The sequence below is a fragment of the Micromonospora sp. ATCC 39149 genome (assembly GCF_000158815.1).
Lineage (GTDB): Bacteria > Actinomycetota > Actinomycetes > Mycobacteriales > Micromonosporaceae > Micromonospora.
In genome coordinates, this window is record NZ_GG657738.1 from 1042550 (window position 1) to 1097462 (window position 54913).

The window sequence follows — 54913 nt, forward strand, 5'->3', positions numbered from 1 at the left end:
CCCGAACGCGATGAGTCCAGCGGCGAGTGGATTGCCCTGGGTGGCTTCGCGTTGTTTCTGCGGAAGTGTTCCCACCGTCTCCTTGGCCTGTGAGCCGGCAGCGGCCACCTGGTGGGCGGCCGACGAGGTCTTCGCCCGGCCGGTCTCACCCGCGTGGGCTGCACTGCCCATGATCCGATCCTTGAGGGCGGATAGCCGGCCCCGCGCCTCGTGCATCTTTCGATCGGCGACCCGACGTGGATTCACCTTGTCGGTCAGCAAGTTCACGTCGCCGCTGAGACGGGCGCGGGTTCTCTCGATGTCGGAGCGGATGTCATCTGGATCGGCTGTCACCGTCGTTCCTCTCTGCGTTCTGATGGCGGGTGAAGGCGCCCGGAACCTGGCGGACCGTTTCGGTGGTACGGGGCAGGCCGGGCTTGACCCGACGAAGCCGGCCGCGCGCCACCGTGAACAGGACTACACCGATGACGGCCCAGATTCCGGCGACGATCAGTGCCGCCCACCCCTGATCCATCACGTTCGCCAGCGCCCACCAGAGCGCGAACGACAGGAACAGCAGGGTCATGAACCCCGCCAGGGCGGCACCACCGAACATGCCGGCCGCTTGACCGGCAGCGCGCACCTCTTGGCGCACCTCGGCCTTGGCGAGCTGAACCTCCTGACGCACGAGCGTCGACACGTCACGGGTGACGTCCCCGAGCAGCTCGCCGAGGGATGCCTGTGTCCGGTCGGGCGCAGCTTCGGCTCGGCCCCGTGCTGAGGCGCTCATGTGCCCACCTGACCCCTGTGCGACGACAGGGGTTGTTGTCCCTCGGACCCGCCGGCACCTGCCTCGCCGTCCGAGGCGATGCTGCGGGTCAATCGCCCGGCCAGCATCCCGGCCACCGCCGCCCCAGCCAGGAACAGACCGGGCCGGCGGCGTGCGAAGTCGCGTACCTCTGCCACCACGGCACCGGGCTCGCGCTCGTCCAGCCAGTCCGCGGCCCGGTGGGCCTGCTCCGCCGCCTGCCGGGCCAAATCACCGGCAAGACCGCGCCGCTCGTCCTGGCTGGACATCGACTCCAGCTCGTCGCCGAGTGACCGAAGCCCGGCGGCTGCGCGTTTCTGCTGGGTGTCGGCCTGCTGGTTGAGCTGGCTAGTGGCCTGACCGAGCAGGTTGCGCACCTGCCGGTTCGCCTCCGCGGCAGTGGCCTTGCCCTGCTCGACCGCACCATGCGTCATCTCGCTACCCGCATGCTGCACACTGTGAGCAGCCGCGGGCGCCTGCGACCGAGCCGCCTGCACCTGCGACTGGGCACCGCCCATTGCCGGGCTCTGTTGCTTAGTCATACGTGTGCCCCCCTCTGTGGGCGAAACCAGCCCTGTCAGCACCAGCCCCGTCAGCCGAAGCGGCGGATACCCCAAACCGCGCAGGTCACACCCCTCGACCCCGCCAGGTTGACCATGTCGGGTGGAACACCACGCCCACCACAGCGAGACAACCCAGCGCCACCGTCCACGTAACGCGTAGCGACCGGGCCGCCGGTCGAGGAGACCGGTGTCCCGGACCAGATGCTCCCAGTCTTCCTCACCGCCACATCCGCGTGAGGAAACGGCAGCTCACGGCGACCAATACGCAGGCGGCGCTCGCCTTTATGCAAGTCTGCCGATTTGGTGCGTAGCTTCGTCGGCCGAGCCCAACAATCAAGACTATGCGGGCACGTTGGACTCAAGGGGTAGCCATGGCACGGAAGAGAAAATCCACCGCGCGGCAAGCGCTCATCCTTGCCTTCGCGGCTGGGGCGGTGACCGGGGCGGCGGGCACGTTCAGGCTGCGACGCCGGCAGGCTGGCGGCTTCCCGACGGGCGAGGTCGCCGGGAAGTTCGACGAGGGCCTTGATCCATCGCTCGCCGGGCGTATCGACGCCCCGCCTCGGGGGGCTGTGAGCATGCCTGCAGCGCAGCACGGTTGACCCGGGCAGTGCCTCGGACCATCCCGTTGTGAGAGATGAGGGCAATGATGCCAGAACGACCTGGCGGCAACCCCGGCGCTGCGTCTGCTGACACGCCGGTCGCCGAGTTGGTGCAGCGCGCCACTGAGCAGATCACCCGGTTGGTGCGCGACGAGCTGACGATGGCGCGGACAGAGATGACCACCAAGGGCAAGCGCGCGGGCGTCGGTGCTGGACTGCTCGGTGGCGGTGCGGTGCTCGGGCTCCTCGCCGGTGGGACCGCCGCCGCCACGATCGTGCTGGCCCTGGCCGCGATCATGCCCGATGCTGTGGCCGCCCTGATCGTCACGGTGATCCTTGCCATCGCCGCCGCCATCACGGCCCAACGCGGTAAGAAGCAGGTCAGCAAGGCCATGCCCGTCACGCCCACGACGACCAGAGACAGCGTGCGAGCCGACACCGAGGCGATACGTGGCGCAGCGAGTCGGAGGCAGCCATGAGGACGCCACCGGGAAGCAGCGACCCGGACCAGACCCGACGCGACATCCAGCAGACACGCGCGGAACTTGGTGAGACCGTAGCCGCACTGACCGCCAAGACCGACGTCAAGACCCGCGCACGCACCAAAGCCACTACCGCCGTCGGCGGACTCCGACAGCGTGTCACCCAGGCCAGCCAGTCGGCGAAGACCAAAGCGACGCAGTTAGCCCGAACAATGAGCCAGAAGGCATCCCAGCGCGCCAAGCCGGTCTCGCAGAAAGCCCAACATGCCAGCGCCGCAGTACGCGACTCAGCGAAAGCCGGCGCACAGAACACCGGTAAGGCCAAGTCGACCCTGGTCAGCTCCGCCCGCACCGCGACGACCAAGATCGGCAGCTCGGTGCGCGCGAAACCCGCACCGGTCCTCGCCGCCGCCGGCACCGCCGCCACCCTCGCGGTCATGGCCTATCGACGCCGCCTCCAGAAGTGACCGACCGACACCGCAAAACTGAGAGGACCCGCAACCTGCCCTCCAACCTCTCGCTGGCGACCGCGACGGGCACGGTCAGCCACGTGCCGAAAACGGGAGTCTGACGACCGCGGCGGCTGTCACCGTTCAACTCAGAAAGTGATGAACAGCCGCGGCAAGAGCCAACGGGTTCTCCTCCGCCACGTGGTGGCCCGACTCGATGGGCGCGCCGCGCAGATCGTCCGCCCATGGCTGCCACACGGCGAGCGGGTCACCGTACAGCTCCACCAGGTCGTCGCGGGTGGACCACAGGAACAGGGTCGGACAACGCACGGTACGCCCGGCGCGCCGGTCGGCTTCCTCATGCTCGCGGTCAATGCTCAGGCCGGCGCGGTAATCCTCCAGCATCGCCCGTACGGTGGGCGGATCGTGGATGGCTGCGCGGAACTCCTGGTAGTTCTCGGCGCCCATGGCGTCGGGCCGGGCGGCGCCGTACCAGGCGTCCGGGTCGGCCAGGATCGCGCGCTCCGGCTTGTCCGGCTGTGCGAAGAAGAACCAGTGGTACCAGTCATGTGCGAATGTGGCGTCGCACCTGGCGAGGGCCTCGCTGATGGGGATGCCGTCCAGCACCACCAGCCGGCTCACTCGATCCGGGTGGTCGAGCGCCATGCGCAACGCCACATAGCAGCCACGGTCGTGGCCCACGGCCGCGAAGTGCGAGTGCCCCAGCGAGGTCATCAGATGGACGAGGTCGCGCGCCACCGCGCGCTTGGACTGTTGCGCATGGTCCGGGCGGATCTCGGCTTTGCCCGACCGCCCGTAGCCTCGCATGTCCGGGCAAACCACCGTGTGGCCCAACTCCACCAGTCGCGGTGCGACCCGGTGCCAGGTAGAGCCGGTACGCGGATGACCATGGATGAGCAGGACCGGTGGCCCTTCGCCCGCGTGCCGGACACGAAGGTCCACCTCACCCACGTTGATCCGCTCATCCTTGAAACCTTGGAACATGGCGGGCGACGTACCCCGATAGCACGAAGATGATGCCGCCCATTCACCCCAGTTGCACAGCGCTGTGCAACTTGCGTAGGGTGAAGCCATGACCACGCCCGACCCCAGCCGTGCCGATCTCAACCGGCGGCGCATCCTGGACGTCGCCCTCGCCGAGTTGCTGCGCAACCCGGATGCGTCGATGGACCAGATCGCCCGGGCGGCCGGCGTCGTTCGCCGCACGGTGTATGGGCATTTCCCGAGCCGCGAGGCGCTGATCAGCACGCTGCTCGACGGGGCGGTGGAAGCGGTCGCGGCGGCGAACGCCGCGGGCCTCAAGAGCGTGGCGGACCCCGAGGAGTCACTCGTACGCTCGACACTCGCGGTTTGGGAGGTAGCGGACCGCTACCGGATCCTTGTCGCGCTCGCTCAGCGCAGCGTCACCGTCCAAGGCATTCGGGATCGCCTCGCCCCAGTCCGCGAGGCGTCCGTGGAGATGATCCAACTCGGCCTCGATCAGGGCGTCTTCACCTCTCCGTTGTCGGCACGAGCCCTGACGTACCTGCACGAGCAGATGCTCATCGCCCTCATGGAGGCGGTGAACGACGGCCTGCTGGACGCCGACGCAGCCGGCCCCGCCGCCGCGGTCAGCATGCTGACCGTCTCGGGCGTGCCCGCCTCCCGTACGGCCGAGCTGGTGGCGAACCTGAGTGCCGGTAACGAGCGCCGGGAGAGCGCTGCCGAAGACGGTGCCGGCCTACCCAGCTGGACTCCGGCCGCTACCGGGCCCAGCTGATGCACGACTACGCCGTCGCGCAGACCGACGCCTCGACACGTCGGTGTACACGGATCTGCTGCGCGATGCCGCCCCCCCTGACACCGGCCCCGTATCCCACAAGTTCAGGCGCATGCGATGGCCGCCGCCTGCTCCAGGACGTCGAGCTGCCGTGCGGTGTCGGGGCCGCGCGGCCACAGCACCGCCAGCCGTGTGATCCCCAGTTCGGTGTACCGGCCGAGGCAGTCGCGGAACGCCTCGGTCGAGGCCAGGGGGCGCTCGTCGCCGTAGCCGAGCACCACGAGCCGGGGCAGGGTTCGCCAGTCGCGCCCGGCCAGTTCACACGCCTCGCGCAACTGGCCCAACTGCCGACGAACCTCGGCGTACGCGGTTGGCGCGGCGACCCGTGGGTCTTTCGCCACGTCCTGTGTGAGCCAGAGGTCGGCCCGGGCGGCTGTCAGAGCCATGCCGCGCGGCCCAGTCGCGGCGACGGCAATCGGCGGCCGGCTATGCACACCACCGCCGAGGTCGGCGTTGCGAGCGGTGAACCACTGGCCGGTCACGGTCGGCGCCGGCTCGGTGAGCAGCCGATGGGTGTGTTCAACGAACTCGGTGAACCGCCGATGCCGCTCGGCGGCTGAGCGGGGCGGCGCACCCAACGCGTCGGCATCCGCGCCCCCGCCGCCGGCACCGAGCCCGAGCACGAACCGGCCACCGCTCACCGCGTCCAGGCTCAGCGCCGCCTTCGCGGTCGTCACCGGGTGGCGGAAGTTCGGCGCGGTCACCATCGTGCCGACGCCGATCCGGTCGGTCACGGCCGCCGCGGCGGAGAGGGCGACGTACGCGTCGTGCCAGATCGGCCGACCGGCAAGCACGAGGTGGTCCCAGAGCCAGCCCCGGCCGATCCCGATCCGCTCCGCGTGCTGCCACTCGGTGCGCAGGTCAGGCCACGGACGGTCCGGCCACATCACCACGTCCAACCCGCCGTCCACCAGTTCGCTCATGACTGGCGCGCGCCGGCGGCCACGATCGCGTCGTACACCCGGTGGGGCTCCTCCGCGATGCGGTTCAACACGTAGAGCCACCACTCGCGGCCGAAGACGGCGTACTCGCGGGTGCGGAAGCCGGCGCGTCGCAGCCGATCGTGGAGCTGGGTACCAAGACCGAGCAGCATCTCGAACTCGACGTTCCCGGCGGCCATCAGGTCGGGGTGGCGTGCCGTGACCGAGTCAACGAGGTCGGCGTCATGGGTGGCGATGGCGGTCGGGTGGCCGCTGTCGATGAGCCGGTCGGCGAACCGCAGATAGGCCTCGCGCAGTTGCGCCGAACCCCGGGGGAACGCGACGTCGACAGACTCCAGGAACGCGCCTTGAACGAGCCGGATCGGGCCCGGCCGGTCGAGCAGCCGGTCCAGGTCCTTCACGCTGCGGTGCAGTCGCGCCTGCAGCGTGATGCCGACGTTCCCGTGGTCACGGGTCAGCTCGTCGTACAGATCGAGCACCAGATCGGTACGATCGGAGCCCTCGGCGGAAATCATGAGGGTGGTGCCGAGCCGTTCCACCGCAGTCGCGATGCGGCGCGCGTTGCGCAGTGCGAGGGCAGGGTCGACCAGAGACCCGACATGCGACAGGTCGAACGACACCGTCGCCGCGACGGCCTCCCGGCGGAGTCGCTCGATGAGCGCCAGAAAGACCTCGGTCTCGGCGTCGGCCACCTGGGCGTCGCGGACGCTCTCCCCGGCGTACTCGATGCTGACGCGATGACCGCGCGCGATGCTCGCCCGGGCGGTCTCGATCGCGTCGTCGATGGTCTCACCCGCGGTGTACCGCCGGGCGATCCTCGACGCGACGGCCGACAGTTGCGGCGACGACATGACGACGTGCTTCAACTCCTCGTCAAGCGCCCATCGTCGAAGCACATCCGCCGCCGCGGCCTCGTTTGACGTCCTCATCGGCCACTCCCTCGTGCGCTTTCCGTGCCGTACGTTACGGTAACGGACATTACGGTAACGAGTGGTACGGCAAACGTCAACGTCACCGACGCGACATTCGGAGGGACACCGCCATGGCGAGAACGCGGGACCTGGCGCAGCAACAAGCGGCGCTGTCCTCCGCGACCTGGGCGGTCTTGGCCGAGCGCGGCATCGCCGGCCTCACCGTCCGCGCGGTCGCCGAGCGGGTCGGCTGCACCTCCGGCCTGGTGTTCCACACATTCCCCAGCAAGCAGGCGTTGCTCGCGCACGCCCGCCAAACGCTGTTCGAGCGCGCCGCCGCCCGGGTGGACGCGGTGGAGCGGCAGGGCGGCACCCCGGCAGAAGTACTGGAGAACGTCATGCTGACGCTGCTCGCACTCGACCGTGACGGCGCGGAGGAAGCGCGAGTGTGGATCAGCTTCCTCGCCGCGGCGCCAGCCTCGCCCGAGCTGGCAGATCACCACCTGGCGGGCAACCGGCCCTGGTGTCGCGCCTGAGCCGACTGGTCCGCGCCGCCAAGCCGCACTGGAAGGCAACCCAGGCCAGGCAGGCCGCGATCGGGTTGGTGGCGCTCGTCGAAGGGCTCAACACGCTCAGCGCGGTCGACCCGGCAACCTATCCGGTCGCGGCCCAGCGCGCGGCCGTACGGCGGGCACTCATCGCACTGGACCACGACGACGCCGAGTGACACCGCCGCTCAGGCATGGACGATCGCGAGTCCGCCATCGACGAGTCGCCGCAGGGTGTCATCTTCCGGCGGCGCGTCGGTGACGATGCCCGCGACGGCGGTCAGCGGCAGGACAGCGAACCGCGACGCCGCGCCGATCTTCTCCGCGCTCGCCAGCACGTAGGTGTCGGCCGCCCGCTGAGCGAGGGCGCGTTTCATCGCGGCCTCGTCCGCGTCGCCGGTGGTCAGGCCGGCGTCGGGGTGGACTCCGGTGACCCCGAGCAGGAACAGGTCCGCGTTGACGGCCTGCGCGGCCTCCACAGCGGCTGCGCCGCACGCGACCACCGAGTGCTTGAACAGCCGACCGCCGAGCAGGTACACCTCGACGCCGGGGTGCTCGGCGAGCGCGGCACCCACGGTCGGGCTGTGGGTGACCACGGTGGCCCGCAGCGAGGCGGGCAGCGCCCGGGCGACCGCGAGCGCGGTGGTACCGCCATCGACGATGATCGTCATGCCGGGTTGCACCAGCGCGGCGGCGGCCGTGGCGACCCGTTCCTTGGAGTCGACCCCGACCTGGCGGCGGGTCGGGTAGTCGGCCACCGCCGGCGAGGCGGGCAGCGCGCCGCCGTACACCCGTTGACACATCCCGGCGGCGGCCAGGTCGCGCAGGTCGCGGCGGATCGTGTCCTCCGAGATGCCGAGCTCGGTCGCGATGTCTTTGGCGACGACCCGCCGGTCCCGGCGCAGCCGGTCCAGCAGCAGGTCTCGACGTTGCGCAGCCAACATGCACGTTCCTTCACGTTGTTCTTTGTTTATGCACGATCTGCCGATAGTCTCATGCTCATGACCACAGCGAAACCCCTGATGATCCTCATCGCCGGCCCGTACCGGTCGGGCACCGGCGACCACCCTGACCTGCTGGCGGCCAACCTGCGCCGGCTCGAGGAAGCGGCCTGGCCGATCTTCCGGGCCGGGCATGTACCGATGATCGGCGAGTGGGTCGCCCTGCCGGTGCTGCGTGGCGCGGGCACCGACGGCGTCGGCGACCCGATCGCGCAGGAGGTGCTCTACCCCACCGCGCAACGGCTGCTGCAACACTGCGACGCGGTGCTACGACTGCCCGGGGCCTCCACCGGCGCCGATCAGGATGTGGCCATCGCGCGCGAGCGCGGGGTGCCGGTGTACTACGACGTCGCCGACGTGCCGGGCGTCGCGGCGTGAGCGGCGCCGGATCGACAATGACCGAGCCGGACGCGCCGTCGAGTCCCACCGGTGTGCCGGGCATTGACGTGCCCGACGCGCGCGGCCGCACGGGCCTGGACCGGGCGGGTCGTCACCTCACCGGCAACCCCGACGTGGTCGTCCGTGACGTAGAACTGCTCGCCAGCGCGTGGTACGTGCTGCGGCGCACCACGTTTGACTACCGGCACGCCGACGGCACCTGGAGTCGGCAGCAACGCGAGACCTACGACCGGGGCAACGGCGCGACCATTCTGCTCTACGACGTCGACCGCGGCACGGTTCTGGTCACCCGCCAGTTCCGCTACCCGGTCTACGTCAACGGGCACCCCGACGGGATGATGCTGGAGACCGCGGCCGGGCTCCTCGACGACGACGCCCCCGACGCGGCGATCCGCCGGGAGACGGCCGAGGAGTTGGGCGTCACCGTCGGTGAGCTCGAGCGTGTGTTCGACGTCTACACCAGCCCTGGCTCCGTGACCGAACGGCTGCACTGCTACGCCGCCGGGTACACGCCGGCCGCGCGTACCGGGGCCGGCGGCGGGGTCGCCGACGAGGGCGAGGACATCACCGTCGTCGAGCTGCCGTTCGCGGAGGCGCTCGACATGGCGCACGACGGGCGCATCGTCGATGCGAAGACCATCATGTTGCTGCAGTGGGCCGCACTGCGCGGCCCGTTCCGCGCCGTCCGCTGACGGCCGGAGCGGAAGGTAGGTGGAGGCCGGTGACGAACCAGGTGCTCCGATCGGAGCCGTCGGCGTCGTGCCCCGAGGGTGGAAATCCACCGTCGGGTGCAGGCCCCGGCTGACGGTCGCCGGCCGCACCGGCCGCTGGACGAGCTGACCGGCGGAATGATCTACCACAAGGATCAACCGACCGCCACCTGAGTCGCGCTCCTGATGGCGGCCAGCTATCCAGCCAAACCTCGTTCCTACGGCCAGGCGACACCTTCCGGGGCCAGCGCTTCTAGCCGGTCGATGACCGCGACCAAGTCGTCCTCGCTGGTTTCGGGATGCGTCGTGCACAGCCGCAGAACCGGCCTGCCGCCGAGTTCCGTGGACAACACCATGGCGAACCCGTCGGGCAGCGTCTTCGCGGCGATGTCCCGGGTCAGTGCGTCGATGTCGGCTGGCGGCAGCTCCGAAGTGTGCGGCCGGAAGGTCACGATACCGAGCTGCGCCGGCGTCGTGACCGACCAGTGCGGACGGGCGGCGAGCAGCGCCTGGGCTCGCTCGGCCAGCGCGAGGCCGTGCGCGACGGCATCGCGGAACGCATCGGCCCCGAAGGTACGTAGCGACATCCACAGCTTGAGTGCCCGGAACCGACGGGTTAGCTCGGGACCGTAGTCGTAGTAGCTGAGCGGTTCGTCGCCGAGGCGGTTTTCTGTCAGGTACTCCGCGTGCAGGCTGTATGCAGCTGTCAGCGCACGAGCGTTGCGGACCAGAAGGCAGCCGCAGCCGTACGGCTGGAATAGCCATTTGTGGGCGTCGATGGCGATCGAGTCGGCCAGGTCCAGGCCAGCGAGAACCTTCCGCCCCGCCTCGGTGAGCATCGCGGGAGCGCCGTACGCGCCGTCGACATGCAACCATACGCCGTGACGCTCGCAGACCTCGGCGATCGCCGGCAGCGGGTCGACCGTGCCGGCGTTCGTGGTGCCGGCCGTCGCCACGACACAAAGCGGCCACCGCCCGAGTTGCCGGTCACGCCGGATCGCCGCGTCCAATGCGCTCGGGTCGAGCCGATAGCTTGCGTCCACTGGCACCATGCACACCTGGCGATCGGCGAAACCAAGGAAGCTCAGGCCCCGCCGGATCGACGCGTGGGTCTGCGCGGTGACGTACACGACGAGTTCCTGACCGCCGGCCGCGGCGCCCCCGTCCACTCGGGCGGCGTGGAGCGCGACCAGGTTCGCCATCGTGCCGCCACTGAGGAACAGACCGCCGCAGGTCTTCGGAAGCCGGCACATCCGGCGGAGCCAGTCGATCGTGGCCTGCTCGACGATCGCCGGGCCAGCCCCGAGTATCCAACCTGCCGCGTGGACGTTGAAGCCCGACGCGAGGAAGTCCGCCAAGGGGCCCGCGAAGGTGGAGGGGCCGGGAACGTAGGCCATGAACCGAGGGTGATCGGTGTGGGTGATCGTGCTCGAAAGGAGCCGGACGACGTGGTCGAGGACGTCCTGCGCCTCGGTCGGTCCAATCGGGATGTCGACGTCCAGGGTCCGTTCCAGCTCGGCCCTGTCGTGCGGCCGGCCGACCGGGCGTTCACGCAACGTCGACAAGTGGTGCACGATCTCGTCCACTGCTCGATAGCCGATCTTGCGCATGCTCTCGGCGGGCAAACGGAGGGGTGGCGGAATCTCCGACATCAGGGCCTTCCAGATCCGGGCTTGCTGAACCTGCCCGATCCTGGCGGCCCGGAGTCAGCCTGTCTTGAACGATCTCGACACGGCTGGACGCCGTAGATAGTCGCCGGGAGTGATCCCGACGACCCGCTTGAAGTGCCGCGTGAGGTGACTCTGGTCGGCGAATCCGGCGTGCACCGCCACGTCGGCGATCGGAACGCCGCGGGCGAGCAATCCCCGTGCGACGTCCACCCGCCGCGACACCACGTACTCGTACGGCGCCATGCCAGCCTCGGCCCGAAAGCGCCGAAGCAGCACGACGGGGCTGATTTCCAGGTGGGCCGCCAGGTCCGCGAGCGTTATGGGCGAGTCCAGGCGCTCGTCCACGTACCGGCTGACTGCCGCCACCACGGACCCGTGGCCGCCCGAGGCCCGACCGCGACCGCCGCTGGCATGCGCCCCGAACAGGTGGTCGAGTGCGTCAACGACGACCCCGTCCAACCGAAGGTCGGGGGGGTTGCCGGTCAGAGCGCGATGGGCCCGATCGAGGAGGGTATGGGCCGCGTCGTCTTGGAACACTCGGTTGACGAACGAGGGCGTTCCACTGGTCCCCAGCGCGTTCTTGATCACCGCCTCCGGTACCGCCAGACTTCGGTACCGGATCCCGCCTGGGCCTGGGGCACCGTCGTGGGCCTCCGCCGGATGCAGGACGGTCACGCTGCCGGACGCGAACCGGTGGCCGGCACCAGAACATCGGAACGATCCACCGCCGCCGTCGATGACCGCGATCGACCAGTGCTCGTGGGCATGCCGAGGGAAACGGTGTCCATCGAAGGCCAGCGTCAGAGTTCTGACCCCGTCGAGCATCCTGACTCCGTCCGTGCGGGGTGATCACAGCAATGCCGGGCTCCGCTACCCGTCGACCGTAGCCGGAGGTGGTAGCGCCGCCGCTGTGGAGCAGCCCTCCGATGGCGACGGTCGGGCAACAGGTCGCCGTCACTGGCTGGTGCTACTCCCCCGGCGCCCGACGGTACGATCCAATAGATCATCCGGCGACACTGGGCGGTGTGCAGCTCGGCCGCGAAGGCGGTGCGAACCGGCGCGGGTATCCGGCGCAGCATCATGACGACGTCCCGCAGCACGAGCAGCCCGGTCGGCAACCGCACGCGTCCGCCTCACCGGCGGTGGCCGTGGCCGCCTCGGCCGGCGCGTCACTGGTGGTGGCGCCTGCGGTCGCGTGCAGGGCAGCGTTCGGGGCGCAGCAGCTGTCGCCCTTCCACGCCTCGCGGCCTTCCTTGACCGCGACGGCGGCGATGACCAGCGCGGCGATCGGGTCGGCCCAGGACCAGCCGAACAGGCTGTTGACCGCCAGGCCGACGAGCAGGACGGCGGACAGGTAGGTGCACAGCAGGGTCTGCTTGGAGTCGGCCACCGCCGAGCGGGATCCGAGTTCGCGGCCGGCGCGGCGCTGCGCGTACGACAGCACCGGCATGATCAGCAGCGACAGGCCGGCCAGGACCAGGCCGATCGAGGAGTGCTGAGCCTCGGCGCCGCCGAGCAGAGCACGCACCGACTCGACGGTGACGTAGGCGGCGAGGGCGAAGAACGACACGGCGATGATGCGCAGCGCCGTCTTCTCGCGGGCTTCGGGGTCACGGCCGGCGAACTGCCACGCGACCGCGGCCGCGGAGGCGACCTCGATGATCGAGTCGAGGCCGAAGCCGATCAGCGCGGTCGACGAGGCCAGGGTGCCGGCGGTGATGGCCACGACGGCCTCGATGACGTTATAGGTGATCGTTGCGGCGACGAACAGCCGCACCCGCCGGGCGAGCACCGCCCGCCGGACGGGCGAGGGCCCCGCCGGGGTGAGCTGGATCAGCGGCAGGCTCATCAGCAGCAGTCCTTCTCGTCGGAGTCCGGGCACGCGACCGGGTCGACCGCGAGCACCAGGCCGAGCAGGTCACCGAGGGCGTGGGAAAGGCGCGGGTCGGCCAGCTCGTAGCGGGTGCGCCGGCCCTCCGGCGCGGCCACGACCAGGCCGCAACCACGCAGGCAGGTGAGATGGTTGGACAAGTTCTGCCGGGTGGTGCCCAGCAACTCGGCCAGCTCCGCGGGATACCCGGGCCCGTCACGCAGCGCCAGTAGCAACCGCGCCCGGGTCGGATCCGACAGGGCGTGGCCGAAGCGAGCGAGGACCTGCCCGTACGTCAACGTCTCCACATCAAGACAGTACACGCAACGCTGTACTGATAACAGGGTGCGGCAGACGGCCTGACAGCGAACTCCCAGCCGTCGCTCAGCCACTGAGCATCCGGGCAGACCCGCAGATCCTTGTTGGTAGCGAGCGGATAGTCATAGACGATGCTCGTCGGGGCCGCCATGCGTGCCGAAAATTGGTACTCGGGTTCGCGATTTTTGCAGTGCCGGAAGCCGTGAACCTGAGCGGTGTCAGCAGACACTCAACCTGCAGCGATGCTGGGGGACGCGGAACTTGCCCGCGCGCGTAAAGATGGATGCGGCGTTGAGAAGCGCCCACCGGCAGACAGGGAGAAGACGTGGTCGCTGAATGGATCGAACCCCTGGCCGCGAGCGGTGCCGGGGCGCTGGTCGCCGCCGCAGCCACCGACGGTTGGCAGAACGCTCGCGCGTCGGTGACCGACCTGATCCGCCGCCGACGTGGCGACGAACGCGCCGCGCTGGTCGAACGCGCACTCGACGACACCGCCGCACGGGTGGAACAGGCTGAGCCTGCGGCGCGTGAGCAACAACGCGAACTGTTGCTGACCGGCTGGCAGACCCTGCTGAGCGATCTGCTGGCCGAGCACAGCGGGGGTGACGAGCGCAGCGACATCGCCGAGGAACTGCGGACCCTTGTCGAAGAGGTCACCACCGCCCTGCCCGTCGCCGGGCAGCGCTGGGTGCAGAACGTGACTATCAGCGGAGCATCGATCGGGCAGACGGTGATGGGCGGCTCGATCGTCAACCACAGCCCGCTGAGGTGATCTTTCCGTTCGACGACGGTTCCGGGCCGGACACGCACCGGTACGAGCAAAACATCACTGTCGTCGATGGTTTCGGTTATGGCACGATCGGCGCCGACATCCACGTCTTCGGCGACGGGATGCCCGTCTATCTGCTGCGCCGGCGCCCGGCCCCGGTAACCGCCGACCCGTGGTGGTTGTCCGAACTGCCCAGTCGGATGCTGCACCCACGGTTCGCGACGGTGGAGTTCACCGGCCGGGAACTGGAACTGGCCGACCTGCACACCTGGCGGAACAGCCGGCCGCGGCTGGCGGTGCGCTGGCTGCACGGCCCCGGAGGGTCGGGCAAGACCCGCCTGGCGTACCAGTTCGCCGCCGAGGCCGAGTCCGACGGTTGGCAGGTCATCGAGGCTGTGCACGGGCCCGGCGCGACCGTACACCCCGGCAGCCAGGACCTGCGCCCCGCCGGTGCGCCTGGGCTTCTGCTGATCGTCGACTACGCCGACCGGTGGCCGCACCAGCACCTGACGTGGCTGCTCAGCAACGCAGTGCTGCACCGCGACGGGCTGCCCACCCGGGTCCTATTGATCGGGCGCAATCCGGACGCCTGGCCAGCGCTTCGTGCCGCCCTCGACGTGCACCAGGCAAGCACCTCCACCCGCAGACTCGCTCCGCTGTCCGGCGGGACCGGCCCGGCCACGGCCCGGATGCAGATGTTCGCTGCCGCCCGTACCGGATTTGCCCGCCACTACGGCATACCGGACCCGGACGAGATCGCGACGCCGGACATCCTGCTTCAACCTGAGATGGGCCTGACCTTGGCGGTGCACATCGCGGCGCTGGTGGCGGTGGATGCGTACCGCACCGGTCGGATCGCACCTGCCGACGCGGCCGGGCAGACCGTCTACCTGCTGGATCGTGAACAGCGGCACTGGGCCGACCGGCACGGCGACCCTCGGCACACCCTCGGGGACCCCGCCGGGTACGGCACCGCGCCCGCGGTCATGAACCAGGTGGTGTACATCGCCGCGCTGACCGGTTCCCGACCGCCAGCTGGCGGTGTCGACCTGCTGCACCGGCTCCGGATTCCCGGCGACCCCGGCCGGATCCTAGCCGACCACGCAGCCTGCTACCCGAGCGCCGACCCCACCCATGTCCTCGAGCCGCTGTACCCCGACCGGCTCGCCGAGGACTTCATCGCCCTGACCGTGCCTGGACATGACTTGGACTACCCGGCGCAGGGGTGGGCGCCGGGCACTACGGACGAGATCCTGAGCGAGGCCCCGAACGTGTCTCGGCGCACGTGGGACGTGCCCGGCGTACGGTCGATGGTGTTCTTGGCGGCGGCCGCGCACCGCTGGCCGCACCTGGGCCACCACTACCTGTACCCGCTGCTGCTCGCACGTCCCGAACTGGCGGTGGCCGGCGGCAGCCCCGCACTGATCAGCCTCGCCACCGCTACGCACACCCCGATCGCAGTGCTGCAGGCTGTCGCCCGGGTCCTGCCGGCGGACGCGCACATCGACCTGGACCTCGGCGCAGCCGCGCTCAGCGCGGCGTTGCTGCCCCACCAGTTGACCGACGCCGACGCCGATGAGCAGATCTTGGCGTACCTCGGGCACGCCGAACGCCTGGTTCGTGCCGGACGGTTTTCCGAGGCCATCCGGTACGCCGAGCAGGGAGTGGACCTGGCCCGCAGGTGGTCGGACTCCGGCCCTGAAGTCCGCCGGCTGGTGCTGGTGGCAGCTCTGTCACAGCAGTCCGTCTGCGCAGCGCAGCTCGGCCGCTGGGACGAGGCGATCGACCACGTGCGCCAGGCGATGGTGCTGCGGGAGAACCAGGCCGTCCCGCTGTCCGACGTCAACCGGGCCGACGACCTGGGCCGTCTCAGCATCACTCTCGCCGGATTGCTGTCTGAGCACGGACATTACAGCGAGGCGGTGCCGGTGGCCCGGCATGCCTTGGACACCTACCTTGCCCTGACCGAACAGGAACCCGGCGAGAGACATCTACGGGGCGCGGCCGAGGCGGCGTACAACCTGTGCGGCATGCTGGCGAGCCTCGGCCAGCATGAAGAGGCGCTGCCCGCCGGCCTGCGCGCGGTCAAGACTTACCAGTTGCTCTCCGAACACGCTCCGGGAACGTACCTGCCCAGATGGGCCGAGGCGCTAACCTCGCTCGCGGTGGTGCACACCGAGCTGGGGTACGCCGACGCGGCTCTGGACAACACCGCCCAAGCCGTAAAGGTCATGCAACGCGCGGTGCGGGGAAACCCGTCCGTGCAGGAACCAGGACTCGCACGGGCGCTCATCTCCCGCAGCCACTTGCTGAGCCAACTCGGCAGGTACGAGCAGGCCGTGGAACCGGCCCGGGAGGCGGTGGAGATCGTGCGCCGATGCGTCGCGGCAAACCCTCGATCGCACCGGAACCTTCTGGTTGCGGCACTCAGCCACCTCGCGGGCACCCTGGTGACACTTGCCCACAACGCCGACGCACTCACTGCGGCCCAGGAGGCCGCCGAAATGTGTCTTACGGAGTCACCCGGCGTGGTACGTCCTGTACAGGCTGCGGCGGCACTGGCCACTCTCGGCACGGTGCTGTCTTCCCTGGGTCGGCACCACGATGCTCTGGCTGCCACCAACAAAGCCAGGGAACTGCTGAAAGCCGCTGACGGCGGCGACGCCCATGTGGCAGTGCTGCGCATGCGGGCCCACATCGAAATCAACATGGGACGCCATCTCGCCGGGATCGGCGCCTTCGACCTGGCAGTGCCCCCGGCCAGTGAGGCGGTGAGACTCTACCGGCGGTTGGCGGACAAGCACCCGGTCACGGACCTGCCCCATCTGGCTTCAGCGTTGGATAACCTAGGGATGCTGCTGCCGCAGTTGGGCGAGATGCAGGACGCAATCGCATCCCTCGAGGAGTCTGTCAAGATTCTGCGCCAGCTGGAAGCCGTCCAACCTGGGGTGCTCCAGCATCGGTTGGCTGCGACGCTGAACAACCTCGGCCTGCGGTTGGCAGAGACCGACCAGACGCAACGAGCGCTGGACGTAGCGCAGGAATCTCTGACACTCTTTCGCGAACTTGCCGCCACCGACCCCGACTGTCACCGCGACGACATCGCGCTGGGGGTGTTCAACCTCAGCTTGCGGCTGCACGCGCTGGGCCAGGATGAGAAGTCGCTGACAACCCTACGAGAAGCAGTGACCATGGCCCGACAGTTGTCCCGGGAGAATCCTGGCGCGCACGACGCCCTGCTCGCCGAGTCGCTGAAATGCCTCGCTCTGCGACTGTGCGCCCCCCGTCACCGCAACACGTCAGCGGCTGTCGACGAGGAGGCCGTGGCCGCCGCCGGTGAAGCGGTCGCCCTGCTGCGTCGGCTGTACCACGACGATCCCAAGGTGCACCAGGCGAACCTCGCCATGGCGCTGGGCGCGTACGCCAGCGTGTGCGTAGAGTGCGGCGGGAATCCGCGATCCGCGGCCCGGCACATCCTCGAGGCGATGGAACACTACGACCAGCTGTGCTCGTTCCGGCCGCTGATTTTTGAACGGTACCGGATCGCGTCGATCGGGACGTTCGCGTCGGTCCTAGACGCGCTCGGTGACACCGACGGGGCGCACCGTATCCGCCGGGGTCTCGCCGAAGCCGCCGGCATCCCATGGCCCGACCCGGCAGGCTAGGGCTGGGCCTCGCCATGCGGGATCGAAGGGATGACCCGATGAAGCGCCTGCTGCGTGACCACTACGCCGGCCGGGTGATGGATCTTGAACTTGGCGATTCTGGGTCTGGCACGCTGGCTGCCGGGACCCTGTACGGTGCCGAAACCTGTCGCACCTGCTGTGAGCTGGGGCTTCGCGAGTTTGAGGCACCGTCGTGGTCATGGCCCTCCAGCTGATCTGACCGGTCGCGATTCGCATGTTCGACGCCGTGCTGCGCGGCCCGGAGCGGCCGTCGCCTCGCTGGGCTTCTACGAGTGGGCCGGGCGCACCATCCTATCCCACTTTGAGGGCCAGCTTCCCGACATAGTGATCGTCGAGAGTGCGATGCGCATCCCCGACTTGCTCCAACGGGAAGGTCCGGGCGACGTGGACCTCAAAAGAGCTCGCCTCGATGATCGCGTTCAGCCGGTCGGTGGCGGTGCGGCTTCGATCTCCGTCGTAGTAGGACACCATCGCGCTCGGCGGCGTCACAGGCACGGGCAGGACACCGTTCGGCCAAGCGATCCGTCCCGACTTCTTGACCGCGCGAAGAGACCGTTCGACAATCTCGCCCCCCACGGTAACCAGAGCAGCATCGAAGCCGCCTGGGGCGAACTCGAATGCCGCAGCCAGCACATCGTCTTTGCGGCCGTCGACGGCATGGTCAGCGCCTAGCCGCCGGGCCAGGGCGACACCATCGTCGCCAGAGGCCACGGCCAATACTCGGATGCCGCCGTGCCGCGCCAGCTGCAGGGCCATGTGCCCGATTCCCCCGCTGGCCCCGAAGACCATGAGCGTCTCGTCCGGCCGCAGGCCGAGCAGATCAAGGCCGCTCAGCGCAGTCAGGGCATCCCAAGCCATCGCGCCGGCCTGTTCGGTCGGCAATCGGTCGGGCACACGCGCCACGAACTCCGCCTCAACGACGCCGTACTCGGCGTAGAAGCCACCCCGAGGCACCGGCATCGTCGCAGCGTAGACACGCTCGCCCACGTCGAACCGGGTGACGTTGCGTCCGACCGCGGCCACCGTGCCCGCCGCGTCCCAGCCGAGGACATAGGGGAAGGTCGACGCTATGCCGAAAGCGCCGTCGTAGTCCCCCTCCCGTTCGACCCTGTCCCAGGACCCCACCCCGGCGAACTCCACCCGGATGAGGACGTCGTCGTCCCGAACCTCCGGGAGCGGTATTCGGCGCGACGAGAGCTCGTCGACTCCGCCGAACCGGTCAAGGACGACCGCGTTCATCCGCGGCTCCACGACCGCGCCGCCCGCGGTGCGCTCGACTCTGCTGTCCATCGCCCCCTCCTTCATTACTTGATTGAATCAAGGAATATTGGATCACAGCTATTTGAGCGAATCAAGTATCTCCTCTAGGCTGGGTACCATGGCGCTGCCAAACGGGCCCGTAACCACCTCATCGGAGGCGGAGGCCGTCTTGTTCGACCTGGTCGACGTATACGAGCGCGCCTACGAGGCGGCTGCGGCCGAGCTGTCGCTCAGCCCGGCGCAGGCATGTGTGCTCGGGCGACTCGACGAGCGACGCGGCATGGGCGCCTTGGCCGAGGAACTCGGCTGCGATGCCTCCAACATCACCCAGATCGTCGCGCGTCTCGAAGCGCTCGGCCTCGTGACCCGCGAACCGAACCCCCGGGACCGCCGCGCACGACTCGTCGCGCGAACTCCCCGGGGAGACGAGATCAACCACCGGTTCACAACAGCCTTCACCTTCGCCCGCACAGCGGTCGGACGACTCTCACCCGACGAACAGGACCAGTTGACGGCGCTGCTGCGAAAAGCACTGAGCTGACACGCACCCGCAGCCCACCCGATCAAGGGGGACCCAACGGTTTCATGGGTCCGGGCTGCAGCAGTCTCTGATCGTTCGACTGGTTGTTGGCCGTTACGCTGCGGAGCCCGCTGCGTGACACTCTGCCGACCGAGGCGCAGGCGCGAAAAAGGGGTGGCTGCCGACAACAGCTCGGGGGCACCATGCCTCGGTGCAGATCCGAGCGGTTCATCAGGCTGAGCTCCCCGTCCTGCAGGACATCGAGCGTGCGGCTGGAGAATGTTTTCGCGATGTCGGCATGCCTCAGATAGCCGAGGATGAACCGCTGCCGCTCGACGTACTCGCCCGCTACCACCAGGCTGGCCGTGCGTGGCTCGCCACCGACGCCACCGACACGCCGGTCGGTTACCTCATCGCCGACGCCGTTGACGGCAATCTTCACATCGAGCAGGTCTCGGTACATCCTCGCTGTGCACGACACGGGGTGGGACGTCAACTGCTCGATCACCTCGCCGTCCACGCCACGACCAGCGGCGTACCGGCCCTGACCCTCACGACGTTCGCTGACGTGCCATGGAACGCTCCGTACTACACTCGCTGCGGATTCCAAACCCTCAACGACAGCGACCTCACACCGGGTCTACGGGCTATCCGCCAACGCGAGGCCGCACATGGGCTGGACCGCTGGCCCCGCGTCTGCATGCGCCGAGACCTGTAACCGCCCACAGGCCCAACGCTGTTCACCGGTCCAGCCGGGAGCGTCACGCAGGTCCTGATACCGATCTGACCCTCAGCTATACCGGGTGACGTCACCGGTAAGGCGGCCCGGACCAAGCCGCTGACCGCGCTCAGCTGAGATCTCCGTCCGGCGGCCAGCGCCGGGAGCAGGCGTGCACGACATGCACGTGGTCGTCGACGACTCCTGCTTCAGTAACGGCCACGCGCCCGTGTCGTCGGCGCGTGAAATCGGACCCTGCTGCGACGTCTGAAATCGGACCCCTTTGCCTGGGTATGACCTTACTCAGTCGTTGGTCTTGGTAGCCGCAGGAACGCGGCCGAGGTCGCGGTCTTTGAGTCGGTAGCTGTCGCCCTTCATCGAGATGACTTCGGCGTGGTGGACGAGGCGGTCGATCATGGCTGCGGCGACGACGTCGTCGCCGAACACTTCGCCCCACCGGCCGAAGGGCTTGTTGGACGTGACTATCAGCGAGGCTCGTTCGTAGCGGTTGGACACGAGTTGGAAGAACAGGTTCGCGGCTTCGGCTTCGAAGGGGATGTAGCCGACCTCGTCGACGATCAGCAGCGGGATCCGGCCGAGCTTGACCAGCTCGTCCTGGAGACGGCCGGCGTGGTGGGCATCGGCGAGGCGGGACACCCACTGGGCGGCGGTGGCGAACGCGACCCGGTGTCCGGCCTGGCAGGCCCGGATCCCCAGGCCGATGGACAGGTGGGTCTTGCCCGTGCCAGGCGGGCCGAGGAACACCACGTTCTCCTTCGACGCCACGAAGTCGAGGGTGCCGAGGTGGGCGATCGTCTCCCGCTTCAACGACCGTTGGTGGTCGAAGTCGAACTCCTCCAGGCTCTTGCGGGCCGGGAACCTCGCCGCCCGGATGCGGCCCTCACCGCCATGAGCCTCACGGGCAGCGACCTCGCGTTGCAGGCAGGCGGCGAGGAACTCCTCATGCGTCCACGACTCCGCCCGGGCCCGCTCCGCCAGCCTCTCGACCGACGCCGCGAGGGACGGCGCCTTCAGGGCACGGGTGAGGAACGCGATCTCCGAGACGACGTTGCGGCTGGTCTTGGCGGCCATCACGCAGCCACCTCATCCAGGCCGAACAGGCGGTCGTAGTCACTCAACGGCCGCCGTTCGACCTGGCCGTCGACGGCGGCCGCCGGCTTGTGTTGCGCGGCGATACGCAAATCCGCGGCGGCCCGGCGGTGGACGGGATCGGTGATGCTCTGATGCTTGGCCCAGCAACGATCGTGCCGGGCCACCGCCCGACCATCACAGAACACCTCCACCCGATCGACATCGGCGGTGACCTCGACGCGGCGGCCGACCACCGACGGGTGCACCGAATAGTCGTTGCCGTCCAAGCGCACGTAATGATCACGAGGAAGGCGGGTGGTCTGCCGCCAGCCGACCACCGGCGCGACCGGTGGCAACGGCAACATCACCTGCCGGTCGGCGTCCCACCGCTGCACCGGCCGGCAGCCCAGCGTCCGGTGCTGGCGGTTGTTCGCCCGCACCAACCACTCAGTGAGTTGGGCGTTGAAGTCGGCCGGCGAGGAGAAGCGGCGTCCGGGCAGAAACGAGGTCTCCAGATAGCCGTTGGCCCGCTCCACCAGGCCCTTGGACTCCGGGTCCGCCGGCCGGCACTGGATCACCTTGATGCCGAGGGTGCCGCGGAAGGCGTTCATCGCCTCCGTCAGCTGCGGCCTGCCGGCCCGCCACTGACCGATGGCGGACTCGTTGTCCCACACCAACGCCTTGGGCACCCGTCCCCAGCCGGAGATCAACGTCCAGTGTCCGACCAGCAGGTCCGGTGACTGCCGCGACGGGATCATCACCGCCGACAGCCACCGCGAATAGCCGGACACCATCACCAACACCGGCGGCCGACCCACCTGCCCGAACCCCAACGGCACATCCGCCGGCGGGAACCACAGATCACACTGCGCCAACTCGCCCGGCAGATACTCCGTGCGCTGCGCCGGGTCCGGCGCCATGAACAACGGCCGCAACAGGCGCACCCGCTCCTTGAGCACGGTCAACGACCGCGTCCAACCGATCCTCTCCGCGATCACCGTGGCCGGCATCGACGGCCACTCCCGCAGCAACGCCCGGATCTGCGGCTCCACCGCGTCCACGATCGAACCCTTCGCCGGCCGCTGGTACTTCGGCGGCCCCTGCGCGGCCAACGCCCGCCGCACCGTGTTACGACCCACCCCAAGCGTGCGGGCGATCACCTTGATCGGCATCCCCTCAGCCCGATGAAGACGACGGATCTCCGCCCAGTTCTCCATGCTCAACACCCCTCCGATCCTCGAAGAGGGGTCCAGATTCACCCGCCGACCCGGGGTCCGATTTCACGCGTCGCCGACAGCCCGGCTGCTCGACTCGCGCCAGAGTGCCTGTCCGGCACCCTGGCGCCGGACACTCCACGTTCTCACTGGAACTCGCTAGCCACAGGTACCCGAGACATCCCTGACCGTGCTGCTCACGCTCCCGGCACGCTGGAGCCGTTCTGCCTGGCGAGGCCGGCGTAGCGGCGCGGTGGCATGCCCATGATGCGTTTGAACGCGGTGTTGAACGCGTGCTCGGACTCGTAGCCCAGGGAACCGGCGATCCGGGCGATGGTGTCGTCGCCGTGCTGAAGCCGCTCCGCGGCGAGCATCATCCGCCAGCGGGCCAGGTAGGCGATCGGAGTCTCGCCGGCGCGAGCACGGAAGCGCTCGGCGAACATGGAACGGGACATGCCGGCGAGCGTGGCGAGTCCCCGCACGGTCCAGGAGCGGCCCGGGTCGGCGTGCATCGCGGCGAGCGCGGCGTGCATCCGGGGGTCCGCGAGCGCGGCAAACCAGCCGACGTCGTCGCGGGCGGGCGTGGCCAGATAAAGGCGCAGGGCCTGGACCAGCATCATGCGCGCGAGTTGCTGCGCCATCAGGGCCGAGCCGGGACGTGGCTCGCGGAACTCCTCCATCATCAGCTCGATCGACCAGCGCAACCGGGCCCGGTCGTCGGAGGTCTTGACCAGCATCAGCGGCGGTAGGTTCCGCAGCAGCAGCTCGACGTGCGGGCTGCCGGCCTCGAAGCGGCTGCCGACCAGATAGACGTCCCCGCCGCCGTTGTAGGTAATGACCTCGCCGCTGCGATCGGGGTCGAGCACCGCGGAGGCGCGCACCGGCTCGACGTCCGGTGCGCTGCCGATGACGGCGGTACGGCCGGTGGGCAGCACGAAGCAGGAGCCCTCCGGAACCGGCACCGGCGCATCGCTGTCCATCGTCAGCCAACAGGAACCCTTGACGACCGCGTAGCACTTGATCCGGCCGGCCAGGTCGTCGAGCTCCAGCGCCCAGTCGCCACCGGCGTCGAATCCGGCAGTGATGTAGCTACGCGGCTTCAGCAGAGCCAGTACCTCGCTCAGCGGATCCAACATGCCTCCGGACGATCGCGAACAAAAGAAAGACTTTCAAGTATAGAAGGTACGGTTTGGGGCGGCCTAGATTCGGATCATGACAACGATCGGCTTCATCGGCAGCGGACGGATCGGCGGCGCGCTCGCGCACCTGGCCGTCGTCGCCGGACACGACATCGTGCTGAGCAACAGCCGCGGACCGGAGAGCTTGCGGGAGACCGCGACCCAGCTGGGGACCCGGGCCCGCGCGGCAACCACCACCGAGGCCGCAGCCGCCGGCGACCTGGTCGTCGTGGCCATCCCGATCCGCGCATACCGGCAGGTGCCGGTCGAACCGCTGCGCGGCCGGGTCGTTATCGACACACTCAACTACGACCCGGCACGCCAGGGTGCCGTCCCCGAGATCGAGGCCGGCGACACCCCGCCGCACCTTCTGTTGCAGGCACACCTGCGGGACGCGTACGTGGTCAAGGCGTTCAGCACCGTATTCTTCAAGCACCTGCCGCAGCTCGCCCGGCCGGCCGGCGCCCCTGACCGCAGCGCCGTGCCCATCGCGGGCGACCACGCGGCGGCCAAGGCGGCGGTCGCCGCCCTGATCGACTCACTCGGTTTCGATGCTTACGACGTTGGTCCGCTCGTCGAGAGCCGCCGGTTCGCGCCCGGCACTCCCGCGCAACTCGCCTATCTCGATCCGGACGGCATGTTCGCCGCGCCCGCCCGCCCCGCCTCCGCCGCCGATCTGGCCGCGCTCCTCGACAAGGCGAGCTGACCATGAAATCGGCGGTCACCGCGTACGGCGCAGCCCCGCGTTACCTGGAGTTTCCCGAGCCACAGCCGGCCGGCGAGCACGAGATCTCTCGTTGCGCTCGCGGGCCTTCGCGTCACATCGGGACGGTGCCGGCGTCATAGTCGATGCGCTTGTCCAGGTCGAGTCCGAATGTGCCATGCAGGGCGACGTTGCTCCAGAACAGCGGGGTCACGCCGCGTTTGTCAGGCTCCGTGATCAGGTTCTGCCAGGTCTGGTCATCGAGCACCTTGTCCACCAGACGCGTGTTGACCATCACAGGGGCTGACTGCAGCGGGCTGTCGCGCTGGCCCGGGCCGGCCGGCCGTTAGCGGGCGGTGTCGGCCGACGCGGGACACGCCGCTCAGGCCCATCTCACCCGCGGGGTGCGGGCGATGGCCGGTGTACCGCTCAGCGCCCTACTGCGATGACTCGACCCAGGCGAAGAGGTCCACGACGTGCCCGTCCGGGTCTCGCACCTGTGATAACGCTGCCCCCCACGGGGCGTCCCAGGGCGCCTTGACCGACGGGTGCCCGGCGGCGGCCAGGTCGCCGTGGGACCTGTCCGCCGCTACCGGGTCGGAGCAGAGGAACGCCCAGCCGCCGGAGGGCGACCCCGGCTGGTAGTCCGGGTCGAAGAACCGCAACGAGGCGTGCGTGTCCCACATGAGACGGATGCCGCCGGCGACGGTCGTCTCGGCGTGCGGCTCCTGCCGGGCACCGGCCGGGAACTCCAGGCCGAGCCGGCGGTAGAGGGAAAGGGACCGCACGCCAGCGACAGGCATCCGCTTCTGCCGCGAGTCACGCGCTACCCCACGGTCACGGCCCGTTTGGAGGACGACGCAGCTACTGAACACGGCTGTGACCAGGAGGTCCGAAGATCAGCCGCTTCGACGGTTGCCGTACTGGCGAGGACTCTGCACCGTGCCGGAACGGCCGTGGGCGCGGCTCGCGGTACCCCCGGTGTGGTTGGGGGTGGCCTTGCCCTTGGACCGGCGTGCCGCCCGGTTCTCGAAGGGCTGCGCCTGCTCCTCGGTTTCCGCCTCGACGTCAGCGGTGGGATCGGCGTCGCTGGCGGCGTCGGTCATCGGTGTCTCCTCGTGCTGGTCAGAACTGGGGCTATTCGCTGCGGATCTTGAAGCGCGGCCGCCGCGATACGCAGACGGTAGCGCGCAGGCCGGCCCGAGTCGGGACCGGCTGCCCGGATAGACCGTCCAGTCACGTCAGAACCCCCTCCGGGGTGACCCAACCACGACGCCGTCCAAGCGTCCGGATCTGCCGCGACGAGCGCGGCGGCTCGCCCCCAAGTCGGTTGGCGCCGAAAGAACGTGGGCGCGGCGATGCGGTCGGGCACCCGCCGAGACGACAGCGCGTTCATCGCTGGATCGCCACCGGGAAGTTCAGCACGCCGTTGAGCGATTGAGCAGTTGCCGCCGGTCGCCGCCGGCTACACCAAGCGATCGGTCAGAGCCCCGCCGAGACGCGCCTGGTGAGGCGGGTGCCTGACCGCGATGCTGAACGACAAGACCAGTCGAAAGAAAGCGGCCGGAGCCGTCGGCGAAGGCGAAAGCCGCGGCTGTGCTGCGCCCGGCACGGCGCGGATTTTTCGAGGGCTGCGGGTATGGCCGTCGGTAGATGTATCGCGGACCCACCCTGTTGCTTCGCCGCTGCTTTGGTCGCAGCTCGCCGGGCATGCGGTAGCTTTTACCCTTCGAACACCGATTAGCGGATCGGGCAGGGCCGAGTTCTTGTGGTCTTCGCGGGTTGGTTCGCGCGAGCGGTGACGAGGCCGTTGCCCTACATGGAGGCATGTCGTGAGTTCATACACCATCAGCATCGCCGCAGACGATCCCAGTCAGGCGACCACAACCGTGAGAGTCGAGTTCAACGGCGCGACCGCGCGTATCACCGAACTGCTGGTGCGCGCCGGTGAGGGGGACGGGTTGACCGCGGGCCAGATTCCCGCGGTCGATCTGGATCTGCTGCTGAAGGCGGTCACGGCTGCCGTCGGCGGCCAGCAGGCGCTAACCGTCTCGCCTGCCGCTCCGGCCGACGACGCGCCCGCTGGCGTGTCCGTTGACGAGGATCCCGCCGCCGACACCGACGCGGGCCTGCCTGTCGCCGCAACCACGTCCACCGCTGATCAACCGGCTACGACCACTCCGGTGCAGAGCGAGCCGACCGAGGTCGCTGTTCCCAGGCAGACGTCACGGGCGAAAGCACAGGCCGCCGGCGCGGCCCGGCCGCGTGGGCGGAAAGCCACCGGCGCCAAGGCCACCAACGCGGGGCGGAAAGCCACCAAACAGACCGCCAAGGGCCAGGCGTCCCCGGGAACGGGGCGGGTGTACCGGCGGTCACCGGATGATCTGGAGTCGGTGTACCAGCAGGCCGGCAGCCCGGCGGCGCTCGCCGATCACTACAACGTGCCCCGGCACACTGCCCAAGGATGGATCCGTACGCTGCGCCGCAGGCGAGCCACCTCCGCCGAGTAACGACCACACCGCAGGCACGTCGGACGGTTCATCCCGTTGTACGGGCGCGATTCCGGATGACCAAACCGATCGTCGGCTACCTGGCCGGCGGACGGCCGTTCGCCGGTTGACCGGCGATATGTAAGCACGGGCGAGGTCAGCGGTCGCGCCAGGCACCACGACCTTACAACGGGAGTGCCGCTGCACGACGACGGCCTTTCGACTGCCATCGGTCGCCGAGGTCGAAGCGGAGTCCCTCGCCCGAGAGCTGGACGGTGGGCCGTTCAGGTAGCCGTCGCCGTCGGCGATGTGCACGGCGAAGGCGTGGGTGGGGTGACCGAGTCCGATCTGCAGGCCGGCGGGTAGGTCAGTGGGTGATCGGCGTTGACGCCGGTGCGCCGGTCTACCGAGGACGGAGGTGCCCCGGTAGACCGGCGGTCGGCTCCAGGTCGTTGCGAGTGCCTCGGTCGGTGCGAGGCATGATGCGCGGATGGCCGGGTACAGCCCGGCGACCGCTCCGATCAACAAGGTGGCGGCCAGGCCGCCGCCGTTGTCACAGCAGGATCCTGACACACACGACGACGTGGTGCCTGGCCACGCGTAGCCGCCCGACCGATCGGCGGCAGGTGCGGACATCCCCGCGATGGCCGCCTCCTACACCACTCGGGCGGACGTGACCTGCGCCGCCACCGGACGGCACCGGCAGCCGCAGGTGTAAACCGATATCGAGCACGACCCGCGCGGCCCGCAGCAGCTGCGAGAACAGGTACCCCAATCGTGCACCCGGCTGCTCGTGGTGCCCGAGTTCGTTCATGAACCGCTCGGCGTACAGGGCCCAGCCCTCTTGGCAGCCGGAGAGCCCGCCGAGCAGGTTCAGCCGCTGCCCGAGGCCGCCCTGGCAGGCCTCGTAGCCGATCTGTAGGTGGTGGCCGGGAACGCCCTCGTGGTACGCAGTGCTTCAGGCCCACCAGGTGGGGAAGCTCTCCCGGCCCTCGGGCAGGAGCCACCAGACACGGCCTGGCCGCGTTAGGTCCTGCGACGGCCCGGTATAGGCGATGCCGCCCGACACGGTCAACCGGGACTCGATGGGCCGCAGCGGCGCGGGGATGTCAAAGTGCACGCCGTCCAACTGCTCGATGGTGGTTTCCAACAACTCCTGCAGCCACGCACCGAACGCCGCTCGACCCGTCGTCCGGTTTCCTCCGGAGCCTTGTCATCGGTGACGATGGCGAACACGCCGGCCGGCACGCCGTCGAGGGTCGCTACCCGTGACGCGGCGGCCAGCAGGCTGGCCTTGCTCGCTTCGGTGATGAAGAAGGTATATGCGTCGCCGAGTTGCTCGCCGTCGTCGTACACCTCGATCGCGCCTTCGTCTTCCAAGTCGCTCAGGAAGTCCTCGACCTGATCGATCCATGGATACGCATAGTCGTCCAGCTCAAGATCCGGAGCTGGCACCAACGGAATGTGGATCTCGACGATGTTGGCCATGACGACATGATCTCCAAGGCGGAGGCGAAAGCGAAGCGGCTCGGAAGCAGGGCTGCCAGCCGCGCAGGCAGCGGCATGACAGTGCACTTGATCTCGGCGTTCCGCCTGGGTGCTTCCAGGATCACCTGCATGGAGGTGGCTGGGGCGTCTACGTCGATTGGCGTGCTGTGGCAGGCATCTGGCTATGCGTTCCAGTTCTGTTGTGCCGCCCAGGCACGGACGGTGGTCGACCCGCGGACGATGAGCGTGGGGTCCGGGGGCGGTGTCGGGTTGAGGTACGCGGCAGCGATGCCCGCTGCGGTCGCTTGCCCGAGGTGTGGTGCGAGCATCCGGGCGTAGTCGTGCGGTTCGATCGATTGCCAGCGGACGCGGCGGCCGGTCGCGGCCTCGATCTCGGCGGCGACCTGCGGGCCGGTCAGGGCGGATGGGCCGGCCACGAGTCGCGCGGGTGCGGGCGTCGTCGCGACGGCGAGGTCGGTAATGACCGCACCGAGGTCATCGGCGGCCACCCACGGGTTCGGCAACTGCTCGGGTAGTGGGTAGCGCAGCTCGCCCTGATCGAGCACCAGCGGCCGTGACCAGGCGGCCACCAGGTTCTCCAGATAGGTGCTGGCCGGCCCGACCACCGACGCCACCGGCACCGTGTCGGGCAGGCGGGCGGCGAGGCGGGCCCTGGCGTCGACGAACGGCACCCCGACCGGGTCGGTCGGGGGAACACCGCCGCCGGTGTTGAAGATTGCGCGGGGGACGCCGGCCTGCGCGAGTGCGGCGAGGATCGTGTCGGCCTGGCGGACCGCGTCGGCGGCGAAGTTCAGCGGCAGTTGGATGACGACCACGTCGGCGCCGGCGTACGCCGTGACGAGCGAGTCGAGATCGAGCAGATCCGCGGGGAAAGGCTCGACGGCGGGGCCAGCGCCGGCCTGGGGATGCCGGGCGACGGTTCGGATCCGGTGCCCGGCCGCCTGCAGGCGGCGAACGATTGCGGTGCCCTGGGTTCCGGTGGCGCCGTGGACGACGACGGTGGTTTCGTGCATGGGACCGACCGTAGTTCTCTGAATGAACTAGTACCCAGAAGGTTATATTGTTTCCTGATGGGAACCATTGGGCCAGAGCAGCTGGAACGCTTGATCAGCCGACCGGTCGGTCCCGGCTGCGGGGTGGAACGGACGTTGCAGGTCCTCGACGGCAAGTGGGCCACCCTGGTGGTCCGCGAGTTGCTGAACGGGCCGAAACGCTTCGGTGAAGTGCGGGCCGGGCTGGGAAACCCCAGCGCGAAGACCCTCACCGACCGGCTACGGGCGCTGGAGCACCAGGGGATCCTCACCCGCACCGTCCACGCCGAGGTGCCGCCCCGGGTGGTGTACGCCCTGACCGAGCAGGGCCGCAGCCTCAGCGGCATCCTTCATGCCATGTTGGTGTGGGGCGAAGCCAACCCCGAGCCCGGGGCTTGAGCACGGCGGCGGCGCGCAACCGAACCACCGAGGCGCATCCGGCGGGCAGCCCCATCAACACCCGCGAGCCGTCGTCCCCAGGCGGCATCCGATCTTCGACAATTCAAGACACTGAACGGGAACGCGCCCGTCGACGTGCGATGACAGTGACGACTCGGGTGGGCAGGCCGGCTGTCAGCAGGCCGTTCGGCGCTACCGGCCTGCCGCTGGCTGCCGTTCGTGCGTGACAGCGACCAATACGATGGAGGAGTGACCGAGTCGGACCTGCGCCCTGCCAAGAAGCCGTGGTTGCCTCCCCGTTGGTTCATTCGGCTGTTCTGGTCGGCTCATCGGGGCGTGTTCCGGCGTTCCGGCGGCCGGGTCGGACTGTCGCGTCCGCGCGGTAACCGGTACGGAATGCTGCGCCTGACCACCGTCGGGCGTCGCACCGGCCAGCAGCGCAGCGTGATCCTCGGGTACTTCGAGGACGGCGCGAATCTGGTCTCGCTGGCCATGAACGGGTGGGGCGAGCCCGAGCCGGCCTGGTGGCTCAATCTGCAGGCGCACCCGGACGCGACCGTTGACCTGGTCGACGGGCCGCGGCCGGTGCGTGGTCATGCTGCGACAGGCGACGAACGGTCGCGGCTGTGGGCCCGCTGGCGTGAGATCGACAAGAACCTGGATGGCTACGCTGCCCGGCGCTCGTCCGAAACTGCGGTGGTGGTCCTGGTGCCCCGGCCCGACACGTCTGAGGCATCGCGGGGCACCTGATCGACTGGCTTTGCCCGATGGGCTGATCAATCACGTGTTCATGGACTGCGACTGCCGCGCCGAGGTCGACCGTAACGCCAGGTAGCGAGCTGGTTGCGGCAGATCCGCACCCCCCGGCCTTGACCGATCGGGTGCCTACGACGTGCGGTCAGAGTCCGCGCATGCGGAATGACATCGTTCTGCGGCTCGACCGCGAAACCGTCGAAGATCTGTACGTCGCGTTGTACGAGGCCGGAGAGCACATCGCGGCTGGCGTAGCCATCACTTCGCCAACCGCCGAGGAGGCCGAGCGGCTGGGCACTCTCCTTCGGGACCTGGGCCACGCCCTTGGCCGTCGTTGCTCTCCGTACTGCGACCATCTTCAGTCGGCAGGGGTCACGCGTGTTCAGTGGCAGAAGCGGATGGTGGCCCAAGCGCTGGACGGCGTTCAGGTCACGTTGCTACGGGCTACGGCAAAGCACAGGACGGCCACGATCAGTGCGTACGGGCCCCAAAGGTACCGCTCCCAGGTGCTTGAGGAGGCGACGTTCATCAACGCGCCGAGAAGCAGGAGTCCGAAGAGGATCCATGTGCCCCAGCGGGCCACGGCCTCGGGCATGGCGAGCATTCCGAACCCGGCCCGACGAATCACGAGCATCGCGGCGCCGGCCCAGACGAGAACGGCCAGGGCGCTGGCGATCCTCAACCGGTGGGGCAACGAGCCGGTGTGGGTGCCGCCCCACGCGGCTTGCCCCAATGGCGCTCCCAGCGCGAGGGCCAGTTGGAACAGTGCGATGCCGACCAGCCCGACGACTGCCGCCGTCGCCGTGGCCCGCACCAGGGTCAAGTTCGCTGTTGTGGTGATCATTGTGGGTGCTCCCGCCGTGAGAGTTCGATGTGATCGAGTGCAGCGAGGCATTCGTCTGCCCAGGCGATCACCGCATGGGCATGGTGGCGTCCCGCTGAGATGGTGAGTTGCCAGAAGGGCGCATCGTCGGCGTGCTGCGGCTCGCCGGCGATTTGGGCGTCGAGGTCGTCGAATTGGCGCAGCCGTTGTTGTGCGTCGGCCTTGGCGTTGGTGGTGAGTGCCCGGCATGCCTCGACTCCCAGGGTGCGACCGAAGAACAGGCGCAGGAGCAGACCGTTGCGTGCGGGCACTGCCTGGATCGGCTGGGTGAGCAGCTCACGAAGCCGGCGGGTCCCCGACGGGGTGAGGGCGTACGTCGACGAGCCGCGCTTGACTGATCCGCTGCGGCGGACGAACCCGTGGCGCTCCAGGTCGGCGAGCGCCGGGTATATCTGCCCGAAGCTTTCGTTCCAGAAGTGGCCGAGAACGTCGCGGATTGCCTCTCTCAGCGCGTAGCCGGTCATCGGCTCGATGCTCAGCGCGCCGAGCACGGCCATGTCGGTCTGGCTGGAACGTGCCATCGCCCGCCTCCTCTCCCCTGTCTGGCTATCTGTCAGATATATCTACTAGATAGGTAACGTCGCGTCAAGGATCCCCGCCACGGCCAGGCTGGTCGTGAGCGACTACTTGATCATGGTCCTGGGTGGATCGACCATCGCGTCGGTCGGCCGCCGCGCCGGGCGGTAGACCACGGCAAACGGTGTCACCGGCGTTACGATCTCAGCGAAACATGGACACTCTCGTAGGATCGGACACCCTGCCGTCGGCAGTTCCGGGCGCGCCTGCGGCGCGCCGTCCGCAGCTACTCTGCGTGACGCACCGATCGCGGCAGATCCGGAAGTCCGGCCCTTGAGGGGCGGTCATCCTACGAGCCGGCGACACGCCCCCCGGCTGTGCGGCAGTCCGGCTTGTTTGAACACGAGTCCGCAGCTGCCGTTCGTCGGGTCCCAGAGTTCGTCGTTGCTGACCAGTGCCCGAAGCAGTGCACGCTGCGCTCCGGTGAGGGGCCGGTGTGCGGCGTACCGCTGGGGGAAGGCGAAGCGGACCAGTGCCCCCCAGCCGTCGTCGAAGCCGGCCCAACTGTCCCGACCGGCCACCTGGCAAGCAGCCGTGGCGATTTCGTCGAAGTCGCGGGCGATGCGGATCGCTGCGGCGACGAGCGCGCACTGGTGCAGTCCCGGAGGCGGTGGCTGGGCTAGTGCGGCCAGGATAAGTTTACGACTGCGCGGATCGTCCTCATGGGCCAACGCGACCCTGAGACGGACCGCCGGGTCCGGGTCGGCGAGCCAATCGCGGAGGTCAACACCGAGCTGACCGAGGCAGTCCATCCACTGCGCCCGCGGCCCAGTGCCTCGTTCCGACCACTCCAGAACGAGAACCGCCAGTTCCTCTCGCCGGTCCACCAGCGACGGCATACGGGCAATCGCGACAAGATTCTCGGTGCGGAACAGCGCCCGGTCCGGCGGAGAAGCCTCGAGCAGCGCAAGCGCCACAGGGTATGCCTGTGCCACGGCGTCGGCGAGGTCCGGCAGTATCCCGGCGAAGTAGCGGTTGTCGGCGAGGTTGACCACGCTCATGGCCGCGTCGCCCAGGAACTCCAGGAGCGGTTCGACGCTGTCCGGGTGGGCCTGTCCACCGGCGAACAGGGCAGTCACGGCCCGCACCGCCGGCGCGGTCGCAGTATCCGGGAAGCCCTGGTGCAGCACCGCCATGTCGAGGTGATCCAGCGCGGCCTGGCGTGCCTCGGCATCACCGGACTCCAGCGCGGCCAGGTGGCCCGGGGTGTCGGTCGCCCAGCCGTACGCGTGCGCAAGCCGACCCCAGTCCACCGTCACCACCACATCCTGCACACAGCCCCCCGGCCGATCGACAGTAGGCTCCCGGCTCCCGCCGGATGCACGTCGTCGAACAGCCACCGACCACCGCCGCTTGGCGGCAGCACGGCCAGGGCCTGGCATGAAACCATGTCCCAGGTGCCGGTTCTCGTTCGGAGAGGATCTTGACCGAGGCGCCATCGCGACACTCTGTAATCGGGCCTGTACGCCGACAGGCCCAGCCACAGATCAGCCAGGACCGCCCACCGGGGGAAGGCGATCGTGGCCCAGGTGATCGCGGCGATGCCGCTGACCTGCCCGGTCAGAGTGCGGTGGTAGCTGGGTTCGGGGAGGAAGGGCACGCCGGCGTCGGTGGTGAGCAGGTCGCCGGTGAGGTCGAGGGCTTCGGCCCCCTGTGGCGACGACGGCGGTCATGGCGGGGGCGATCCCGTAGGCCTCACCGTGGGCCCACACCGCGCTGTTCGCCCGGTTGAGCACGTCGGCCGGCCCGCAGATCGCTCACCATGCGAGAGCGCGAGAACCGCATCACCGGTCTGTGCGTCGAGGTTCCCGGTCGTCGGCGAGGGCGGCGAGCCCCACCCGATCGAGCAGCTCGCCTGCCCGCGAGCAGCGCTGTTTCGCGGGGACGCTCCGGCGCAGCTCCGTCAGAAGCATGACGTTCCCGACCACGGTCAGCGTCGGCGGCGGTTGAAAGAACGGGAACACAACGCCGACGGTCCTGGCCACGCCAGGCTGCCACCCGGTCCTCGGTGAGATCGCCCAGTTTCCGTTCCCGCGACTTCGACGCTGCCCGAGATCCCTCAGCTGTGGCGGGGCCGCAGGCTCTTGTGCTTGCGGCCCCGCTCGGGCGTTGGGGTCAGGACGGGTCGCCGTACTGGAGGCCGCGTCCATTGGTGCCGACATAGACGCGGCCGTAGGTGTCGGGGTCGCCGGCGATGACGCCGACGCCGCCGATGCTGCCCCACTGGTGGGCGTCGTCGTTGACGCGGAGCCAGGTGGCGCCCTTGTCGGTGGAGCGGAAGACACCGGTGACGTTCCTGACGGTGCCGATCAGGTACAGGGACTGGTAGGCGCCGCCCAGCGCGGCCTTGCCGAAGCCGAGGGCGGAGGCGGACTGCACCGTTCCGAGCGCGGTGAAGGTGCGGCCGCCGTCGGTGGAGTGCAGCAGCCCCTTGGCACCGTCGGCGATCCACAGGTCCCCGGCGATGCCGGGGACGGCCGTGAGCCGGCCGGCGGGCAGGTTGGTGGCGCGGGCGGCGAAGGTCGCGCCACCGTCGGTGCTGGCGTAGAGCGTGCCGCCGGCCAGCGAGTAGAAGGTCTTGGCCGAGGATCGGTCGGCGACGACCACGGCTCCAGCGCCCAGGCCCCTGACCTTCGACCAGCTCGCCCCCTTGTTGGTCGAGCGGTACGGGATTTGACCGGCTTGGGTCCAGACGATGGCGGAGCCGTCCGCCGCGAGCGCGACATGGCCGCTGTCGGCGCCAGCCACCGGCTCCGCCGCGAAGCCCTTCCAGCTGCGGCCGCCGTCGGTGGAATAGGCACCGTCCTGCGCGCCGCCACGGCCGACGCGGACCATCGCCGTGGGGTTGGACTGGGCGAAATCGATGTCCGTGCTGTTGCCCATCACCGGGTTCTGCAGCCGCCCGGCGGGCACCTCGGTCAGGGAGTCGTGGCGGAAACCGCCTTGGTCGCCCATGGCGGTGACGACGGTGGCGCCGCCGGGTGGGGCGATCGCGTCCAGCAGCGCGGTCTCCTCCAGCCCTCGGGCTCCCACGGTCCAGTGGCTGGTGCCGCCGCTGTCGGAGGCGTTGGCGTCCTTGCTGCGCCAGATGCCGTTGCCGGTGCCGTACAGCACGTGCCCGGAGTCGAAGGGGTCGATGGCCAGGGCGGTCATCCAGTGCCCGGTGCCGGTACCGACGTAAGGAGCGGCGGAGGCGTCCCGCACCGACTTGTCGGCCAGCGCCTTCCACGTCGTGCCGCCGTCGGTGGTCCGGTAGATCTCGTCCTCGGGCCACCAGCGGTCGAGGGTGGTGACCATCACCGTGGACGGCTTCTGCGGATCGACGGCCAGCCCGGAGAACCCGTAACTGCCCTTGGACGGGGAGACGTTCTTCCACCTTCCGTCGGCCGGCGTGTACTTCCACACCGAACCCGCCGTCACGCCGTTCGGTCCGAGGGCGTTGGTGTACGTCAGGTACAGCGAGCCGTCACCGGAGAGCACCCCGTGCTGCGGCAGCTGGCCGGTGGGCTGCCCGGAGACGGCATGCCAGGTGCTGCCGCCGTCGGTGGAGCGGTACAGGGAGGTGGACTTGTCGCCGACGCCGACGTAGATTGTCTTGCTTCCGGCCGGGCCGTACGTCACGAAGGAGATGCCCCCGCCGCTGCTCGCCCCGTCCTTGACGGGGAACGAGAAGACCTGCCGCCATGTCACGCCGTAGTCCGTGCTGCGCCACAGGCCGTTCTTGCGGGTGCCCAGCAGCAGGGTGCCGTTGTCCGCGGGGTCGACCACCAGCCGCTCGCCCGCCCCGCGGCCGTCCTCGTTGGCGCCCAGCTTGAAGGGCAGATCGGTGCGCTGGAAGGTGCGGCCACGGTCGGTGGAGCGCAGGATCGCGCCGTTGCCCGCCCAGCTGTTGGTGTAGGTGCCCGCCGCGAGGTAGAGCCGGGCGGGGTCGACGGGGTCGGTGGCCAGCGAATCGATGCCCAGCAGGTTCCAGTCCTTCTCGCCGACCCAGTCGGTCAGCGGGATCCACTGCTCGGCCGCGACGTCCCAGCGGTAGGCGCCGCCCATGTCGGTGCGCGCGTACAGCAGGTCCTTCGCACGCGGGTTGAACACCAGCCCGGTGACGTAACCGCCGCCCACCACTTGGACGTTCTTCCACACGTACGGTCCGGCCGCGGCCGTGGTCTGCGCCCCGCCGGGCCCGGCCGCCTGGGTCTCGGTTATTTTCACCAGCTTCCACTGCTGGTTGGTGCTGCCCTTGCCGGGATACTGGATGACTGCCGCGCCGTCGGCCGTGGAGCCTCCGAAGACGTCCAGGACCTGGCCGCTCCTGCGGGAGGTGAAGGTGACGGCGTCGGAACCGTTCACATCCTCGATCCGCCACTCCTGCGAGGTGGAGGAGCTGTCGGTCTGCTGCTCAGCGGCAGCTGCCTGGGCGGTCGAATCGCCCGCTATGCCCAGCACTTTGCCGCTGTTGCGGTTCACCAGCTCGTAGTAGCCGTCCCCGGTGGGTCTCAGCCTCCACTGCTGGTTGGCGGTGTTCTGGTCGGTCCACTGCTGGATGCGGGTGCCGTCGGCGGTGGAGAAGGCGTTGACGTCCATTGCCTTGCCGCTGCGCACGGAAATCAGCCGGTAGTAGGCATCGCCGTCGACCGTCGCGGCCTGCGAGTCCGGCCCGAACAGGACGTACGGCACGAGGACGGCGGGTACGCCGAGCAGCAGGCCGGTGGCGGTCCAGCGACGGCGGTGACTCCGGCGGTGACGCCAGCGGCGCCCGCCGCTCGTGGGACTCTTCATAAGAGGTGTTCTCCTTGCATGCCGTTCACCAGAGGAAGTCAGATCCAGCTACCGGAGTAGCCGGGTCTGACTTCTTGTGGTCACAGGCCCCGCAAAGGTTGCCTTGAGCCGGGAACTTTTTTCAAATCGCCTCGTGGTGCCGTAGGCGTTGATCAGCGGCCGGATGACGCTGGTGCCCTTGGTGTCCACCCGCCCCGGCAGGTGGCCCAGAGAATCCGCGACAACTGCTGACCTGGGCGAACACGCGCCAGCGGGGGGGTGGTCAAGCATGCTCAACCACAGCTACGTCCACGTCGAACATATGGGACATACTCGTGTACGAGGCCCGAGTTGAACCACAACTACACTTGCCGCCGCTCGCGAGGTGTTCTCGGAGCACGGCCTCGACGTATCGATGCGGCAAACCGCGCGGCACGCCGGCGTCAGTGAATCGACGCTTCGCCGACCGGGATGAGTTGATCGCAGCCGTCTTCGAGAACAAGATCGTGCTGTATGCCGAGGTTGCCGAGGCGGCCCTGAAGGACCCCGATCCGTGGGCGGGGCTTCACCGGCTTTCGCGCCGGCTGGCCCGGGCTCAGCTTGTCGACAGAGGATTCGCCGATGTTCTGACCAGGACGTTCCCGGCTTCCTTGGAATATGAGCAGAACCGGCTGCGCGCGTGGGACGCCGCCGGGAAACTGATCGTCAGGGCCAAGGCCGCCGCCGGGCTGCGCGCGGATTTCGTGGCCGAGGACATCGTGATGCTGCTGCTGGCACACGCGGGCGTCGTCGCGGGCTCCGGCCGGGTCGCCGCCATCAGAACACGACCCGCACGATCATGGAGGGTCTGCGGACCGGATCGACCGACAACGTCATCCATACCACCCAGATCTCCCCCGACTACGTGCGCACAGAGCTTGCCGACGGCATGGCGCCGGACGTCCCGACAGCGGATTCGGACCGGGATGCGGAAGTTCGGACCCGACCCGGTCGCGGTCGCCCGCGCGGTGTGCTTCGCCGTCGAGTGGCCGGACGACGTCGCGGTCGGCTCGCTCGTCATCCGCCCGACCGTGCAGAGCTGACGCCGGGAAGGGCTTGACGCGCCAGCGTCCATCGCGCATGGTCGATAGGCATCGATGACTTCGAATGTCCCGACACGGGAGGACCAATGAAGGCCTTCGTCACCACCGCCGGGGCTGCGGCCCTGCTGCTCCTCGCCACGGGCAGCGTGTCCTACGGACGGGCGGCGGCCGACGCGCCCTGCACCGGGCAGATCCACGCAAACCCGGGGTTCGAGCTCGGCACCACCGGCTGGACCGCCGGCCCCCGCACCGTCGTGCTCGGCGACGCGACCCGGCCCGCACACACCGGCCTCGCGTACGCCACCTTCGCCGGGCTGGACGTGACGCGTTCCGATCTGCTACGCACCACCGTCACGGTGCCAGCCAGCTGCGACCTGACGGTCCGCTTCTGGGTCCGGACCACCACCACGGAGACCAGCCGCGGCGATTACCTGAACGTCGGGCTGGCAGTCACCGGGATACCCCCGAAGACGAGGTTCTCGCTGGCCTTCGACGGCGGGTCGCAGTGGCGGCAGTACAGCATGTCGACCGGGACGGCGACGACCGAGCGCACCGCGACGGCCAGCTTCCTCGCCAGCGAGACTGCTGGCAACGGCGTCACGGCCTTCGACGTCGACGATGTGACCTTCACCTTGAGCTGACCACGGCGGGGACCGCCAGAACCGCCATCACGGTCGCGGGGACCGTCCTCGGGCAACGCGAACCCACCGCAGCGCCGCGCGGCGTCGAACGCGGCGATCACCGCCGAGCGCCGAGGTAGAACCGTGCTGCCCGTAGGGTGCCGCGAGGATGTCGAAATGCTCTTCGGGCAGCCAGGCGGGCAGACCCCCGGGATCGCGCCAGGTGTCGAGCCGTCCGCGCCCGGGCTGCACCACCAGAGACCACGCCACAGGACCTAGTGCAGCACCGCGTTAATTCGTCGGGGGTGGGAGCCAGGCGGTCGGGGTCGTTGAGGTAGAGGCCGCAGGCGCAGTCGAGGGCTTCCTCCGGGCTGCCCACGGGCAGTCCGGACGGCAGGACGTTGTCCTGGTAGCCGTGGCGGCTTGGTGGTGTTTGTTGCGGTGTAGTGGCTTCACGGGTTGGTGGCAGATGATGCAGGTGCCGGTCCCGGTCGCGGGGAGTCGCTGTGGCTCGCGGGTGACCGTGTAGAGGGTCAGGCCGGCGCAGTCGCTTTGCGGCTCAGGGGTAGTTCGGTGATGAACAGGTGCGCGGCGGTGACCAGGGGGAGGTGGCGGTACCAGCCGGTGAAGGAGCGGCCTTCGAAGTGGTCCAGGCCGAGGCCGATTTTCAGCTGGCGGTAGTCGTGTTCGATGCGCCAGCGGATCTTGCCGTAGCGGACCAGGTCGGTGTGACTGGTCGCCCCGGGGAGGCTGGACAGTCACGTGGCTCGGGAAGAGGGTGAGGATCTCTCCGGTGCTGATCAGGGTGAGGTACTCCTCCTGGCTGCGCACCACCGGGCCGCGCTCGATCACCCTGCCCGTGTGAATGTGGGAGGGAAGGTAGCTGCCACCTGCCCGAGTTCGGGCTGGACGAGCGGATCACGGTGCGGATGCTGCTGCAGCACACCAGCGGGTTCTACAACTACACCGGCGAGCTCAACGCCGACGGGACGTTCGTGATGGGGCTCCCCTCCCAGGGCAAGGACTGGGTGGACAACCGGTTCCACACCTACCGGCCCGAGGAACTGGTGCGGTTCGCGCTGGCCAAGCCGGCGCGGTTCGAGCCGGGCACCGACCAGAGCTACCCCAACACCAATTACACGCTGGCTCTGCTGCTGATCGAGAAGGTCACCGGCCGCACACCCACGGCTACTACCGCTACCAGGACGCCAGCGAGTGGAAGGTGACCGACGTCAGCCGCCAGAACCCCTCCCTGCTGGCCGGCGCCGGTGACCTGATCTCGACCGCCAAAGACCTCAGCACCTTCATCTCCGCGCTGCTGGGCGGCAAGCTGCTGCCGGCCCCGCTGCTGGCCGAAATGCTCACACCGCACGGCAAGCTCAACCTCGGCCTGGGGCTGTGGGTGCAAGACCTAGGCCCGGGCAATGGCGCCATCGTTCACCACAACGGCGGTGCCCCTGACGGCTACGGGGCGCTGATGAGCAGCACGCCCGACGGCCACAAGACCCTGACCGCCTCGCTGACCACCAAGGACGTCGACCCCGCAGAAGTGTTCCCCAAGGCGCTGGCGGGGCTGATCGAATCGGTTTTCCGCGACGGCCAGCCCGGGAACGCCTAGCCGACGGCCTGGGTGAATACGAAGACCCGCCGCTACAGATTTTGCGAGGTCATCTTGGTCTACTGTGATGCGTGGTTTCACCGGTCGAGGGCGATCGGTGGCATGAGTTGTCCGGATGGTGGTGGTCTGTCCGAGCGGTCGAGGATCCGGCGCATCTTCGCGGTGTAGCGGCGGCCGAGCTGGAAGATGTGCCCCACGCTCAACCCCAGCCACCCCGTCGGCGCCGCACTCGCCCGACCGCTGAGGCTGCATCGACGAGCCACCGGTCGGCAGGTGGGCGAGCGCGTCCGGGAACTCCTCGACGCCGTCGGGCTAACCGCCGGCCACGCCGACCGCTATCCGCACCAGCTCTCCGGCGGCCAGCGTCAACGCGTCGCCATCGCCCGCGCCCTCGCCGCCGACCCCGACGTGCTCGTCTGCGACGAGGTCACCTCGGCGCTCGACCCCGGCACCGCCACCGCGGTCATGGAGCTGCTCGTCGGTCTGCGTACCGAACGGCGACTTGCCCTGGTCGTGATCAGCCACGACCTCGACCTGGTCACCCACTACACCGACACCGTTCTCCACGTGGGCTGAACTCGCCACGCAGCCGGCGCCGAGGCACGAGCGGACCGACGCCGCCCGGCGGTCGTCGACGAACGCCGGCGCCTGACCGCAACGATGGGATACGCCGGCCTCGATCCGCTCATCCCAGCGCAGGCCGTCCCGACTGATCGAGGAGCAGACGGGACTGGCCGAGCGGGTCATGTAAGGAGCTCCGGCGCCTGATCAGCCGGGTGGGTCCTGGGACTGCATGAGCATCCCGGCTGGTCCGGTGGGTGGCGACGAGTTGGGGTCTCGAGCCCAGTCGAGTACGCCGTGCCGAGTCCGGAACGCGCGGGCTGCCTGGGGACGCAGATCGCGCACCGATTAGGTTTCCGCGCCGTGCCCGTCTGTACGTGTGAGATCGACTTACGAGAGGCTGGCACGATGCGGAAACTGATCTTCGGCATGAACCTGAGCCTGGACGGCTACATCGCCGCGCCCGGCGACGACCTCGGCTGGAGCGTACCGAGCGACGAGTTGTTCCAGTGGTGGTCCGACCGGGTGAGGGCGACCGGCCTGGCGCTGTACGGGCGCAAACTGTGGGAGACGATGAGCTCCCACTGGCCGACCGCCGACCAGCAGCCCGGCGCCACGCCGGCGGCGATCGAGTACGCCCACCGCTGGCGGGATATGCCGAAGGTGGTGTTCTCCTCGACGACCAGCACGGTCGACTGGAACACCCGCCTGGTCACCGGCGACGCGGTCACCGAGATCACCCGGCTCAGGGCCGAGGACGGCGGCCCCATGGACATCGGCGGCGCCACACTTGCCGCAGCGGCCATGCGGGCCGGGCTGATCGACGAGTACGTGCTGGTCACCGTGCCGGCCTTGGTCGGCGGCGGCACGCCGTTCTTCACGGCCCTGGACAGCTGGGTGAGCCTGAATCTGGTGGAGACGCGGACGTTTCCCGGCGGCGTGGTACTGACCCGATACGAGACGAGGCGATGAGCACGGGCCAGGTCCTGGGCTCGTGAGGCCAGGACGAATCCCTTCCTGGCGTGCTCACCGTGACCCCTCGGCCTTGAGGGAACCTTCCCCCGGCCCTTCCTTGCGTTCCGAGTGAGCTGTTGACCGACTTGCTGGAGATGAGGGCGACGGCGTCGTTGATCGTGACGACGACCTTCGAGGTATGAAGATGCCCCGCCGGCGGGCCGTTGGTGTTCGCGTTGTCGCGTTTGGTGTTCAGGCGGTCGGGGTGCTCATTCCGCGGTGACTTCGGTGACGGCGTGCGCTGGACTCGTCGACGATGGGGACATGTGTGATCACAGTGTCGGTGGCAGGTCCAGCCATGATTTGTCGGTGGCGTCGAATCCGGTGAGCTCGGCGATCTTCCCGTCGACGATGTGCAGGACCGCGATGGCAAATAGCCGGTACTCCGGGTCGTCGGGGGTGCGGAGGTACAGCGCGGCGGCGGGCATGCGGTTGACCGTTGTGGTGATACCGCGCCAGTCGTCGTAGCCGCGCTGGAAGAGCCCATTGGAGGCCCAGCCGTCCACCGCGCCCTTGGCCGTCGTGGTCACGGTGCCCGGATCGGGCAGCATCGCGAAGCGCAGGTCGTCGCGCAGTAGGGACGCCAGCCCGTCGAGGTCGTTGCGCTCGTGGGCCTCGATGTAGGACTTCACCGCGCCGCGCTCGTCGTTCGACAGTTCGTGGGTGGCGGGGCTCCGCCAGTCGAGGCGGCGGTCGGGCAGCTTCCCGCGCATGGTCACACGGGCTCGCTGCAGTGCGCTGGTCACCGATGCGACGGTCAGATCGAGGGCGTCGGCGGCTTTCGACGCCGGCCAGCCGAGGACGTCGCGCAGGATGAACACCGCCCGCTGCCGCGGCGGCAGGTGCTGGACGGCGACGATGAACGCCAGCTCGATCGTCTCCCGCGCCACCACCGACTCCTGCGGGTCCTCGGGGAGCATCCGGTCGGGGTACGGCTGCAGGTACCACACCTCGCAGTCGGGGTCCGGCAGCTGGGACGGTACGGGTGTGCGGTCGTTGCGCTTCTCCAGGAAGTCGAGGCAGGCGTTCGTCGCGATCCGGTACAGCCAGGTCCGCAGGGCCGCGTGGCCCTTGAACGACTCCCGCTTGTTCCACGCTCGCAGGAACGTCTCCTGCGTCATGTCCTGGGCGTCCTCGTAGTTCGCGAGCATCCGGTAGCAGTGCACCTGCAGCTCACGCCGGTGGCGCTCGGTCAGGAGCGCGATCCGCGCGGTATCCTCCGCACGGACCGCCGCGATGAACGTGGCCTCGTCGGCGCCCAGCCGTGTGGCGTCGGTCATGGTCATTAATCCTTCCACCGGTGCGTGAGGGCTACAGAATCGACGACGTGGCGGAGGATTTCTGATCGGTGAAGCCGCTGACACCGGGTCGTTCGCCAGGCCGGATGGGTCGGGCCGATCCAGGGGACGTGCTTCGTGGTCGGGCACGCCCTCGATGTCGAGGTGGGGTCAGCACGGCTTGGAGCTGTTGTTCGGCGCCCGCTACTTAGCTTGATCTTTGACCTGCGGGGCGGTGGTGTCGTCCTTGGCTGATCATGGGGACAGTCCTTGATCATCAGGGTTGCAGCAGTTCGTGACGGCCTCGACGTGGGACACCACGGCGGTGCGGATGCGGCCCGCCGGGCGGTCGAGGTGGTCGGGCCGGTGGCGTGGGTGGTCGACGGTGCCGGCTTTCTGAAGGACGGCAAGAGCTCACCGGGTGTGGTCCGGCAGTACTCCGGCACGTTGGGCAAGGTGGCGGACTGCCAGATCGGGGTGAGCGTTCATTCGGTCACCGACACCGCCCCGTGCCCCCTGGGTTGGCGGCTGTATCTGCCGAGGTCGTGGGACGACCAAGCCGTTGACGAGGCCGACCAGCCCGAGGTGGCCGCTCGCAGGGAAAGCTGCGGGGTCCCTGAGGACGAGCGTCATCGGCCGAAGTGGTCGCTGGTCGTGGAAATGCTCGACGAACTGGCCCACCACGGCCTGCACCCACCGCTACCGGCCGCGACGCCGGCTACGGGAAATTCAGCCAGTTCCACAGCACCCTGAACCAGCGTGGAATGGCTACATCATGCAGGTCAAGGGCGACGCCCTCGCCCACAAGCCAGACGTGCACCCCGTGCCGCGGGTGTGTTCCGGGCGGGGTCGCCCACCAACCCGCACCGAGCCGCGCTATCCCCAAACGGCGGTCAGTCTGAAGACCGGCCTCGGCCTGGACCACGGCCGGCGAGCCCATGTCGTGGTCGACGTGCCGGACGACGGCGCCGGGCGCAGCGACGAAATCCTCGCCTTCGGGCAGATCGTCTGCGCCCTCACCAGTCGTGACGACGTCACCACCGTGGCGTTCCTCCGCGAGGGCAAGTCGCTGGGCGTGCCGCGCGCCGACGGCTCACTGCCCGATCAGCCGCTCGTCCGTGCGGACTACGCCCCGCTGATCGCATCGAGCTGAGGCGGTCACCCCGCGCATTGCGAGGCCTGGGTATCTCGACGGGGTCGCTGCTGGGGCCTGCCGCACCGCCTCGCCGGCTAGATCCTCGGCAATCGGTGCAGGCGTCGCCGCAGCCGATGGTGACGATGGCATCGAAGGATCCGACGGTGGCGTACTCGCGGGGTGCGGGGTCTGGTCGTGAGGTCGATGCCGACCTCACGCACGACCTCACCGGCGGCGAGGTTGACGGTGTCGGCGGGGCCGGAGCCGGCAGGGCGGACCTCGACGGTGTCCAGGCGAGGCGGCGCAGCCAGCCGGGCACCGGTCGCCGGCTGACGGCCGTTTGCGCCTCCCTACGCCGGGAAGGCGGCAGAAGACAGCCGACGGGCTGGAACGTCGCACGCAGGGAGGGTCGACATGGGTGACCGTGAGAAACTGCACGATCTTCGTCAGCAGGCCCACGATGCGGGTATCGAGGGCAATTCCAAGATGACCGAGGAGCAGCTACGCGAGGCGCTGCGCAAGGTCAGCAAGGGCGAGCCGCCGCAGATGGCCAAGCAGGAAGCTAGGCGGTAGCCGACGCGAGGCGGTGCCGGCGCCTGTCGGGCGCCAGCACCGCCCACCGCTTCTCAGCTGATGGTTGCCAGCAGGTCCCGGTCCAGGTTCGCCCAGACACATTTCGTCAGCTCGGCGACCATGTCCTCGCTCAGGCAAAGTGCACCCGCCAGGGCCGCAGGACGGAGCACAACTCGGGCCAGTTTGCCGAGGCGTAGGAAACGTCCTATACCTTCCCGGTCCCCCCGCCGGCAGAACCGCCCGGCGGGGAACTTACCGCCAATCAGCAGTCCTGCAACCACTCGATCAAGGCCGGCTACCACCGATTATGGTGCTGACGTTGGCCGCTTCAGTCCTTCGAACATCCGCCGCAGTGCCCACAGGCACTCGTGCCGTGCGGTCGCCGGGTCGGCGGCTGTCGCGATGTACCGGGTCGATTCATCGAGTGCACCCATGATCAGGTGCGCCAGCGGGTCGACCGGGGAGGAGCGCTGGCCGAGCCGAGGGCAGGAGGGCCGAGCACTGTTGTAGCCTCTGCGGATGGCTGATGCCGACGATGTACGCCGTCTGGCGCTCGCGCTGCCCCACGTGGTGGAAATTGACAGCGACGGCTTCGACTTCCGCGTGGAAAACAAGGGATTCGTCTGGTCTTATCCTGAACGCCTGCCAGGGAAGCCGCGGGTGATCCGCACCGATATCGCGGTTCTCTACGTCGGTGATGAGGGAGAGAAGCAGGCGCTACTCCTCGGCGAGCCCGACCTGTTCTTCACGACGGCCGGGTACGACGGTCTTCCCCTAGTGATGTTGCGCCTCACCGAGGTGTCGGTCGAGCGACTGACCGAGCTGATCACCGACGCGTGGCGGATGCGGGCGCCCGCTGAACTGCAGGAGAGCCTGCAGGATGGATGATCGCCCAGGGCGGGGCGGAGCACCTGGATGCCGGGCGACGTCTCGGGAGGGAGTGCGGACTCAGCTGGAGCTCAACTCGGTCGACGGCCGTCAGTCCCGCCTGATCAGTCCGTAGACCCACGAGTCGGAGTCCCGCGCCCTCGCCGGCCGCACGACCCGGTACCCGTGGCATCCAAGCTGCACCGTGCTGATCGACACCGGCTACTTACGCCCGCCCAACCGTTGAGCCACTCCAGCCGTATTCCTCGATCAATCGTCGGTTTGCCATCCGAGCGAGCATTGGTCCCCGGAGCCAGCGTGACTTGACGACGCAGTCTCCGGACCTCACTGAGCCCAGCCGTCTGGCCCGGAGACACCGGCGCCCGACCGGTCCTGGCAGCGATTTGACTTCCCGGCACGAGTCAAGACCGAGTGCCCGCTCATGGCCGATGACAGGAAGTTGCAACATCGACGTTCGCGCCGGCAGGCCACGGTCGCATCGCCAGGACCCAAAGGCGCAGCAGTCAAGAATTTTTGACATCGTGTCGATGTTGCTTTACCTTGAGCGTGTCAAAGTTGTTTTACATGGGAGCGGGTCATGTCCTCCGAAGAGAAACGTTCCTGGATCTACGTCGTGGTCGGCGTCGGCGTCGCTGCGGTCTACTTCGTCACGGTCATGTCGAAGGTGCCGGGTGCCGACGTCGCACGGATCGTCTACGTACGGCCGATGCTCATCGCCATCGGTGCCGGGATCGGCCTGGGCATCGTCGCCAGCATCGCAGCCGCCATCGCCTCGCCGAGGGAAGCCGGCCGGACCGACGAGCGCGACCGACAGATCCATCGGCTGGGCGAGCACGTCGGGTTCTACGTCATGAGCATCGCCACGATCGTCCCGCTCGCCCTGGCCATGGCGGAGGCCGCCCACTTCTGGATCGCCAACTCGCTGTACCTGGCGTTCGTCCTGGCCTCGGTCGCCTCGTCGATCAAGAAGATCGTCTCGTACCGCCGGGGCATCTAACCATGGTCAAACCCACGAAGGTCACGAACTCGATCCGAGCCCTACGGTTCGCCAACGGCGAGATGACGCAGGCGGAGCTGGCCGACCGCGTCGGGGTAACCCGGCAGACCATCATCGCCATCGAGCAGGGCCGCTACTCGCCGTCGCTGGAGGTGGCCTTCCAGATAGCCCGGGTGTTCAACGTGCCGCTCGATGACGTCTTCGAATACCCCAGCTCCGAGGAGTAGCCGCCCACTGAACCGCCCCGGCGCGCGACGAGATCGCCTCGCGGCCTGGCCCGTCACACCCGAAATCACCGTCCCGACAACCACCTGCACGAGCACCCCGACCAGGATCGAGACGACCATGCCGAAGACAACGATGATCGCGATCACCCGCGACGCCTACTGCACACCGGCGCAGCTCCAACTGCGAGACATGCCCATCCCCGCCATCGGCGCCGACGACGTGCTCGTCCGCGTCGAGGCCGCCGGCGTCGACCAGGGTGTGTGGCACGTCATCACCGGCCTGCCCTACCTGATGCGCGCCGCCGGTTTCGGGCTGCGCCGGCCCAAGAACCCCGTCCCGGGCATGGACGCCGCCGGCCGCATCGCAGCCGTCGGCGCCAACGTCACTCGGTTCCGTCCCGGCGACGAGGTCTACGGCACCTGCGACGGTTCATACGCCGAGTACGCCCGCGCCCACCAGGACAAACTCGCCCTCAAACCGGCCACCCTCACCTTTGCCCAGGCCGCCACCGTGCCCATCTCCGCCTGCGCCGCCCTCCAGGGACTGCGCGACGCCGGCAAGCTCACCGCCGGGCAGAGGGTCCTCGTCATCGGTGCCGGCGGGGGCGTGGGCACCTTCGCCGTCCAGCTCGCCAAGGCCTACGACGCCCACGTCACCGGCGTGTGCCGCACCGCGAAGACCGACCTGGTCCGCTCCCTCGGCGCCGACCGCGTCATCGACCACACCCGCGAGGACTTCACCACCGGTACCGACCGGTACGACCTGATCCTCGACACGGCCGGCAATCGCCCCCTAACCCAGCTACGTCGCGCCCTCGCCCCCTGCGGCACGCTCGTCATCGTCGGCGGGCCCGAAGGCGGACGCGTGCTCCAGGGCGCCGACCGCCAAATCCGGGCGATGCTGCTCTCGCCCTTCGTCGCCCAGCGCCTGACCGGTCTCATGTCCACCGCGCCCGCCACCGACCTGCATACCCTCGTCGGCCTCATCGACTCCGGCGCCGTCACCCCGGTCCTCGACCGTACCTACCCCCTCGCTCAAACCCCCGATGCCGTCGATTACCTCAAAACCGGCCAACCCGTCGGCAAGATCGCCATCACCATCTGACCCCGGCCACTCACCCGCCCGGGCCGCCGACGCCGACGCCGACGCCGACGCCGACGTTCAAGCCCCGGCCGCAGCCGATACTCACCCATGAAGGCCTCAACCGGCTGTCCCGGCATGTGACAATGCCCTTCGCCTACCGCGGTCCGACCGATCTCGACAGAACGTTTCGGTGGCGTGAGAATCTGCCCAACATCATCAAGTCCGGCTGGCACCGGAGTTCTACCTCGGCAATCCCGAGTCGATGACGAAGTCCACCGCGGCGGCCAGGGCCGGCGAATTCTTTGACTACGTCATCGAAGTCCTGGTCGGACGCGACAAGCACGTGCGAGTCGATATGCGTCCGGTGCTTGGACGTGTCGAGGACATGCTGGCCACGCACCGTGTCCTGCGAGCCGCGAACCGATGCTGGCCACATATCTGCTCTGGCGGGTGATGGCGACCGAGCTGCACCGCCCCGCGCCAACGCCGTGATGAAGGCGGCGCTCACGGAGCTTCAAGTGCCGAGCATGTGCTCGTTCAGCGTCGGGGCGCTGCTCGGCCACACTCCGCCCTGGTCACTGGACGATCTGTGCGAACTCGCCGAACAGCGAGCGTTGCCTGAATGTTCCCACCGCGCCTCTGTCGCGGCCCTGGATGGCATGAACGCGGCTGGTCCGGCATGCCCGTGGCGCCGCCCGACCCCGAGTTTACTGACGCGGACGGCGTCAACGCGAGAACGGTTCCAGGCACCCAAATTCGGCAGCCGCGGCGGTAACCTCGACCATGACTCGTTCGGGCCGCACGTCCCCGATCACACAGCCCACCTCCGCGAAGTGAACCGCGTACACCGCACCCGGTGGGGGTGTCTCCTGCGCGATCGACGGCCGCATGCCGGTGACCTCGATCGCGTCTGCCTTGATGCCCAGGTCGAGCAGCGCTCGCTGGGTGGACGCCGGCGCGAAGTCCCCCGCCGCGCGAAGTGCCTCAAGCTTGGGCCGGATCCGCGCGGCGAGTTTCTTCCCGGTGCGCTGGTCCGCTTCGGAGAGCCCGTGCCGCTGCTTCCAGCCGTTGTTGTCGCCATGGTTCGGGGGTACGTCTGCCTGCGGGCCGGTCGGCTCCGCCACCACTGCGGGCGACCCCGGCGCACTCGTGGGTATCGCCTCCACGTCGCGGACCCGGGTGCCCGGGGCCGCGCAGCCGAGCGCAAGCAGGGTAAGCAAGGCAGCAGCCGTCGCCCGACTGATCTTTCCTACACGCATCGATGACCCCCGTCTATTTTCTTTCGAGGATCTGATCGTACGAGGTGCCACCATTTCTCGACGTCCCTCCGCCCCACGCATACGAGCCTGTGGAAACTGTGCGCAAACACCACCGGCCGGCGGGGACCGCTTCCTCTTCTGCCGCGCTCCGCGTGCTACACAACGTTACGCCGAGCTGGCCTGGATGCCGTCCAGACGTGTGCCGATGAGTGCACACAGCCGGGCGGCGATCCGGCGACCGTCGATCTGCGGCAACCAGCTCTCCGGCACGACAAATCCGGGACGGCCCACACCGGCTCCGCACCGCCCTCCGGCAGCGGACCACGGGGGACCGCGTCGTCGGACGCCGGAGGTCCGTCGCGGATCGGCCTCACGCGGAGGACGCCCGGCCGGAGCGGGCCGGTCGCCGACGGAGCACCGCCTCACCGCTGCCACAGACGGGGGGTGGTGGACGGCGCGCGATGTGGCGGCGGCCGACGCCGGGCGTCGGGAGCCACGGTGGGGGCGCGACAGCAGCGCCGAAAGAACCAAGGCCCCGATCCGGGATTGAACCCTGAGCCAGAGCCCTGCTGTTGGCGCGCCGTTAGGGACTCGGGTTCCAGACCCGCGGATCGAGAGCCGAGTTTATCGGTCCTTCGTGTCTGTTGCGCTTGGCCGGCCCGGGTGCAACCTCCGCTTCAACATTGACAATTGCTGATGTATCGTGGAAGCGCTCCCATATCCCGTTCCCACCGCACCCGCTTCGAGGAGCTGCAAACATGTCGCGCTGGCGTCGTCATCCAGCCCCCGCACTGGCGGGGCTGCTCGTTCTGGTCCTGTCCGCGCTCCTGTTGCCACCGGCTTCGGCGGCCGGCACCTCCCACACCAGGGCGGTGCCCCTCACCGAGCTGACCGTGGTGTCCGAACAGGTGGCTTCCGGTCTCCAGCGTCCGATCGCGCTCACCGGGCTGCCGGACGGCCGGATGCTGATCGCGGAGAAGAACGGCACCGTCCGCGCCTACCATCCCGACACCGGCCTGGCGGCCCAGCCGGTGCTCGACCTGACCGCCCGGATCGACACGTCGGGCAACGAACGTGGCCTCCTCGGCATCACGCCTGCGCCGAACTTCGCGCGGACCGGGATGCTCTACGTCGCCTACACGAGCATGCCGGCCGGCGCGCTGACCCTGGCGCGACTGCCGATCGGCGCTCCTGAGCAGCTACAGGTGCTACTCACCCAGGAGCACGCCGAGTACAACAACCACAACGGCGGACAGGTGGCGTTCGGCCGCGACGGCTACCTCTACTGGTCCCTCGGCGACGGCGGCCACGCGAACGACCCATACAAGGCCGGCCAGGACCTCAGCACCCTGCTCGGCAAGATCGTGCGGATCGACGTCAACCGCACCTGCGGGGCGAAGCCCTACTGCGTACCCGCCAGCAACCCGTTCGTCCAGAAGCGCGGCGCGCGGCCAGAGATCTGGCTCTACGGGCTGCGCAACCCGTGGCGGTTCTCCGTCGACCCGGTCGACGGCTCACTGTGGATCGGTGACGTCGGCCAGGGCCTGGTCGAGGAGATCAACCACATCCGCCCGTGGCAGGGCGGGGCGAACCTCGGCTGGTCCTGCCGGGAGGGCACTCCGGTGTTCGACCCGGCGCAATGCCGCCCGGGCGTGGTGTACACCGACCCGGTCTTCGAGTACGAACACTTCATGACCGAGAGCTGCTCGGTGACCGGCGGCGTGGTGTACCGAGGGTCCGCCACCCCGGAGGCGTGGGGGACCTACATCGCGAGCGACTACTGCTCGACCCTCGCGTTCGCCGTACGCCCCAAATCCACGGGCGGCTACGAGACCGCCACGATCGGCAACTTCCCCATCCAGCCGACCGCTATCGACGCCGACGTGCGCGGCGAACTGTACGTGCTCAGTGACCTCCCGGGATGGCTGAGCCGGGTACGGTTCGAGCGCGTCCAGCCAGCCGCTGGCGGCGGGGCCGCGAACCGCTGAACGGGCCCTCCGCATCCGCAGTACCCCTGGGGGACGGCCGCGTCCGAGTGGCCGTCCCCCAGGGGTGCGGACCCCGGCCTCTCCGCTGGCTACCGCGGTCAATGTGGAGCGGGCACTCCGGACGGGGTTTCGACGTTGGGAGAACAACGGCTTGCGCAGCTGCGAGACCGCGTGCAGCGGCACCTCACCACCCGCGACTCGGAGCCGGTACTCGCGCCGGAGGAGACCGGCGAGCTGGTCGGCCTACTCTGCTCGGTGCCAAACGCTCTCGACGATCTCCCGGTCACCCAGGCCGCGGGGCTGTTGCTGCTGACCCAGGCCTCCGCTGCTGCCAACGCCGATGCGGTGCCCCAGGCGACGGTGGCGCTGGAGCTGCTCGCCCCGGTATACCTGTGCGGGTATGACGTGCCGGACCTGGTCCGCGAGCAGTTCGAGCGCCATCCGCCGGCCGAGCCGGACACGGCCTCGACGCTGGCGTCCCTCGGTCGCCTACTGTACGGGGGGACGCTGTCCAGTCCTGATGAGAAACCCTGGACCAGGCCGTCGCCCTGCTGACCCGCGCCGTCGCGCTAGCCGAGCCCGACCAACCCGAGCAGGCGCGCAGCCTGACCAACCTGGGCAGCATGCTGCTGACCCGATTCGAACGCACCGGCGACCTGGATGACCTGGAGCTCGCGATCAAGCTCACCGAGGCGGCCGTCGACGCCACCGCACCCGAACACGCCAAGCGCGGAAGCTATTTGAGCAACCTGGGCAGCCTGCTGACCCGGTTCGAGCAGCTGGCGAGCGAGGCCGACCTGGACGCCGCGATCGAGGCGCATCAGGCGGCAGTGACCGGCTGGCCCGACGATCCGGAGCACGCCGGAATGCGTGCCGATTTCGACCTCGCTCTGCGGACCCGGGCCAGATTCCGCGATCAGATCAGCGAGCTGGACCGGGTGATCGAACTAGCGCGGACCGGGTCAGCGAATCAGCACCTCCGTGTCGACCCTCGACGCACGCCACTGCAGCGGTGGGGGCGATCCCTGATCCGGGATCGCCCCCACCGGCATTACCGCTCCACGCCGTAGTAGAGAGCCAGGTATTCGGCGATCTCTGGGGCGTGTGGCGACAGTTCGGGCAGATGGCGGTCCAGGGCATTGCGGGTCGCCTCGGCCAGACGGCCGAGGCTGGTGGTGGCGTCTCGCACGTACGGTTCGAGCTGCCTGATCAGCTCGTAGTTGCTGTCGATGTGCTGCGCCTGCATCACCTTTTCCAGCGGTGGTGTGGTGCCCGTCGGGATCGGCTCCAGCACTCGACTGATGTAGGTGACCCGGTGCATGATGCGCCAGCACGGTGGCTTCTTCTGGGCCTGGCGGGCTTGGCGCAGCGCGACGGCGTTGCGGTCGGCGCTCTGCTCCAGCCAGATCGGATCGACGACCGTACGGTAGAGGTCCTCGAAGTTGTCACTGGTCGCGTCGAGGTAGAACGTGACGAACCGATAGGCGTCGACCTTCCCGGGGAGCCGCTCCGGTTTGCCGTCGCCGCCGAGGACCGGTTTCCCGTCCTTGTACCGCTGGAGGTCGCTGCTCGGCTCGCAGGTCACCTCGACGGAGAAGGTGGTCTTCGACTCCCGCTTCTTGCTCCGGGTCAGGGCGTAACCGATACCGCCGGTCAGGTCCAGGCTGAGGCCCCCGCTCACGCCCAGGGTCGACGCCGACAGCGACACCCCGGTGTTCTCGCTCTTCGCCACCTGGAAGCTGCCCGCGGTGGCCTCGGTGACGGCATCGGTGGTCTCGGTGGTCTCGGCGAAGAATCCGCCCTCCGCCGTCCAGATGTAGGTATTGACCAGGTTGCGTCGGGAGAAGCCGTCGACCAGCGCCCCGGCACCGGGCAGGGAGAGTTCGCCGAGCGACGGGTTGGCCATCCCACGCGCTCCGGTGCCCAGCATGGCGGCGATTCCGCCGAGGGCGCCCAAGCCAGGAACCAGGGCGCCCGCCACGAACCCGGCAGCCTCGGTGCCGACCTGCTTGAGGGTGTGCCGAGCGGCCTGCCCCAGCATCGGCTTGAAGTCGGGCGGCTCGGTGGAGAGCGCCTCGTAGAAGCTGCGTAGCTGTTGCCGCTCGCGTTGGATGCGCCGAATCAGGGCGTACGTCTCGCGGGGTTTGAAGTAGCTGTACTCGCCACGGTCCCGGGCCTGCGGGTAGTCCGGGTCGAGCACCTTGCCGTGTGCCGTGGCGCCGACGGCACCGTCGAGTGTTCCCTGCTTGGTGTACCGGGGGTTGATCGGGAACGGAATGAGGTTCCAGTCCTCGGGGATGTCCGGGCTGGGCGTGACATGGTACGACACCAGGGTGCCGGTGTGGGCCAGCCGCAGCGCGAAGATGTCCGCGGTGGACGAGCGCACCACCGCGAAGCCGGTGTTCCCCGGCAGGTACCGAGGGCCGATCGCGGGGTTCACGACCTGGCCGGGATCCTCCCACCGGCCGCGCAGTCCCACCTTCACCTGACGGGTGGTGGTCTCCCCCCGGGAAACCTCCCTCTGCAGGCTCGACGTGTTCGTGAAGTCGTAGCTGGTCTTGCGCTCCAGCGTGGCCTCCACTTCGATGGGCACGGTGATGCCCGCGCCGAACGGTGCGATGACGGTGTTGATGTCGGCCTCGGCGCCGAGGGAGCGGGTCGCCGCGAACCCCGCCGTGCGGCTGTTCTCGGTGTCGGTACCGTGGCTGTGGCTGACCTCGTCGGCCTGCTTGAACTCGACGGTGGACGCGTTGGTGAACTGACCCGGCGCGCGGTCGGCCGAAGGGTTGGTCAGGTTCTCGGCGGGGACCGGCGGGGCGCCCTCGACGTACCCGACGATCTGCGGGTCGTACTGTGCCTGGCCGACCCATTCACTGACCAGGTTGCCCACCTTGTACCCCGTGACCAGATGCCAGGACCGGCCGCGCAGGTAGCTGTAGCAGCGTTTCATCACGCCGCTGGGAACGCCCCGCGCGTCGACCTGCGCGTCGGCGTACTCGCTGGCCGCTGGCGTGCTGTCGATCAGGGCGTGGAAGGTGGTCCGTACGCTGGCCGGCGCCGCGCGCACCACGGCGGCGTCGGTGGAGACCGGTGCGGTGGAGAGGACGACCTGCGGGCGCTGGTTCGCCGGCAGGAGCAGGTGGTTGCCGGCGAGTCCGACGTCGCGCACCTCGCTCGCGCCGGCGCTTGTGGAGTCGGCGTCGAACGGGTAACAGGCGATGAGGTCCGCCATGTCGCCCTTGAGCCGGCTGAAGGCGTTGTCCAGAATCTGTTCCTGGGTGCGCACGCCGCGCCACACGCGCACTTCTTCGAGGACACCGGAGAAGGGGTGCGTCGGGGTGGTGTTCACCACCGCCCCGCCGATCGTGAACTGGTGTTTGTTGTAGCCGTAGTGAAGGAGCAGGTTGAGGGCGGGCATCGTGACCGGCGTCGTGGGTACCGGAGCGCCGTTGCGGTAGAGCCGGATCGGGCTGCCCTGCGGGTCAGGGTTCTTGGCCCACGTGGCCTCCCGCAGCCGGGCCGGGTGGGAGCCGGTGGCGTCACCCGCGACGTTGCCGGCGTTCTCCTCCATCCGCCACCAGCCGACCAGACCACGCTCGCGCGGCCCGACCGGGCGGCACACCTGCTCCGGGGGACGGGCGACCCGCCACAACCGCACCTCGGAGAGGACACCACGCAGGGGGAGCGCCAGCGAGCCGGCGCGGACCCGCCCGAACTCCAGCGGACCGGCGCCGCCCTTCGGTCCCTCTCCCTGGTGCCGGTGGGTGCCAGCGGACGCACCGTCGACGAAGAACGAGACGTCGTGCCACCGGTCCGGCTCTGCCGGCGGGCTGGCCCTGCGGGTCACCGCCACCCGGTGGAACGTCGCAGCGCGCAGTGCCACGGTCGACACGTAGCTGAAAGGCTTGTGGCCGGGCTCCTCGAAGCGGAACTCCAGCTTGCCGTCGGGGCGCACCCCGAGCTG

General features: G+C 69.0%; 58 protein-coding genes and 5 pseudogenes (2 of these 63 cut by a window edge). 31 read left to right on the plus strand and 32 right to left on the minus strand.

Annotated elements, in window-relative coordinates:
- The 3 genes in view from MCAG_RS04210 to MCAG_RS04220 are tightly spaced (each overlapping or abutting the next) and all read right to left on the minus strand, a layout consistent with a single transcriptional unit that may run on beyond the window.
- Positions 1–333, minus strand: the 5' portion of a protein-coding gene (locus MCAG_RS04210) for a DUF3618 domain-containing protein (RefSeq protein ID WP_007071728.1). It extends 288 nt beyond the left edge of the window; only the first 333 of its 621 coding nucleotides appear in the window; the start codon lies at positions 331–333; its stop codon lies beyond the left edge, outside the window.
- Entirely contained in the window at positions 314–769 is a 456-nt protein-coding gene (locus tag MCAG_RS04215) for a phage holin family protein (RefSeq protein ID WP_007071729.1), read from the minus strand. The genes MCAG_RS04210 and MCAG_RS04215 overlap by 20 nt, the downstream gene beginning before the upstream one ends.
- Positions 766–1221, minus strand: a complete 456-nt coding sequence (locus MCAG_RS04220) for a hypothetical protein (RefSeq protein WP_157547867.1) — start codon at positions 1219–1221, stop codon at positions 766–768. Before MCAG_RS04220 ends, MCAG_RS04215 begins: the two co-directional genes overlap by 4 nt.
- A gap of 778 nt (positions 1222–1999) precedes the next feature.
- Between MCAG_RS04220 and MCAG_RS04225 the strand changes: the two genes are divergently transcribed.
- Together MCAG_RS04225 and MCAG_RS30335 are read left to right on the plus strand one after the other, a co-directional pair.
- Complete coding sequence (locus tag MCAG_RS04225; RefSeq protein WP_036376294.1) at positions 2000–2431, plus strand: phage holin family protein; 432 nt, start codon at positions 2000–2002, stop codon at positions 2429–2431.
- The gene (locus MCAG_RS30335) at positions 2428–2901 is read left to right on the plus strand and encodes a DUF3618 domain-containing protein (protein ID WP_007071732.1); all 474 of its coding nucleotides are present in this window, start codon (positions 2428–2430) and stop codon (positions 2899–2901) included. The genes MCAG_RS04225 and MCAG_RS30335 overlap by 4 nt, the downstream gene beginning before the upstream one ends.
- 126 nt (positions 2902–3027) lie before the next feature.
- Here the strand turns inward: MCAG_RS30335 and MCAG_RS04235 are convergent, their stop codons facing one another.
- Entirely contained in the window at positions 3028–3888 is an 861-nt protein-coding gene (locus MCAG_RS04235; protein ID WP_007071733.1) for an alpha/beta fold hydrolase, read from the minus strand.
- An 88-nt stretch (positions 3889–3976) separates the two neighbouring features.
- Between MCAG_RS04235 and MCAG_RS04240 the strand changes: the two genes are divergently transcribed.
- A complete protein-coding gene (locus tag MCAG_RS04240) occupies positions 3977–4663 on the plus strand; it encodes a TetR/AcrR family transcriptional regulator (RefSeq protein ID WP_007071734.1) in 687 nt (228 codons plus the stop codon).
- Positions 4664–4767: 104 nt separating this feature from the next.
- On the opposite strand, the gene MCAG_RS04245 is transcribed toward MCAG_RS04240, so the two are convergent.
- The gene (locus MCAG_RS04245; RefSeq protein ID WP_050777852.1) at positions 4768–5646 is read right to left on the minus strand and encodes an LLM class flavin-dependent oxidoreductase; all 879 of its coding nucleotides are present in this window, start codon (positions 5644–5646) and stop codon (positions 4768–4770) included.
- On the minus strand, positions 5643–6593 hold the full coding sequence (locus MCAG_RS04250) for a proline dehydrogenase family protein (protein WP_007071736.1): 951 nt from the start codon (positions 6591–6593) through the stop codon (positions 5643–5645). The genes MCAG_RS04245 and MCAG_RS04250 overlap by 4 nt, the downstream gene beginning before the upstream one ends.
- 113 nt (positions 6594–6706) lie before the next feature.
- Between MCAG_RS04250 and MCAG_RS04255 the strand changes: the two are divergent.
- A pseudogene (locus MCAG_RS04255) lies at positions 6707–7302 on the plus strand (TetR/AcrR family transcriptional regulator).
- 9 nt (positions 7303–7311) lie between these two features.
- Here MCAG_RS04255 and MCAG_RS04260 read toward each other — a convergent pair.
- Positions 7312–8067 carry a DeoR/GlpR family DNA-binding transcription regulator gene (locus MCAG_RS04260; protein WP_007071738.1) on the minus strand — a complete coding sequence of 252 codons (756 nt, stop codon included), beginning with the start codon at positions 8065–8067 and terminating at the stop codon, positions 7312–7314.
- A 57-nt stretch (positions 8068–8124) separates the two neighbouring features.
- On the opposite strand from MCAG_RS04260, the gene MCAG_RS04265 reads away from it, so the two are divergent.
- Both MCAG_RS04265 and MCAG_RS04270 read left to right on the plus strand, forming a co-directional pair.
- A complete protein-coding gene (locus tag MCAG_RS04265) occupies positions 8125–8502 on the plus strand; it encodes a DUF4406 domain-containing protein (RefSeq protein ID WP_198141493.1) in 378 nt (125 codons plus the stop codon).
- A gap of 17 nt (positions 8503–8519) precedes the next feature.
- Positions 8520–9215: an NUDIX domain-containing protein gene (locus tag MCAG_RS04270; protein ID WP_007071740.1), complete on the plus strand. Its 696-nt coding sequence runs from the start codon at positions 8520–8522 to the stop codon at positions 9213–9215.
- Between the two features lie 236 nt (positions 9216–9451).
- Here MCAG_RS04270 and MCAG_RS04275 read toward each other — a convergent pair whose 3' ends face one another.
- From MCAG_RS04275 to MCAG_RS04290, 4 genes are all read right to left on the minus strand, one after another.
- Entirely contained in the window at positions 9452–10885 is a 1434-nt protein-coding gene (locus tag MCAG_RS04275; protein WP_007071741.1) for an aminotransferase class V-fold PLP-dependent enzyme, read from the minus strand.
- Between the two features lie 54 nt (positions 10886–10939).
- Positions 10940–11728 carry an AraC family transcriptional regulator gene (locus tag MCAG_RS04280; protein WP_007071742.1) on the minus strand — a complete coding sequence of 263 codons (789 nt, stop codon included), beginning with the start codon at positions 11726–11728 and terminating at the stop codon, positions 10940–10942.
- A 253-nt stretch (positions 11729–11981) separates the two neighbouring features.
- Complete coding sequence (locus tag MCAG_RS04285) at positions 11982–12752, minus strand: cation transporter (RefSeq protein ID WP_036372310.1); 771 nt, start codon at positions 12750–12752, stop codon at positions 11982–11984.
- The gene (locus MCAG_RS04290) at positions 12752–13081 is read right to left on the minus strand and encodes a helix-turn-helix transcriptional regulator (RefSeq protein WP_007071744.1); all 330 of its coding nucleotides are present in this window, start codon (positions 13079–13081) and stop codon (positions 12752–12754) included. Before MCAG_RS04290 ends, MCAG_RS04285 begins: the two co-directional genes overlap by 1 nt.
- 431 nt (positions 13082–13512) lie before the next feature.
- On the opposite strand from MCAG_RS04290, the gene MCAG_RS04295 reads away from it, so the two are divergent.
- The gene (locus MCAG_RS04295; RefSeq protein WP_157547869.1) at positions 13513–13863 is read left to right on the plus strand and encodes a hypothetical protein; all 351 of its coding nucleotides are present in this window, start codon (positions 13513–13515) and stop codon (positions 13861–13863) included.
- A 527-nt stretch (positions 13864–14390) separates the two neighbouring features.
- Positions 14391–17525, plus strand: a complete 3135-nt coding sequence (locus MCAG_RS04300) for a tetratricopeptide repeat protein (protein ID WP_232290074.1) — start codon at positions 14391–14393, stop codon at positions 17523–17525.
- Positions 17526–17837: 312 nt separating this feature from the next.
- On the opposite strand, the gene MCAG_RS04305 is transcribed toward MCAG_RS04300, so the two are convergent.
- On the minus strand, positions 17838–18836 hold the full coding sequence (locus MCAG_RS04305; protein ID WP_007071748.1) for an NADP-dependent oxidoreductase: 999 nt from the start codon (positions 18834–18836) through the stop codon (positions 17838–17840).
- Positions 18837–18924: 88 nt separating this feature from the next.
- Between MCAG_RS04305 and MCAG_RS04310 the strand changes: the two genes are divergently transcribed.
- A complete protein-coding gene (locus MCAG_RS04310) occupies positions 18925–19347 on the plus strand; it encodes a MarR family winged helix-turn-helix transcriptional regulator (RefSeq protein WP_007071749.1) in 423 nt (140 codons plus the stop codon).
- Positions 19348–19537: 190 nt separating this feature from the next.
- Entirely contained in the window at positions 19538–20044 is a 507-nt protein-coding gene (locus MCAG_RS30340) for a GNAT family N-acetyltransferase (RefSeq protein WP_007071750.1), read from the plus strand.
- Between the two features lie 303 nt (positions 20045–20347).
- On the opposite strand, the gene istB is transcribed toward MCAG_RS30340, so the two are convergent.
- From istB to MCAG_RS04330, 3 genes are all read right to left on the minus strand, one after another.
- Complete coding sequence (gene istB, locus MCAG_RS04320) at positions 20348–21136, minus strand: IS21-like element helper ATPase IstB (protein ID WP_036372296.1); 789 nt, start codon at positions 21134–21136, stop codon at positions 20348–20350.
- A complete protein-coding gene (gene istA / locus MCAG_RS04325) occupies positions 21136–22362 on the minus strand; it encodes an IS21 family transposase (RefSeq protein WP_007071708.1) in 1227 nt (408 codons plus the stop codon). The genes istB and istA overlap by 1 nt, the downstream gene beginning before the upstream one ends.
- A 185-nt stretch (positions 22363–22547) precedes the next feature.
- On the minus strand, positions 22548–23486 hold the full coding sequence (locus tag MCAG_RS04330) for an AraC family transcriptional regulator (protein ID WP_007071751.1): 939 nt from the start codon (positions 23484–23486) through the stop codon (positions 22548–22550).
- Positions 23487–23562: 76 nt separating this feature from the next.
- On the opposite strand from MCAG_RS04330, the gene MCAG_RS04335 reads away from it, so the two are divergent.
- Positions 23563–24234 carry an NADPH-dependent F420 reductase gene (locus MCAG_RS04335; RefSeq protein ID WP_007071752.1) on the plus strand — a complete coding sequence of 224 codons (672 nt, stop codon included), beginning with the start codon at positions 23563–23565 and terminating at the stop codon, positions 24232–24234.
- A 112-nt stretch (positions 24235–24346) separates the two neighbouring features.
- On the opposite strand, the gene MCAG_RS04340 is transcribed toward MCAG_RS04335, so the two are convergent.
- On the minus strand, positions 24347–24529 hold the full coding sequence (locus MCAG_RS04340; RefSeq protein ID WP_007071753.1) for a hypothetical protein: 183 nt from the start codon (positions 24527–24529) through the stop codon (positions 24347–24349).
- Positions 24530–24538: 9 nt separating this feature from the next.
- On the opposite strand from MCAG_RS04340, the pseudogene MCAG_RS34400 reads away from it, so the two are divergent.
- Positions 24539–24680, plus strand: a pseudogene (locus MCAG_RS34400) (AraC family transcriptional regulator); the annotation flags it as partial.
- On the opposite strand, the gene MCAG_RS04345 reads toward MCAG_RS34400, so the two are convergent.
- A complete protein-coding gene (locus MCAG_RS04345) occupies positions 24669–25019 on the minus strand; it encodes a VOC family protein (protein ID WP_369751299.1) in 351 nt (116 codons plus the stop codon). The pseudogene MCAG_RS34400 and the gene MCAG_RS04345 overlap by 12 nt on opposite strands.
- Before the next feature lie 111 nt (positions 25020–25130).
- The gene (locus MCAG_RS04350; protein WP_007071755.1) at positions 25131–25337 is read right to left on the minus strand and encodes a hypothetical protein; all 207 of its coding nucleotides are present in this window, start codon (positions 25335–25337) and stop codon (positions 25131–25133) included.
- Positions 25338–26168: 831 nt separating this feature from the next.
- Here MCAG_RS04350 and MCAG_RS04355 point away from each other — a divergent pair.
- The gene (locus MCAG_RS04355) at positions 26169–26741 is read left to right on the plus strand and encodes a hypothetical protein (RefSeq protein ID WP_232290075.1); all 573 of its coding nucleotides are present in this window, start codon (positions 26169–26171) and stop codon (positions 26739–26741) included.
- Positions 26742–27273: 532 nt separating this feature from the next.
- Here MCAG_RS04355 and MCAG_RS04360 read toward each other — a convergent pair.
- The 3 genes and pseudogenes from MCAG_RS04360 to MCAG_RS04365 form a co-directional block, all read right to left on the minus strand.
- A pseudogene (locus tag MCAG_RS04360) lies at positions 27274–27873 on the minus strand (DUF885 family protein).
- Positions 27792–28208 carry a hypothetical protein gene (locus MCAG_RS30350; RefSeq protein WP_007071757.1) on the minus strand — a complete coding sequence of 139 codons (417 nt, stop codon included), beginning with the start codon at positions 28206–28208 and terminating at the stop codon, positions 27792–27794. The pseudogene MCAG_RS04360 and the gene MCAG_RS30350 overlap by 82 nt, the downstream one beginning before the upstream one ends.
- 182 nt (positions 28209–28390) lie before the next feature.
- Positions 28391–29242, minus strand: a complete 852-nt coding sequence (locus MCAG_RS04365) for an SDR family oxidoreductase (protein WP_007071759.1) — start codon at positions 29240–29242, stop codon at positions 28391–28393.
- A 57-nt stretch (positions 29243–29299) separates the two neighbouring features.
- Between MCAG_RS04365 and MCAG_RS04370 the strand changes: the two genes are divergently transcribed.
- Together MCAG_RS04370 and MCAG_RS04375 are read left to right on the plus strand one after the other, a co-directional pair.
- Positions 29300–29659, plus strand: coding sequence for a helix-turn-helix domain-containing protein (locus tag MCAG_RS04370; RefSeq protein WP_050777854.1), 360 nt, complete (start codon positions 29300–29302; stop codon positions 29657–29659).
- A gap of 219 nt (positions 29660–29878) precedes the next feature.
- Positions 29879–30409 carry a nitroreductase/quinone reductase family protein gene (locus tag MCAG_RS04375; protein WP_232290076.1) on the plus strand — a complete coding sequence of 177 codons (531 nt, stop codon included), beginning with the start codon at positions 29879–29881 and terminating at the stop codon, positions 30407–30409.
- A 427-nt stretch (positions 30410–30836) separates the two neighbouring features.
- On the opposite strand, the gene MCAG_RS32150 is transcribed toward MCAG_RS04375, so the two are convergent.
- The 5 genes from MCAG_RS32150 to MCAG_RS04405 form a co-directional block, all read right to left on the minus strand.
- Positions 30837–31235, minus strand: a complete 399-nt coding sequence (locus MCAG_RS32150; RefSeq protein WP_157547873.1) for a hypothetical protein — start codon at positions 31233–31235, stop codon at positions 30837–30839.
- Positions 31236–31252: 17 nt separating this feature from the next.
- Complete coding sequence (locus tag MCAG_RS04385; protein ID WP_007071762.1) at positions 31253–31816, minus strand: PadR family transcriptional regulator; 564 nt, start codon at positions 31814–31816, stop codon at positions 31253–31255.
- 339 nt (positions 31817–32155) lie between these two features.
- On the minus strand, positions 32156–33133 hold the full coding sequence (locus MCAG_RS04390) for a hypothetical protein (protein ID WP_232290077.1): 978 nt from the start codon (positions 33131–33133) through the stop codon (positions 32156–32158).
- A 522-nt stretch (positions 33134–33655) separates the two neighbouring features.
- On the minus strand, positions 33656–33856 hold the full coding sequence (locus MCAG_RS04400) for a hypothetical protein (RefSeq protein WP_036372318.1): 201 nt from the start codon (positions 33854–33856) through the stop codon (positions 33656–33658).
- A gap of 130 nt (positions 33857–33986) precedes the next feature.
- Positions 33987–36647 carry an RICIN domain-containing protein gene (locus MCAG_RS04405; RefSeq protein WP_036372321.1) on the minus strand — a complete coding sequence of 887 codons (2661 nt, stop codon included), beginning with the start codon at positions 36645–36647 and terminating at the stop codon, positions 33987–33989.
- Positions 36648–37011: 364 nt separating this feature from the next.
- On the opposite strand from MCAG_RS04405, the gene MCAG_RS36095 reads away from it, so the two are divergent.
- The 3 genes from MCAG_RS36095 (at position 37012) to MCAG_RS04415 (ending at position 38349) form a co-directional block, all read left to right on the plus strand.
- Positions 37012–37101 (plus strand): TetR family transcriptional regulator, encoded by a 90-nt coding sequence (locus MCAG_RS36095; protein ID WP_083802183.1) that lies wholly within the window; start codon positions 37012–37014, stop codon positions 37099–37101.
- Positions 37073–37708: a TetR/AcrR family transcriptional regulator gene (locus MCAG_RS32155; protein WP_157547874.1), complete on the plus strand. Its 636-nt coding sequence runs from the start codon at positions 37073–37075 to the stop codon at positions 37706–37708. The genes MCAG_RS36095 and MCAG_RS32155 overlap by 29 nt, the downstream gene beginning before the upstream one ends.
- An 86-nt stretch (positions 37709–37794) precedes the next feature.
- Positions 37795–38349: a hypothetical protein gene (locus MCAG_RS04415; protein WP_007071766.1), complete on the plus strand. Its 555-nt coding sequence runs from the start codon at positions 37795–37797 to the stop codon at positions 38347–38349.
- Positions 38350–38861: 512 nt separating this feature from the next.
- Here MCAG_RS04415 and MCAG_RS34405 read toward each other — a convergent pair.
- Positions 38862–39086: pseudogene (locus tag MCAG_RS34405) on the minus strand (IS701 family transposase); the annotation flags it as partial.
- A 171-nt stretch (positions 39087–39257) separates the two neighbouring features.
- On the opposite strand from MCAG_RS34405, the pseudogene MCAG_RS30370 reads away from it, so the two are divergent.
- Positions 39258–39946 (plus strand): annotated as a pseudogene (locus MCAG_RS30370) (serine hydrolase domain-containing protein).
- Between the two features lie 77 nt (positions 39947–40023).
- Here the strand turns inward: MCAG_RS30370 and MCAG_RS35590 are convergent.
- Positions 40024–40149: a hypothetical protein gene (locus tag MCAG_RS35590; protein WP_255348975.1), complete on the minus strand. Its 126-nt coding sequence runs from the start codon at positions 40147–40149 to the stop codon at positions 40024–40026.
- 70 nt (positions 40150–40219) lie between these two features.
- Here MCAG_RS35590 and MCAG_RS04425 point away from each other — a divergent pair, with 70 nt between their 5' ends.
- A complete protein-coding gene (locus MCAG_RS04425; RefSeq protein ID WP_198141495.1) occupies positions 40220–40522 on the plus strand; it encodes an ATP-binding cassette domain-containing protein in 303 nt (100 codons plus the stop codon).
- Between the two features lie 393 nt (positions 40523–40915).
- Complete coding sequence (locus MCAG_RS04430) at positions 40916–41479, plus strand: dihydrofolate reductase family protein (protein ID WP_036372324.1); 564 nt, start codon at positions 40916–40918, stop codon at positions 41477–41479.
- Between the two features lie 314 nt (positions 41480–41793).
- Here the strand turns inward: MCAG_RS04430 and MCAG_RS04435 are convergent, their stop codons facing one another.
- Positions 41794–42801: an RNA polymerase subunit sigma-70 gene (locus tag MCAG_RS04435; RefSeq protein WP_036376342.1), complete on the minus strand. Its 1008-nt coding sequence runs from the start codon at positions 42799–42801 to the stop codon at positions 41794–41796.
- Positions 42802–43068: 267 nt separating this feature from the next.
- Here MCAG_RS04435 and MCAG_RS04440 point away from each other — a divergent pair, with 267 nt between their 5' ends.
- The 3 genes from MCAG_RS04440 (at position 43069) to MCAG_RS32160 (ending at position 44506) form a co-directional block, all read left to right on the plus strand.
- Positions 43069–43551 (plus strand): transposase, encoded by a 483-nt coding sequence (locus tag MCAG_RS04440; protein ID WP_232290078.1) that lies wholly within the window; start codon positions 43069–43071, stop codon positions 43549–43551.
- 190 nt (positions 43552–43741) lie between these two features.
- Positions 43742–43951, plus strand: a complete 210-nt coding sequence (locus tag MCAG_RS34410; RefSeq protein ID WP_369751300.1) for a hypothetical protein — start codon at positions 43742–43744, stop codon at positions 43949–43951.
- A gap of 396 nt (positions 43952–44347) precedes the next feature.
- Positions 44348–44506, plus strand: a complete 159-nt coding sequence (locus MCAG_RS32160) for a hypothetical protein (RefSeq protein WP_157547876.1) — start codon at positions 44348–44350, stop codon at positions 44504–44506.
- Positions 44507–44811: 305 nt separating this feature from the next.
- On the opposite strand, the gene MCAG_RS36100 is transcribed toward MCAG_RS32160, so the two are convergent.
- Positions 44812–45120 (minus strand): hypothetical protein, encoded by a 309-nt coding sequence (locus MCAG_RS36100; RefSeq protein ID WP_369751301.1) that lies wholly within the window; start codon positions 45118–45120, stop codon positions 44812–44814.
- On the opposite strand from MCAG_RS36100, the gene MCAG_RS04450 reads away from it, so the two are divergent.
- The 4 genes from MCAG_RS04450 to MCAG_RS04465 all read left to right on the plus strand — a co-directional run bounded on the left by MCAG_RS04450 (position 45026) and on the right by MCAG_RS04465 (position 47723).
- Positions 45026–45394, plus strand: a complete 369-nt coding sequence (locus MCAG_RS04450) for an MmcQ/YjbR family DNA-binding protein (RefSeq protein ID WP_007071774.1) — start codon at positions 45026–45028, stop codon at positions 45392–45394. The two genes, MCAG_RS36100 and MCAG_RS04450, sit on opposite strands and share 95 nt — an antisense overlap.
- Before the next feature lie 577 nt (positions 45395–45971).
- A complete protein-coding gene (locus MCAG_RS04455; protein ID WP_036372325.1) occupies positions 45972–46391 on the plus strand; it encodes a hypothetical protein in 420 nt (139 codons plus the stop codon).
- 2 nt (positions 46392–46393) lie between these two features.
- Positions 46394–46618 (plus strand): helix-turn-helix transcriptional regulator, encoded by a 225-nt coding sequence (locus MCAG_RS04460; protein ID WP_007071776.1) that lies wholly within the window; start codon positions 46394–46396, stop codon positions 46616–46618.
- Between the two features lie 118 nt (positions 46619–46736).
- On the plus strand, positions 46737–47723 hold the full coding sequence (locus tag MCAG_RS04465; protein WP_007071777.1) for an NAD(P)-dependent alcohol dehydrogenase: 987 nt from the start codon (positions 46737–46739) through the stop codon (positions 47721–47723).
- 704 nt (positions 47724–48427) lie between these two features.
- Here the strand turns inward: MCAG_RS04465 and MCAG_RS04470 are convergent.
- The gene (locus MCAG_RS04470) at positions 48428–48826 is read right to left on the minus strand and encodes a hypothetical protein (RefSeq protein WP_232290079.1); all 399 of its coding nucleotides are present in this window, start codon (positions 48824–48826) and stop codon (positions 48428–48430) included.
- 893 nt (positions 48827–49719) lie between these two features.
- Between MCAG_RS04470 and MCAG_RS04475 the strand changes: the two genes are divergently transcribed.
- The 3 genes from MCAG_RS04475 to MCAG_RS04485 all read left to right on the plus strand — a co-directional run bounded on the left by MCAG_RS04475 (position 49720) and on the right by MCAG_RS04485 (position 52019).
- Entirely contained in the window at positions 49720–50949 is a 1230-nt protein-coding gene (locus MCAG_RS04475; protein ID WP_036372328.1) for a sorbosone dehydrogenase family protein, read from the plus strand.
- Positions 50950–51120: 171 nt separating this feature from the next.
- Positions 51121–51504 carry a hypothetical protein gene (locus MCAG_RS04480; protein WP_036372330.1) on the plus strand — a complete coding sequence of 128 codons (384 nt, stop codon included), beginning with the start codon at positions 51121–51123 and terminating at the stop codon, positions 51502–51504.
- Positions 51505–51572: 68 nt separating this feature from the next.
- Entirely contained in the window at positions 51573–52019 is a 447-nt protein-coding gene (locus MCAG_RS04485) for a hypothetical protein (protein WP_007071782.1), read from the plus strand.
- Here MCAG_RS04485 and MCAG_RS04490 read toward each other — a convergent pair.
- Positions 52001–54913, minus strand: the 3' end of a protein-coding gene (locus tag MCAG_RS04490; protein WP_198141497.1) for a LamG domain-containing protein. Its footprint extends 4572 nt past the window's final position; only the last 2913 of its 7485 coding nucleotides appear in the window; its start codon lies beyond the right edge, outside the window; it ends in the stop codon at positions 52001–52003. The two genes, MCAG_RS04485 and MCAG_RS04490, sit on opposite strands and share 19 nt — an antisense overlap.

Excerpts from the sequence above, each read along its gene's own strand:
- MCAG_RS04405 (WP_036372321.1), bottom strand. The coding sequence starts at position 36,647 with ATGAAGAGTCCCACGAGCGGCGGGCGCCGCTGGCGTCACCGCCGGAGT.
- MCAG_RS04335 (WP_007071752.1), top strand. The coding sequence starts at position 23,563 with ATGACAACGATCGGCTTCATCGGCAGCGGACGGATCGGCGGCGCGCTC.
- MCAG_RS04430 (WP_036372324.1), top strand. The coding sequence starts at position 40,916 with ATGCGGAAACTGATCTTCGGCATGAACCTGAGCCTGGACGGCTACATC.
- MCAG_RS30335 (WP_007071732.1), top strand. The coding sequence starts at position 2,428 with ATGAGGACGCCACCGGGAAGCAGCGACCCGGACCAGACCCGACGCGAC.
- MCAG_RS04305 (WP_007071748.1), bottom strand. The coding sequence starts at position 18,836 with ATGGACAGCAGAGTCGAGCGCACCGCGGGCGGCGCGGTCGTGGAGCCG.
- MCAG_RS04220 (WP_157547867.1), bottom strand. The coding sequence starts at position 1,221 with ATGACGCATGGTGCGGTCGAGCAGGGCAAGGCCACTGCCGCGGAGGCG.
- MCAG_RS04235 (WP_007071733.1), bottom strand. The coding sequence starts at position 3,888 with ATGTTCCAAGGTTTCAAGGATGAGCGGATCAACGTGGGTGAGGTGGAC.
- MCAG_RS30350 (WP_007071757.1), bottom strand. The coding sequence starts at position 28,208 with ATGGCCAACATCGTCGAGATCCACATTCCGTTGGTGCCAGCTCCGGAT.
- MCAG_RS04260 (WP_007071738.1), bottom strand. The coding sequence starts at position 8,067 with ATGTTGGCTGCGCAACGTCGAGACCTGCTGCTGGACCGGCTGCGCCGG.
- MCAG_RS04310 (WP_007071749.1), top strand. The coding sequence starts at position 18,925 with ATGGCGCTGCCAAACGGGCCCGTAACCACCTCATCGGAGGCGGAGGCC.
- MCAG_RS04330 (WP_007071751.1), bottom strand. The coding sequence starts at position 23,486 with ATGTTGGATCCGCTGAGCGAGGTACTGGCTCTGCTGAAGCCGCGTAGC.
- MCAG_RS04250 (WP_007071736.1), bottom strand. The coding sequence starts at position 6,593 with ATGAGGACGTCAAACGAGGCCGCGGCGGCGGATGTGCTTCGACGATGG.
- MCAG_RS04215 (WP_007071729.1), bottom strand. The coding sequence starts at position 769 with ATGAGCGCCTCAGCACGGGGCCGAGCCGAAGCTGCGCCCGACCGGACA.
- MCAG_RS04285 (WP_036372310.1), bottom strand. The coding sequence starts at position 12,752 with ATGAGCCTGCCGCTGATCCAGCTCACCCCGGCGGGGCCCTCGCCCGTC.
- MCAG_RS04225 (WP_036376294.1), top strand. The coding sequence starts at position 2,000 with ATGCCAGAACGACCTGGCGGCAACCCCGGCGCTGCGTCTGCTGACACG.
- MCAG_RS04450 (WP_007071774.1), top strand. The coding sequence starts at position 45,026 with ATGGCTGATGCCGACGATGTACGCCGTCTGGCGCTCGCGCTGCCCCAC.
- MCAG_RS04370 (WP_050777854.1), top strand. The coding sequence starts at position 29,300 with ATGGGAACCATTGGGCCAGAGCAGCTGGAACGCTTGATCAGCCGACCG.
- MCAG_RS04455 (WP_036372325.1), top strand. The coding sequence starts at position 45,972 with ATGTCCTCCGAAGAGAAACGTTCCTGGATCTACGTCGTGGTCGGCGTC.
- MCAG_RS32160 (WP_157547876.1), top strand. The coding sequence starts at position 44,348 with ATGGGTGACCGTGAGAAACTGCACGATCTTCGTCAGCAGGCCCACGAT.
- MCAG_RS04485 (WP_007071782.1), top strand. The coding sequence starts at position 51,573 with ATGCTGCTGACCCGATTCGAACGCACCGGCGACCTGGATGACCTGGAG.
- MCAG_RS04275 (WP_007071741.1), bottom strand. The coding sequence starts at position 10,885 with ATGTCGGAGATTCCGCCACCCCTCCGTTTGCCCGCCGAGAGCATGCGC.
- istB (WP_036372296.1), bottom strand. The coding sequence starts at position 21,136 with ATGGCCGCCAAGACCAGCCGCAACGTCGTCTCGGAGATCGCGTTCCTC.
- MCAG_RS04240 (WP_007071734.1), top strand. The coding sequence starts at position 3,977 with ATGACCACGCCCGACCCCAGCCGTGCCGATCTCAACCGGCGGCGCATC.
- MCAG_RS04415 (WP_007071766.1), top strand. The coding sequence starts at position 37,795 with ATGAAGGCCTTCGTCACCACCGCCGGGGCTGCGGCCCTGCTGCTCCTC.
- MCAG_RS04265 (WP_198141493.1), top strand. The coding sequence starts at position 8,125 with ATGACCACAGCGAAACCCCTGATGATCCTCATCGCCGGCCCGTACCGG.
- MCAG_RS04350 (WP_007071755.1), bottom strand. The coding sequence starts at position 25,337 with ATGACCGACGCCGCCAGCGACGCCGATCCCACCGCTGACGTCGAGGCG.
- MCAG_RS04245 (WP_050777852.1), bottom strand. The coding sequence starts at position 5,646 with ATGAGCGAACTGGTGGACGGCGGGTTGGACGTGGTGATGTGGCCGGAC.
- MCAG_RS04435 (WP_036376342.1), bottom strand. The coding sequence starts at position 42,801 with ATGACCGACGCCACACGGCTGGGCGCCGACGAGGCCACGTTCATCGCG.
- MCAG_RS04460 (WP_007071776.1), top strand. The coding sequence starts at position 46,394 with ATGGTCAAACCCACGAAGGTCACGAACTCGATCCGAGCCCTACGGTTC.
- MCAG_RS04475 (WP_036372328.1), top strand. The coding sequence starts at position 49,720 with ATGTCGCGCTGGCGTCGTCATCCAGCCCCCGCACTGGCGGGGCTGCTC.
- MCAG_RS04365 (WP_007071759.1), bottom strand. The coding sequence starts at position 29,242 with ATGCACGAAACCACCGTCGTCGTCCACGGCGCCACCGGAACCCAGGGC.
- MCAG_RS04385 (WP_007071762.1), bottom strand. The coding sequence starts at position 31,816 with ATGGCACGTTCCAGCCAGACCGACATGGCCGTGCTCGGCGCGCTGAGC.
- MCAG_RS04270 (WP_007071740.1), top strand. The coding sequence starts at position 8,520 with ATGACCGAGCCGGACGCGCCGTCGAGTCCCACCGGTGTGCCGGGCATT.
- MCAG_RS04465 (WP_007071777.1), top strand. The coding sequence starts at position 46,737 with ATGCCGAAGACAACGATGATCGCGATCACCCGCGACGCCTACTGCACA.
- MCAG_RS04280 (WP_007071742.1), bottom strand. The coding sequence starts at position 11,728 with ATGCTCGACGGGGTCAGAACTCTGACGCTGGCCTTCGATGGACACCGT.